We start from the raw sequence: 50,458 nt of genomic DNA, 5'->3' as shown, positions 1-50,458 counted from the left end.
CTTTTTGAAAAAGTAAAAGGGAATAACGAAGTTAATCTTTCAAGAAGTAGGCCTTACAAGAAAAACGATAACGCTCACGTGGAACAAAAGAACGGGGATAAGGTAAGAAAATTGGTAGGGTATTTCAGGTATGAGAGTGAAGAAGAGGTAAGTCTGCTCAACGAGATTTACAGCAAAGCAGACTTACTAGATAACTTCTTCATAGCTAGCTTTAAACTAAAAAACAAAGTAAAGAACGACAAGGGTAAAACAGTAAAAAAAGAATATGAGAAACCTAAGACTCCATACCAAAGGTTGCTTGAAAGCAATACTGTTAGTGAAAAAACTAAATCTCAACTAAAGAAAACATACGAAAGTTTAAACATGGTAAAATTAAGAGAAGAAATAAATCTTCTTGTGGATAAATTATACAACATTCAACTAACAAAAAGCAAATCAAGTTCAAAGACATAATTACTATCTAACCAATACCCTATTTCGATGACACTTAATTATGATCTAACACGATAAAAAGTATTCAAGAATAATAAGTAGCAATAATCTCTTTTGAAAGCAGTGACTTATAATCCCAGATGTAAAAAAAGTCTCTTTCGGGACATTGGGCAACAGCTGAGTTATGAGTGCCTAGTTGAAGATTATAATCACAACATATTGACAAATTTTGATTTTATTCATATAATAATATCATATCAAATATTTTTGATATGTTATTATCATATGTGAGGTTTTCCTAGAATGCAAATATTAAAAGAGATTTGGGATTTTACTCAATATCAGCTTCTTGGCATGAAATGGCTTGATACCTTGATTGGAAAGATCCTTTCAAGTCTAGGAGTGGATACATCTACCCGCCTAGGTGGTAGCATCGAGTTTTTCGTCTATGATGTCATTAAGATAATCATACTGCTGTGTTTACTGATTTTCTTTATCAGTTACATTCAGAGTTTTTTTCCACCAGAACGCAGCAAGAAAATATTAGGCCGATTTCAAGGTCTCGGTGCTAACTCTGTCGCGGCTTTACTAGGCACGGTAACGCCTTTTTGTTCTTGTTCATCCATTCCTTTGTTTATTGGTTTTACATCTGCAGGCCTTCCAGTTGGAGTAACTTTCTCGTTCCTTATCTCTTCCCCTATGGTCGACCTAGGGTCGCTGTTTCTACTTATGAGTATTTTTGGAGCAAAAGTTGCAGTCGTGTATGTAATACTCGGATTGATTATCGCAGTAATAGGTGGTACGGTTATAGAAAAATTACGAATGGGGAAGTACGTTGAAAGCTTTATTATGATAGCTGGAAATGTAGATATAGAAGCACCCGAACTGACAAGAAAGGATAGACTGGTCTACTCTAGGGACCAAATGCTGTCCACCTTTAAAAAGGTGTTTCCATATATCTTGATTGGTGTGGGCATTGGCGCCATTATTCACAACTGGATTCCCGGAGAATGGATTAACTCCGTTCTCGGTAGTAAAAATCCGTTTGGAGTTGTTTTAGCCACACTTGTCGGCATACCAATGTATGCCGATATCTTTGGTGTAATCCCAATTGCAGAAGCTCTATTATCTAAAGGAGCTGACCTAGGCACCGTTCTTTCGTTTATGATGGCGGTCACAACTCTGTCTATACCATCTATGGTCATGTTACGCAAAGCTGTCAAACCGGAGCTATTGGCACTATTTATCGCAATCTGTACCATGGGTATTATTTTTGTAGGTTACTTTTTTAACGCTATTCAAGGCTTCATCATATAGTAGTAAGAAAATATCAGTAAAAGACTTAGTGTCCAGCTATTGTTTATACGATCTGTATGGAGTATGGCATTTACATCAGAAGTTGTTGTACCGCAGAAGGCTCAATTGTGTCTATAATCTAGTTATACTTCGGAATAGATTCCAAATAGTTGCCATCAATTGAACAACAAAAACTGAATAAAAAGGGGTGTAATAAAAATGTCACTATTTGAAAAGAAAAAAGAAGAAACAACATCCTATTACGGAGAAAACCGTAATACAGGAAGCATTGCGAAGGGAGTACATGCTAAAGCTGGGGGTGCTAGTGTTAAAATACTTGGAAGCGGATGTCCAAAATGCAATCAACTTGAAGTGACAACAAAAGAGGCTCTGCAGCAGCTTGGTATGGATACAGCGATTGACCATGTAACAGATTTTTCAGAAATTGCAGCTTATGGTGTCATGACAACCCCTGCTCTTGTTGTAGATGGAAAAGTGGTTTCTTATGGTAAAGTTTTAAAAACAGAAGAGGTAGTGGAGCTTCTTCAAAAAGTTAGGTCATGAAAAAAATGAATGAAATTAGCAACCCGAGTCACAGATTTCGTTAGCATGGTTGTTACACAAAGGACCTTTCATAGCACACATATTATTTAGCGGTTTTTGAATATTGAATAAATTTTTAAGATTTGAAAGACAAATCCAGGCTTTGGTTCGGTTTTCCACCTCAAGATATAAAAGATCTGCTGTGAGCAGACCTTTCTATGTGCACCCATATGCCTGTTACATATAAAAAAACATCCGCTTTACGCGGATGTTTTGATAAAATGGTTCATAATTATAATGCAGTCCATCCTCCATCAATAACCAACTCAGAACCTGTCATGAAGGAGGATTCATCGGAAGCTAAGAAAAAAGCTCCGTATGTTATATTTAGCAAGTTCATCTGTAGCTGTTTTTGTTAACAATCTCGATGCACCTTAACCTTCCCTCCTTCCTTTTCAAAGATTACTGTCTTTAGAAACTCTAAAACATGCATTGTAACTAACTTTTAACACTTTCAATATTTAGGGATAAAACGTTCCAATCTCCCCCGTTGTTTCCCCTGCTTCTGCCTACGATAAGAATTATGCTTTCGCACCTTTAGAAAAGGTTGTTAAGTATTTGGATCTTAGTGGGTTTAACTTCTTAACGGAGTAAATCTGACGGATATATGGTATGAAAGTAGAAGAATTGTATAGATATCTCAAAAAACATGGAGAAGAATTAAGGCAAAAGCTCCTTGAAGTAAGATACAACCCGAAACCGGTAAGTAGGAAAGAGATACCGAAACCGGATGGATGGAATGGATAAACTACTATGGAATAGCGAACATGAAAAAGGTAGCAGAAAATCTTGATGGATGGCTTAGAAGGAGAATTAGGTTGTGTATCTGGAAAGGATGGAAGAAAATTAAAACAAAACATGAAAACTTAGTCAAATCAGGACTAAACACTAACAAAGCATGGGGATATGCAAATACAAGAAAAGGCTATTGGATAATCTCCAATAGCCCAATACTTTCAAGGACACTAACTAATAAACACCTTAAGGAAATGGGTTTAACTTCGATCCTGGAAACGTATAACCTAAAACATCAATTCTGTTGAACCGCCGTATACCGAACGGTACGTACAGTGGTGTGGGAGGACGGTAGATAAATTAATTATCTACCTCCTAACCCGATCGATTCCCTGCCCTGGGACTACTATGACATCTTTAGCCACCCTCTGTTGACCCCGGCATACCCATTGCTGAGATACAATTACCCTCAGAAATAACAGATTATTTTTTTGATGGGTAACATTTGCCTTATATCTTTACTGCTACCCTTGCTGCCTCTTCTATGGCTTCCAAGGTTTTTCTGGGCTCTACGGCATCACCAATCACATATACCTCAGATACTTTGCCTTTTATTTTCTCTTCTAGTGGGTTATATGCTTTAGCTCCCATGGATAGGACTATCGTATCAAATCCTGTGAGCTTTTCTTCTTTTCCGCCTTTTTCATATACTACACCATCATCAAGGAACTCCTTCACTGTGGCATTGGTAATTGCTTTAACACCGTATTTATTCAGCCTCTCCATGAGGAAGAATTTGACCGCTGCCTGTTCATCTCTCGCTATTTCCGGCAGCATCTCCACTATGGTTACATTATGATAATGCTCGCCTAGGAAATCAGCTGTCTCAACACCTACCATACCGCCGCCGACTATGAGGACATTCATACCAGCTTCTTTTTTGCCTTCCAGTATGTCAACCGCTTTGGCAAATTTGGGGTTGTCTATACCCTTTATATTGGGTACCAGAGGCACCCCACCTGTAGCTAATATAACCACATCGGGATTCTCTTTCATTATAAGGTCCTCTGTCACCTCTACCCCCGTTTTATACTCTACCTCGTACTTTTTGCCCATGGTTATATAGTACCTTATAGCCTTTAGTATATCCTGCTTTGTCGGTGGTATGGCTCCTATCCTGTACTGACCGCCCAACACATTTTCTTTTTCGTAAAGGGTAACCTTATGTCCCCTTTTGGCTGCCACCCATGCAGCTTCTAATCCGCCTGGTCCTCCACCAACTACCATAACGTTCTTGGATTTTTCCGCTTTTTCGACTTTAAGCTCTCCTTCTCTTCCAGTAAACGGGTTTACAAGACAGGAAATATTGGACTTTGTAGGATCAAACAGGTAGCCTGCGCAGGCCTGCATGCACCCTATACATGGTGAGATCTCTTCTGTTAAACCGGCAGCAACCTTATTGGGCAGTTCAGGGTCAGCTAAGGACTCTCTACCTAACGCAACTAAATCGGCTTTTCCGTCTTCCAATATGTCCTCCGCCATGAGTGGGTCATTAATTCTGCCGACTGCTATTACAGGTATATTAACGACCTTTTTGATTTCTTCCGATGCATAAACGTTAAATCCCGGAGGTACAGCTGCAGGTGCAATAATATATTGGGTGCTTGCATAAACCCCTGCGGATACATGGATTGCATCAACCCCTGCCTCTTCCATCACGCGGGCTACCAGTCTGGAGTCATTTATGTCTCTTCCACCAGGCACCCTCTCATCACCGCTCAATCTGAATATAATTGGATATCCGTTGCCCACTTTTCTCCGTATATTCTTAACTATTTCCACAGGGAATTTCATCCTGCCCATAAAATCTCCGCCGAACTCATCTACCCTCTTATTAGAATATGGAGACATAAACTGGGCTATAAGGTACCCATGGGCTCCATGTACCTCCACAGCATCAAACCCGGCATCTCTGGCCCTTCTTGCAGCATCTCCGAATTTCTCAATGAGGTCATATACTTCTTCGGTCGTCAATTCTCTTGGCATTTCCCTTTCCACCGGACATGGTATTGGCGATGGAGCCACAGGTTGACCTCCTATTTTATCGTGAGTTGTTTGCCTTCCGGCGTGATGAAGCTGAATTGCTATTTTAGCTCCATACTTATGAACCTCCTCTGTTACTTTCTTCCATGCAGGTATAAACTTATCGTCCCATATACCAGGCTCATCCCATGGAGAACCTTTTCCAAGAGGGTCAATTGCCGCAGCCTCTACAATCAGCAGTCCATATCCTCCTTTTGCTCTTGCAGCCCAATATGCTACATGCCCTTCGGTTGGGCTGCCATCCGCTCGTGCTAATCCAGTAGCCATTGGTGGTACCACATAACGATTTCTTACCTCCATCGTGCCTATCTTTATCGGTGAAAAAAGCACAGGATATTTCATATAATTGTCTCCCCTTTCTTTTTATTTTTATATTGTTATCTGTCTAAAAACCTTTCCTCTCGGAAAATGACCAGTGACCTTTAATGTCTCCCCAACACTTTTAATTGGTTACTCTCTTGAAGATTGTCACCTCCCTTTTACAAATAGCTCAGCTTCAACTTTTCCCATTCCTCTTGCGGCTCCTGTAATAATAGCAACTTTTCCTTCTAATCTTCCTGCCATAATATGAATCCCTCCTTTTGATGTGAATATTTTCACAATTTACGATAAATAAAAACGACTAAATTAATCGTATCTAAATTATACCATATTTTTTTAAAAGAAAAAGCATTTATGTTAAAATAATAAAAAGAAATCTTTTTATGGAGGTGTATTATGTCAAAAAAAATAACCTACGGAATGGTTGGTGGATCCATAGATTCTATGATAGGTGAGGCACATAGAAATGCAATATTATCAGATGGAAGGGCAAGCATAGTTAGTGGATGTTTTTCACGAGATTATAAAAAAACATTAAAAACAGGCAAAAAGTGGGACATAAAGAAAGATAGATTGTACGAAAACTACTTAGAAATGGCTGAAGAGGAGAGTAAAAAGAAAAATAAAATTGATTTTGTAGTTATTGCTACTCCGAATGTTTCCCATTATGAAATAGCTAAAACTTTCTTAGAAAAAGGTATAAATGTTGTCTGCGATAAACCGCTAACAACAACAGTAAAAGAAGCGCAAGAGCTAAAACAGTTAGCAGATGATAATGATCTTTTGTTGTGTGTGACGTATTCGTACGTGGGATATCCGGTTATCTCGTTAGCAAGAAACAAAATAGAAAAAGGTGAGTTGGGCGAAATAAGATTCATTAATGTACAATATATTCAAGGATGGCTTGCAAAAAAGATCGAAGATGAAAACAAGCAAGCCCAATGGAGATTGGATCCAAACCAAAGTGGTTTGGCTAATACTACAGCCGACATAGGTAGTCATGTGGAGAACATGGTTTCATATCTTACTAGAAAAGAGATCGATAATTTGTGTGCACGCCTTGATACTTTTGGTGAATCAAGAAAATTGGAAGATAATTCCACCGTGATGGTAAATTTCAAAGATAAAAGTAAAGGATTACTTTTCATGTCTCAAATTGCTGTGGGAGAGAACAACAATTTTAGCGTTTGCGTGTATGGTTCGGAAGGTACGTTGAAATGGAATTTTAATCAAGCAAACAAATTAACAATTTTGTATGAAGACCACAAAGAAGAGATAGTTCAAAATGTGGATGAAATTCCTGGAACAAATATAGGGTTCAAAAATACTTATTCCACATTTATTACCGATTTAATAAATAAAAAAAACGGAGAAATTATAACCAACGATAATGCCCATTTTCAAAGTGTAAACGCGGGATTAAGAGGGATGAGGTTTATTGAAAAATGTGTAGAAAGTTCGAAAAATGGAAGCGTTTGGGTAAAGTTTTAAAACCAAACTCAAATAAGAGGAGGGGTAAAATATGTTCAAAAGATTGACTTATGGAATGGTAGGTGGAAGTAAAGACTCTCAAATAGGCATAGTCCACAGAAAAGCTATAAATCTACACGGGAAGGCAGAATTAGTCTGTGGAAGTTTTTCAAGAAACTTCAAAAACACTTTGGCAACAGGCAAAGAGTTAAAAATAGATGAGAAAAGATTGTATAAAAATTATGAAGAAATGGCTGAGGAGGAAGCTAAAAGGCCCGATAAAATAGATTTTGTATCCATTGTCACACCCAACAGTTCACATTATGAAGTGGCAAAAAAATTTTTAGAATCTGGAATAAATGTGATGTGTGAAAAGCCGTTAACCATCACTCTAAAAGAAGCTGAAGAGCTAAAACAGTTAGCAAGAAAAAACAACCTACTTTTTGCGGTTGCTTACACCTTTACAGGTTATTCAATGTTAAGATACGCAAGAGAGTTAATTAAAAGAGGGGAAATAGGTGAGGTTAGGTTTATCAATGGTCGATACCTAAGTGAGTGGATGGCAAAGGTGCCGTTTGCCGGCAAAAATTCTCGCCACGAGTGGAGATCGGATCCAAAAGTTTCGGGTGTATCTAATTGCGTGGCTGATATAGGGGTACACGTGGAAAGCGTAGTTTCTTTCCTAACAGGTTTGAAGATAAAGTCCTTAAATGCCAGAATGGACAAGTTTGTTGAGCCAGATAGGCTAGACGATAATGCATCTATACTAATAAATTATGATAATGGGGCAGAAGGCATATACTGGACATCTCAAATTGCTATGGGCCACGAAAATACTTTGGATATTGGTATATATGGAACAAAAGGATCTATAGAATGGTCACAAGAACACGCAAATTACTTGAAGATCTCAAAAGTTAACCATCCTTTTATAACTTTATCGAGGGGAAGCGAAAGCGTTGATGATTTTATTAAAACTGATTATGTGACTCCTGGTGGGCATCAGGAAGGTTACGTTGAAGCCTTTGCAAGGGTATACGATAAGTTTATAAACGCAATTGCAAAAAAGAAAAAAGGAGAAATTCTAGAGCAGAGAGATTTAGATTTTCCCACTGTGGAAGACGGAGTAGAGGGAATGCGATTTATAGAAAAATGTGTAGAAAGTACAAAAAGAGGTGCTAGTTGGGTAGAATTTTAAGATTATTTTGTTTCGAATTTTTGAAAAAAGTAATAACTGGTTTATATTTTATTAAATTACTAATCTATAAAAAATGGTATAATCAATCAGGTATATTATTAGTGAATTTTTTAACTTGTTTCCTAATGCGTATGGTCAGGAACTTTCCACTTCTTTATGCGTAGGCTACAGAGTTTAAGGGACCGAAGGTCCCTTCCATAAAAGGGTGGGGAGCGGGGTGAAAGGGCGCTATATGTGTAATAAAACCTAATTATACAAGGAGGAAAATGAATGGAAGAACTTCTTGAAAGCAAATTAAAAGACATTGAAACTTATCTTAATTCACTCGATTTGACGGACAAAACCGAAGAAGAAAGAAGGAGCTTGCTTATTGAAGTTTTGCATAAAGTTCAAGAAAATCTAGGATATATCCCAAATGAAGTGCAAAAATTAGTGGCAAAAAAACTGAAAATTCCTTCTTCTCAAGTTTATGGTGTTGTGACTTTCTACAATTTTTTCTCCACAAAACCTAAAGGTAAGTATCCTATAAGTGTATGCTTAGGAACAGCTTGTTACGTGGGAGGAGCGAACGAAATCTTAGACGAATTCAAAAAGATTTTAAATGTTGAAGAAGAAGAAGTAACCGAGGACGGATTATTTTCTATTCATCCGGTTAGGTGTTTAGGTGCTTGTGGTTTGGCACCTGTCGTAAAAATAGGGGAAAAAGTATATGGGAGACTTAAAAGAAACGATGTTAGAAGAATAATCAGAGATTATAGAGCCAAAGAAAAATAGTCAATAGGAGGGTTTTTCTATGCCTAAATTAAGGAGTTTAGAAGAATTAGAATCGTTGATAAATGAACTCAAAGAAAAAGAGAATAGAAGTAAAATTGTATTAAAAGTTGCACTAGGAACTTGTGGAATCTCAGCTGGAGCTGATGAAACATATGAAGAGCTTCTAAAAGAGATACAAGAAGAAAAATTAGAAAATATTGAAGTTATGAAAACAGGATGTTTAGGATATTGCTATGCTGAGCCAACAGTAGAAGTCAACGAACCAGGCAAAGAACCAATATTGTATGGTAACGTTACAAAGTCGAAAGTAAAAGATCTTGTTAAAACTCATTTAGTAGAGGGAAAAATCGCAGACGAATTGTTGATAGAAGAAACCCATAAAAAAGCAATTTGAGGGAGGTAAAACGATGCCTGAACAAGTAAGAATCGTTTTAAGGAATGCCGGAAATATCGATCCTGAAAATATAGAAGATTATTTAAAAAATAATGGTTATTTAGCCCTAGCAAAAGCACTTAAATTGAAAAGAGAAGAGGTAGTTCAAACGGTTTTGGATTCAAATTTAAGAGGTAGAGGTGGTGGTGGGTTTCCAACCGGTTTGAAATGGAAATTCGCCATGCAAGCCAAAGGAGACGAAAAATACGTAGTATGTAACGCAGATGAAGGTGATCCGGGAGCATTTATGGATAGATCTGTATTAGAGGGTGACCCTCATTCCGTGTTAGAAGGTATGGCTATAGCTGGATACGCAATTGGTGCCCAGAAAGGGATTATTTACATAAGAGCTGAATATCCTTTGGCTGTTGAAAGACTAAAGGTAGGTATTTCACAAGCTAAAAATTATGGATTGCTTGGAGAAAATATTTTAGGGAGTAATTTTTCTTTTGATATAGATATCAGACTGGGAGCAGGAGCTTTCGTCTGCGGAGAAGAGACCGCTCTGATCCATTCGATAGAAGGTTTTCGTGGGGAGCCTACCAATAAGCCTCCTTTTCCTGCTAATAGTGGTTTATGGAAAAAGCCGACTTTGATAAACAACGTTGAAACACTTGCAAATATAGCGCCTATAATACTCAATGGCGCCGAATGGTTCAAACAATACGGAACAGAAAATTCTCCAGGTACGAAAGTCTTTGCACTTGCAGGAGATGTTAAGAATGTTGGTCTTGTTGAAGTTCCAATGGGTACAACTTTGAGAAATATAATCTTTGATATAGGTGGAGGGATCAAAGGAGATAAAAGGTTCAAAGCTGTTCAAACCGGAGGTCCTTCGGGAGGATGTATTCCTGAAGAATACTTGGATACCCCTATAGATTACGATAGTCTTCAAGTACTTGGTTCGATGATGGGTTCTGGTGGAATGATTGTTATGGATGAAGATACTTGTATGGTCGATGTTGCAAAATTCTATCTTCAATTTACAGTTGATGAATCCTGTGGTAAGTGTACTACGTGTCGAGTAGGAAACGTAAGGCTTTTAGAAATACTGGAAAAAATAACTTCTGGAAACGCTAAATTGGAAGATCTTGATCATATGGTATCTTTGGCTAATGTGGTTAAAAATGGCTCTTTATGTGGTTTAGGGCAAACTGCCCCAAATCCGATACTCTCTACTTATAGGTATTTTGAGGAAGAATATAAAGAACATATATTGGACAGAAACTGTCGAGCTGGAATATGTAAGAATTTGATAAGGTACGAAATAATTCCAGATGATTGTACGGGTTGTACGGCTTGTGCAAGGGTATGCCCAACTAACGCGATACAAGGAGAATTAAGAAAACCTCATATAATTGAACAAGAAAAGTGTATAAAATGTGGATCTTGCTATTCAACATGTAGATTTAACGCAATAAAAATAGTATAAATTTTTTGGTTAGGAGGGAAATAATAAATGCCTAAAATATATATAAATGGCAATGAATTTGAGGCTTCCGAAAATGATACCGTCTTAACAGCTGTTCAAAAATTTGGCGGCTATATACCAACACTTTGTTATATGAACTTAAAGGATGTCAATATAGAAAATAAGCCTTCTTCATGTAGAGTTTGTATGGTTGAAGTAGAGGGAAGAAGAACTTTGGCTCCTGCTTGTGCAACACCAGTGTTTGAAGGAATTAAAATAAAGACACATTCGAGAATGGCGGTAGAAGCCCGAAGAACCGCTGTTCAGTTGTTATTATCCGATCATCCACAAGATTGTCTAAAATGTCCAAAAAATGGTGATTGCGAACTACAAAAAATTGCTGCTGAACTAGACATTGTGAACAATCCTTATTTTGGCAAAACATCTAATTACGATCAAGATATCTCTGCGGCGATAATTAGGGATCCTAACAAATGTATCATGTGCAGAAGATGTGAAACCATGTGTAATGAATTTCAAACGGTTGGTGTTCTCTCAGCAATAGACCGAGGTTTTGGTGCCGTTGTTAAACCTTCTTTTGACTGGCCTTTAGAAGAAACAGCCTGTACATTCTGTGGACAATGCGCGGCTGTCTGTCCTACAGGGGCGTTAGTTGAGAGATCTTACATAGATGAAGTATGGAAAGAATTGGACAATGAAGAGAAACACGTTGTAGTTCAAACCGCTCCTGCAGTGAGGGTAGCATTAGCGGAAGAATTCGGTTACGAACCTGGAACTATTTCTACCGGGAAGATGGTTGGTGTTTTAAAACTAATGGGTTTTGATAAGGTCTTCGATACCAATTTTGGAGCAGATTTAACCATAATGGAGGAAGCTACAGAGTTCAAAGAAAGGTTAGAAAATGGTGGTTTTTTACCTATGTTGACTTCTTGTTGTCCAGGATGGGTTAAATTTATCGAACATCAATTCCCTGACTTGCTTGAGATGCCTTCTTCTGCGAAGTCTCCTCAACAGATGTTTGGAGCGATTGCAAAGAGTTATTATGCACAAAAAAATGATATTGATCCCAAAAAGATAACCGTTGTATCCATAATGCCCTGTCTAGCCAAAAAGTACGAAGCAGCTAGAGAAGAAATAAATGCATCACCTGAATACAGGGATGTTGATTATGTATTGACCACCAGAGAACTGGCGAAAATGATCAAAGAAGCAGGAATTAATTTCAAAGCTGTCCCAGAAAGGGAGTATGATAGTCCTTTAGGAGAATCCACCGGTGCTGCAGCCATTTTTGGAAGAACGGGAGGAGTTGCAGAGGCAGCTTTAAGAACCGCTTATGAATGGATAACCGGGAATGAACTTAAAGAAGTAGAATTTGAGCAACTTCATGGATATGAGTCTATAAGAGTTGCAGAAGTTGAAATTAATGGGAAAAAATTAAGAGTTGGAGTTGCTTATGGCTTAGGTAACGCACGAAAACTCTTGGAAGACGTTCAATCGGGAAAAATAGACTTACATTTAATCGAAATTATGGCTTGTCCAGGGGGTTGTGTTGGAGGCGGTGGTCAACCGTACCATCATGGTGATTTCAACGTGATTAAAAAGAGAATCGAGGCATTAAATGTCGTTGACAAATCAAAGATAATTCGAAAGTCCCATGAAAATCCATCAATTGTTAGACTATACAACGAGTATTTGGAAAAGCCAGGAAGTGAAAAATCACATCAATTGTTGCATACTCATTATGTGCAAAGAGAATGGCTTTAAAAAACTAAAGGCGGAGAAAATCCGCCTTTAGCTTGAATTAAAACCACACTTTAAAGGTTTTTATTTCGTATGGTGTTATACTGAATACGATTTTATTATCTTTAAATGCAATTTCTTTTTCCTCTTCTTCAATTAAATTACATTCAACCACTTTTTTTAAACTTCTAAAAAATTCTATTTCCACTTCCTTTTTTCGACTGCCTTTATCTTCGAAAAGTCTAATTAGTATAGAGTCATCATCTTCCGCTTTTTTTATGGTTTCAATTACCACATCAAAATCGTTGACCTTGATAAAAGAGAAATTGTCAGGGAGGTTTCCTTCTTCGTTTTTTCTTATCTTTTTAACTATTACAGAATAATTCAATTTGTAGGCTTCTTGTATTACTTGTGAATCTCTCCATGTTCCAGCGTGTGGTAGAAGAGAATAAATGAATGTGTGATCCGTTCTATCAGCCGTTTCATCGGGTTCGATTGGGGATCTTAGAAGAGTGAGTCTCATAACGTTTTCTTTTATATCGTACCCATGTTTACAATCATTTAGTATGGAAACTCCATAGTTTGCTTCTGAAAGATCTGCCCATTTTTGTGCTGGGACTTCAAATTTTGCTATATCCCAACTTGTGTTGTTGGTTGTACTTCTTTCTATGTTTCCAAATTGTATGTTGTAGGTGGCTTTCGTGCTTCTTATATTAACAGGAAAAGCTGTTTTTAATAAAACTTGTTTCTCTTTCCAGTCAACATGTGTATCAAAATCGATTCTTCTTATGTGGTTGTACACAATGACTCTTTGTTCGATAGTTGAGTCATAAAACCTCCATGAGAATTTTAAAACACCTTTTAAAGGAGTCTCTTCCTCTACTTTTACTTCGATTAAATCAGTAACCTCTTTCATCTTTTCGTTGAAATAAGGAGAAATATCCCATGCGTCAAAAAAGTAAGGTTTATCTTCGAAGGTTTGTAGCACGTTTCCCAATTTCCCCTCTTCCAGTACTTCCCTTTTATTTTCTTTATCGTATAATCTTTTAAGCTGCCCTTTTTCATTGAATTCGATTATATAGTATCTGTTTTCAATGTAATCTTCTTTTACGATCATTTTTTCATCAATTTGCTTCTGCTCCAAATTGGATATTTTAATACTTTTATAGCCAAAAGGGGGTATTCCTCTAACCAACGTTTTTTTACCGTTTTCTAACTCTACAATCTCGTCCCTTTCAAAGGAGGTGGTGTTGAATAATACCAAACTGTCTTCTTCGCTTTTTATTTCCTTTGAAATCATAGAAATAGCCCTTTCGATCTCTTTGTTAGCTATCCCCTTTATCTTTTCAAAATCTCTTCTTGCATCTTCATAAACCTCTCTTATTGAGGAACCTGGTAAAATATCGTGGAATTGATTTAATAATAATAGTTCCCATCCTTCATTTAGAGAATTTTTAGGATATTCGAAATCTTCTAATAATTTCAAAGCCATAGAATTTAATAACTCTGCGTTATGGTACAATACTTCTGATTTTCTGTTTTCCCTTTTCACAAAAGCTTGTGAAGTATACGTACCTCGATGTAATTCGAAGTACAGCTCATCATCCCAAACTGGGACATTTTTATCTCTTATTCTTTCTTCCAATTTCGCAAAATAGTCTTCTACTCTTCCCATATCCACTTGGGGTAAACCTGGGATTTCTTTTATTGCTTGATAATTTTCTAACATTTCATATGTTGGGCCTCCTCCTCCATCTCCCCAACCGAAGACAAGAATTAATTCATCGTTTATATCTTTTTGTTTGTAATTATCCCATATCCCCCTTATCGTGAAAGGCTCCACCATGCCGTTGTAGGTATAAAAGTAATTGTTTTTATCAGGCGTTGTAATAAAATGGGATAAGATTTTGGTCCCATCGATGCCTTTCCACCAAAAAGTATCGTACGGGAATTTGTTGATCTCATTCCAGCTTATTTTGGTTGTAGCGAAGTACTTCATTCCACTTTTCTTTATTATCTGAGGAAGGGCGTATGTGTAACCAAATGCATCTGGCAACCATACAACTTTAGAATCTATTCCAAACTCTTCTTTTAAGAACCTTTTCCCAAATAGTATCTGTCTTATCAAAAACTCACCTGGAGAAATATTAGAATCCGATTCTATCCACATACCACCAGTTGCTTCCCATCTGCCTTCTTTAATTTTTTGCTTTACTTTTTCATACAACTCAGGGTAATCGTTTTTTAAGAACTTGTACAATGCCGGAGAAGAGTGCATAAATATATATTCTGGATACTCTTGCATCAGATTGAGAACCGTCGAAAAGGTTCTTTGTGCTTTTTCTCTTGTGTGTAAAACTGTCCAAAGCCATGCCATATCTATATGAGAATGTCCTGTCAAAACAACTTTCGGAGAATCCAGCTTAAAATTTCTCATTTTTTTCAATTCTTCTTGCAAAAAACTATAACTGTCTTTTATTGATTCATAGTATTCTTTGGATCGAGGTTTTATAAAATTGATTCTTTTGTAAGACTCGTTTAAAATATTGAATAATTTTACTCTTACAATATCGTTTTGACTTAGTTGATCGATTGTGTCAAGAACATTCTTTGCTAAGAAATAGTACTTTTGTGAATATTTATCTATTTTGTAAAGCTCCAAACCTGAAAATGTGTAATTTAATTCCCCTCTCAAGCCAGTCCATGACCTTAAGTATATCCTCAATACATTTCCTTGTACAATCTTTGGCGATATTATAGCCTCTTTATGGTATTTGTCTATTCCTTGAACGAACTGACCATTTACAAAAAGTAAAGATTCAGGATAATCGGGAATAACGTCCAAATCGCCATCTTTTTCCAAAGAAATCCTCAAAAATAGACTTTCTTCACCAATACTTTCAGGCACTTCGATATTTTTTCTAAACCAAAATACCTTATCGTACCCTCCCCACTTTTCCTCTTTTTCTATCTTTTTCCAGTTTGTTGAATTGTTGAATTCAGGCTTGAATCTTCTTTCTTTGTCTTCAAAGTAATCCATTTGCAAAATTTGGAGAATACTAAGTGTTTGTGATTTTTTAACTTCTCTTAATCCGTTCTCTAACTTTTTCTTGGTTATGTCTTCTAACATGTTTTATTTCGACCTCCTAGATAGCAATCCAATTAATGATAACACAACTTAATAGATAAGATAGTAAAAAACAAGAAAAGAACTTTGGAAATATTTAGTTTTAATAAAACTTTATATTTCCTTATATTTCACAAATAAAAATAAAGTACTATTGAAATACAAGAAGATGCTGAGTAAAGTCTTTAAATAGTTTCAAAAATTTATTGGAGGTGAGTTTTGTGAAAAGGACGGTTATGTTTTTATTTATGGTTTCTTTGTTAAGCGTTTTGTCTTTCCCTGTAACCATAGAGTTTTGGCATGCAATGAGTGGAGACAGGATAGCTTTGATTGAAGATATTGTGAGTGATTTTGAAGAAGCTTATCCGGATATAAAAGTAAATGCGCAATATTCAGGAAGTTATCCTGAGACGTTGAATAAGCTTATTGCAGGGGTACAATCCGGGAATGCACCTCACATAGTACAGATTTACGAAATAGGTACAAGATTGATGATAGACAGCGGTGTCATAGTTCCTGTCCAAGATTTACTTGATCAAGATGATTCTTATGATGTAGGGGTTTTGTTGGAACCAATATTAAATTATTACACAGTTGATGGGAAGTTGTATTCCATGCCTTTCAATTCATCTACCGCCTTGTTGTATTACAACAAAACACTCTTTGAAGAAGCCGGTTTAGATCCAAATAGACCTCCTCAAACCTACGAGGAACTTTTAGAATATTCAAGAATTTTAACAAAGAAAGATTCAAGAGGAAATACTGTTCAATATGGATTAACTTGGCCTACCCATTCATGGGTAATTGAACAACTTATGGCTGCCGCCGATGCGCCACTTGTTAACAACGATAACGGAAGAACCGCCAGAGCAACAGAGGCTGTTTTCAATAACGAAGCAGGTTTAAAAATATTTGAACTGTTTGATCAGTTGAACAAAGAAGGTTTAATTCTTAACACAGCTAGGGAAGATTGGGACGCTGCCGGACAAAATTTCGTTTCCGGCAGAGCAGCTATGAATTTCTTTTCAACATCTGATGTAAAGATATTTCAAGAGGGATTAAAGAGTAATGGCTACGAGTTAGGTACAGCATTTTTGCCAGTTCCAGATATAAGTGTCAGCGGAGGGCCAATTATTGGTGGAGCTAGCTTATGGTTGATAGCAGGACACCCAGATGAAGAAACAAAAGCTGCCTGGGAATTTATGAAATTTGTCAATCGTGAAGATCAACAGATAAGCTGGCACCAAGGTACAGGGTATTTCCCAGTTAGAAAAGATGCTATTCAAAGGTTGCACTATGAAGGGTTTTATGCTGAAAATCCAAATTACTTCACTTCGTTGTTACAACTATTGCTAGCGAAAAGGAATTTTAACTCCGCTGGAGCAGTTATTGGAGTGTTCCCTGAAACTCGAGAAACTATAGAAATAGCGTATGAAAGAATGGTTGATGGACAAATGACACCTGAAGAGGCACTGAGCTGGGCTGAAAGTAGAGTAACAGAATTAATCCAAGAATATAACGAATTCTATCAATAATCTATTAAATGAATCTCTAATATAAGTCTAGAATTTCAAATGTTGTTAATCCAAGGAAGAATTTTCTTCCTTGGTTTTTTGGGAGGAAATAAAATATGAAGTGGGGAAAATATACACCTTATCTTTTGCTTGCACCGACACTAATAATTATTGCCCTTTTTATATATTGGCCTGCAATTAACTCCTTTCTAATGAGTTTTTACAAAATATCACCATTTGGCGATAAGAGAATATTTGCAGGTTTAGATAACTACATTAAACTTTTTGAGAATGAGGCATATTGGGATGCATTAAAGATCACAATCATATATATAGTTACAACGGTAATAATAGTCATTATTTTAGGCTACCTGATCGCACAATTATTAGATAATAAGGTCTTTGGGATGAAAATTTATAGAACTTTAATTTTTGTTCCTTATGTTATTTCCTTTACTATCGGAGGTGCACTGTGGACCTTTATGTTGAATCCGGTTGCAGGGCATGTGAATTATATTCTGTCAAGAATCACAGGAGAAAGTATTAATTGGTTAAATCAAGTGCCATATGCGTTAATTTCTGTTATAGTTTCCAGTGTTTGGAAGATGCTGCCTTTTTCAATTATTTTCTATCTTGCGGGGTTACAGTCCATATCGGAATCAATAATAGAGAGTTCTCTTATTGATGGGGCAAACGTATGGCAAAGGATGTGGAAAATAAAATTTCCTATGCTTTCTCCCATTACATTTTACTTAGTTATTATGAACATCACCAATGGAATGTTTGAGTCGTTTGGGATCATTGACATTATGACAAGAGGGGGACCCTTAGGAAGTACTACAACCTTAATTTACAAACTATATCAAGACGCATTCTTTTTCCAAAAAACAAGTTTAGCAGCTGCTGAGAGTGTTATCTTATTTATTATTATGTCAATTATCACCTTTCTTTATTTTAGATTTGGTGAGAAAAGGGTTCATTATCAATGAAGGGAGTCAAGCAATAATGAGGAAATCTACCAGAGAAAAAGTTAATTATATTTTTGCGGAATTAGGTTTAATAATTGTATCTTTTTTCATGTTTTTACCTTTCATACTTGCAATTTCCATGAGCTTTATGGAACCAACGGAGGTTTTCTCTTATCCACCTAAGTTTTTTCCTTCAAGTATCAATTTTAAAAATTACATAGCGGCGATGGACCTCGTTCCAATGGGTAGAATGTTGTTTAATTCTTTGCTGGTGGCTTCATTTACAACATTAGGAAAGTTAATAACAGGAACATTGGCTGCTTATGCCTTTTCTTCTTTTCGATTTAAAGGAAAGAACATATTGTTTTCCACCCTCTTTGTAACTTTATTTTTGCCTGCCGAAACGGTTATGATTTTACCTTTGTTTATGCTGATGTCAAATCTGGGTTGGGTTAACACCTACTGGGCGTTGATAATACCTTTTACCGCTTCAGCAACCAATACATTCCTATTTAGGCAACATTTTATGACGATTCCTCGCTCTTTAGAGGATGCAGCAAAAATAGATGGTGCTTCAGCTATGCAATATTTTTTCAAGGTGCTTGTACCTTTGTCTGGGCCAATAATCGCTGGGGCGGCTATTATTAATTTTGTTTATGCATGGAATATGTATCTTTGGCCTTTGATAGTTACCATGCAAGATGACATGAGGACGGTACAGGTTGGCGTAAAGATGATGATCTCAGGAGAGTCCAGTAACAATTGGGGAGTGATAATGGCAGGGACACTGTTAGTTGCTTTACCTACCCTTATAATATTTTTTCTACTTCAAGATTTGTTTGTAAAAAGTTTGGTAAATAGTGGGCTTAAAGAATGAAGTAGGTTTTAACAAAATTAAATAATTATTTAACCAACAAAACCCCAAATGGGGTTTTTTTGATTTGCTTTCTTGTTAAGATCATTTTATGGTAAAATTTTAAAAGAATTAAAGGAATTGAAGGATTTTATAAAAAGGTGATTTTGTCCATGAAAAAATCCATATTGTATTTACTTTTTATTGTTTTTATGTCTACTACACTGTTCCCTTGGAGTGGGCATGAGGCGATGACTTATTATATAATTCAAGATTTACCGAATATTGATAAAAAGGTTTTTATTACAGAATATTCATACGAGGAAGAAAGGCAATACAATTTAGAATATCTTAGTTTAACCGAATTGGATTTTTAAAGGTTTTCGAAGGCGACAAATCATTTCTCTACTTTGTAGAATTATCCAAACAAGCTTTTGAAAAAAATGACGAATATTGGGGTTATAGATTTTTAGCTCGTGCGCTTCATTATATCGAAGATCTTTCACAACCTTATCACAATGCCCCCGGTTCATTTTTTGAAATCATAGGAGCAGCTTTTAACAAGGACATATCAAGGAAACTTAACAATGCACACTATTTTATGGACGATTATTTAGTATATCTTTTGTATTATTCTGATAATGCGGCGAAAGAAGTTATTTTGGGTGCCAAACCTACCTTTTTTGATAATTACGAAGACTATGTTCAAGAGATAATGGACTTTTCTCTTAGTAGGTTTTCTTTGTTTCATTCAGAAATCAAAGCCCAGTTTGGGGAAAGTTTAAATGATTATGTAACTATTGAACAAATTAGAAAGATGGGTGAAGAAGGAAAATTGTCAAAACTTAAGGAAGAAACGCTGAGTGTATTGTCTTATTCTTCCTCCATAATAAAAGGATTTTTAATCGATTTTCTTGAATCAGTTGGTCAAGTGTAGTAAATTAGTTAGATATTAAAATGAAAAAGGAGATCTACCCTTGTGGAACAAGATAAAATACTGTTCATAGTTAATCCGGTAGCAGGTGGGGGTAAAGCCCTAAAAGTATGGACAAAAAATATCTATCCTATTTTGGAAAAGAAAAAGATATCCTTTGATTATTTATTTACCCAGAAGCCTTACGATGGTTTTAATTTGGCAATGGAAGGGATCAAAAAAGGGTATAAAAAATTAATTTCTGTTGGTGGAGATGGAACGGTAAACGAAATAGTTAACGCAATAATGTCGCAGGATATTATCGATCCAATCGAAATATCAGTTGGTTCTATAGGTTCTGGCTCTGGTAACGATTGGGGAAAAAGCGTCGGTATACCTGCTAATTATGAAGAGGCGGTAAGCAATTTACGTAAAGACAATTTCATATTACAAGATGTTGGTAAGGTTAGTTATATTCAAACAGGTGTTGAAAAAACAAGATATTTTGTGAATGTTGCAGGGATGGGTTTTGATGCAGAAGTCACCTATAAGGCTAATAAAAGTAAAAAAAGATTGTTTGGCAAGCTTTCTTATTCTTTAAATTTATTAAGCACTTTAATTTCCTTCAAGGATCCTTATGTTGAAATCAAAATTGATGGAGAAAAGGTGTATGCAAATCAAGCTTTAACCTTGAATGTTGGGATTTGTAGATACAGTGGGGGAGGAATGATGTTTACACCGAAGGCAAAATACGATGATGGACTTTTCGATGTAACCGTCATTGATAAGATATCTGTTGGTACAATTTTAGCAAATCTAAGGAAAATATATGATGGCTCATTTATAAATCATGAAGCTGTGAAAACCTTTAGAGGAAAATCGATAGAAATTACATCCAAAGAAAAGCTGTATTTAGAAACGGATGGTGAATCTTTGGGCCATTCTCCTTTGTATTTTGAAACTCTCCCTCAAAGACTTAAGGTTTTAAGTGGGCTATCAATAGAACATTAATGGATCTGCTTGCTGCTAATAAATATGAAAGTAAAAGAAAAAAATTTAATCAATTAATAATATAAACAGGAGCAACAAGTGCCCCTGCTTTTTGAAAAATTATTCCTGGCTTACCAATTTTGGGGGATAACCTATTTCATCCAGTAAGTTTTCTATTTTTTCTGGTTCTTGCAATGTTTCAACTTCTACTTTTTTGTTTTCTAAATCAACGTTGAAATTTTGCACAATACCTGAAGATTTTAATTGCCTTTCAATATTCATCTTGCAATGTTCACAAGACATATCTGGAACATCAAATACGTATTTCATTGTTTAACCTCCTATAGTTTTTTTGTGATTCTGCTTGAATTGTAAATCACGTTTATGGAACTAAATAACATAGCGACCTCTGCTATTGCTGGGTGAAGGATGCCGATCATTGCCAAAGGTATCGCGATAATGTTGTAGAAGAAAGCCCAGAATAAGTTTTGTTTGATTTTTTTAAAGGTTATTTCTGATATATTTATGGCATCTATAACTTTTGAAATTTCGCCTTGACTTATTATTACATCCGCAGATTCTATTGCCAAATCTGTTCCGTTACCTATTGCAATACCCATATCAGATGATTTTAATGCTGCGGCATCGTTTATTCCATCGCCTATCATGCCTACCTTTTTCCCTTCTATCTGATATTTTCTGACTATTTCTACTTTATTTTGGGGTGATATATTTGCAAATACCTTATCAATTCCAACCTTTTTAGCAACGGCTCTGGCGGTGTTTTCGTTGTCGCCTGTTACCATTATGGGTTCCATTCCCATTTCTTTTAATTGTTTTATAGCTTCTACTGCATCACTTTTAATCTCGTCTGCGATTCTTATGTAGCCAACAATTTTTTCATTTTTACTTACCTCTATTACCGTCTCTGCGTTTTCCATAAATGCTTGATATGGTTTTGGATCACGTGGTTTACCTATATAGTATTCATTGTTTTTGTATGTCCCAACGATTCCTTTGCCTGTTATTTCCTCTATTTCTTCAATTTCAACGTTCTGATTTTTAATATGCTCATGTGCGTATTCGACTATGGCTTTAGCCAATGGGTGAGTAGAATTTTTCTCTATTTCTGAAATGATCAAAAATGTTTCATCATCTAAATTGTGTTCAATAACTGAAGGTTGCCCTTTAGTTAAGGTTCCAGTTTTGTCCATGAGAATTGTGTCTATATCTTTAGCCGTTTGGATGGCTTCTCCATTTTTTATTATCAATCCTTTTTTGGCAGATACAGAACTGGCAGCCACAAGAGCCATAGGTGTTGCTAAGCCAAGTGCACATGGGCACGCTATAACAAGTGTGGCAACAAACGAGAAAATTGCCGTAGATAGCGGACCAGCATCTGTAAGAACCCAAGGAATGACTTTTGAAGCGTTAATCAAAAAAGGTTGGAATGTTTCATATTGGAAAAACCAAATCATACCACTTAAGACAGCTAACGAAAAAACCGTCGGGATAAAATACAAAGTTATTCTGTCAGCCAGAGCTTGAATAGGTACTTTAGAGGATGAAGCTTCTTCTACAAGTTTGATCATTTGATTTAGGAATGTGTCTTCTCCGACTTTTTCTACTTTTATTTTTAAGAGACCTGATTCAACTATCGTTCCACTTACTACGGGATCCTTCTCGCTTTTTAATAGGGGTAATGGTTCACCGCTTATCATAGACTCGTTTATGGAAGCTTGCCCTTCTACGATAGTACCATCTAAAGGTATTTTTTCACCTTGTCTCACCAGTATTAAATCACCTATTTTGACGGTCTCTATGGGTAATTCAACCACTCCGTCATCAGTAATAACATTAGCTTTGTCGACTTTCATGGATAGAAGGAGTTTTATTTCTCTTGAAGCACTATGTTTCATCCTTGCTTCGATGTATCTACCCACCAGATTCAGTGTAATTAGCATAGATGCGATAGTACCAAAAGAAAGAATATTCAATCCTACAATTGCTAAAATTGTTGTTGCCCAAGCGGAGATAGCTCCAAGAGAAACTAATGTATCCATATTTGTGTGAAGATGAGATAAAGCGATCCAGGCACTTTTTAAAGTTTTTCTACCTGGTATGAAGATTGTGGCTGCACCGCCAATTAACTCAATCAATAGCATAAAAGGAACATGTACCCCGCTCATACTTAAAATCATAACAACCATAAGAGGTATAGTAATGGCTAATGAAATATACATATCTTTGCGTGATTCTTTGAATCTTTTTTCTATCAGATCCTCGGTGGGCATTTCCTCAGAGACCTTGTATCCAACATCTGCTACAGCCTTTTTGATTTCGTTCATCGGTATTGCTTCTTGTGATATTACTATAGCTTTTTCTGTGGCTAAATTGACTGAGACATATTTTACCCCATCTAATTTTTTAAGCGCCCATTCTACGTTTTTTACACATGTAGCACATGTCATCCCTTGAACGCTAAAAGATACTTTATTATTTGCGGCAAATTTTTCTTGAGAATTTGTAGATTCTATCGGTTTTTCTTTGACTTCACTCATATAGTACACCACCTTTTCTAAGTTTTTTTGAGATAATCAAAAACCTCTTCAAGTTCTTCTAATTTTACATTGATTTCTTCGGGATCTTTAGAAGACGTTGCGTCTTTCACGCATGTTTCTATATGTTTTTTCAATATTTCAGAGTGTGCATTTTTTAAAAGAGAAATTGTGGCTAACAGTTGCTTAGATATATCAATACAGTATCTTTCTTCTTCAATCATTTTTATAGCTGCATCAATCTGTCCACGCGCTGTTTTAAGTTTTCTAAGAGCCTTTTCATGTTTCATAAAATCGCCTCCTTTTATCCATCCCACCAGGGGAGGGTAAAAAAATTATAAACTATTTTTGTTACGATCAAATTAATATGGATTGTCAAAACAATAAACCCAGTTACTTACTCACGAGTTAGTAACTTGCGAGTAAGTAACTCTGAAGTTAGTGATATAATCCCACAAAATTGATTTTTTGGTAAAAAGCCTAAGTATTGTTTTGTAAAATAAAAAAGACGCCTTATGCAGACGCCTTGTATATTTTCCAACAATCCAATGTGTTATCTAAAAATTAACTAAATCATTTGTTCATATAGTATTCCATTAGTATTTCTGCAACTTCGGCTCTTGTGAACTCTTTTGGTGGTTTTTCTCCTTTTGAAAGCATCTCCCTTACCTTTGTCCCACTGAGGAACACATGGTCTTCTTTTCCGTGTGGACATGTTTTTGCCGTTGCCATGTTTTCACATTTTTTGCAATAAAATGCATGTTCGAATTTTAGTGGTACTATCCCTATCTCTTCGGGTTTAAACTGGTCAAATATCTCTTGAGCTTCGTAAGTTCCGTAGTAATTTCCAACACCTGCATGGTCTCTTCCTACAATAAAATGTGTACATCCATAGTTCTTTCTACATATCGCATGAAAGATCGCTTCTTTTGGTCCGGCGTATCTCATGTTAACAGGGAATACCCCTAAAAATACCCTTTCTTTTGGGTAATACTTGTCCAATATAACTTCGTAGGATTTCATCCTCACATCAGAAGGAATGTCTTCATCTTTTGTTTTTCCCACCAACGGGTTTAAGAACAAACCATCGACGATTTCAAGCGCTGTTTTTTGTAAATACTCGTGTGCCCTGTGTATGGGATTTCTCGTTTGAAAGGCTACTATCGTTTTCCAACCTTTTTCAGAGAATATCTTTCTTGTATCTTTTGGGTCGAATCTGAACTCTTGAAAGTTTTCGTGCTCTATCCTGTTGAGTAAGGTAATCTCCCCACCTAATGCTATTTCTCCTTGCTCGTATAAAAACTTCACCCCAGGATGAGCTTTGTCTTGGGTTTTGTAAACCTTCAACGCCTCTTCTTCTTTTCTTCTTTCAAACTTTTCTTGAAGATGTAGTATAGCGTACTCTTTTGAATCTTCTTGGTTCTTTATCAATACATCTTCTCCCACTTTTAATTCGTCTGCAATCTCTTTTTTTACCGATAGAATTATTGGAATAGACCATACCGTTCCGTTAGATAATCTCATACTGTTTAAAACAGAATCGTAATCTTCTTTTGTCATAAACCCTTCTAAAGGGCTGAATAGTCCAGTTGCAATGTTTTCTAATTCAGATAGATCAAAATAAGTAACACTTATACTTTTTAACTCTTTCGACCTTTTTAACCATTCTTTTTTTTCTTCTTCAGTAGCTATTTTGTTGACCAATTTTCCACCGTGTGGCTCAATCATTTTTTTAGACCTCCGTTTTATTCATAAAACTGTTTTAGCGCCCTTTCACCCCGCTCCCCACCCTTAAGGATAAAAGGTACTTTAATTTTTGCACAAGGCTGCAATCAGATAATATTGTTGTTTTTTAAATATTCAATGACTTTTTCAACCGATTCTTCTATGCTTTCTACATCGGTGTTCAAAATTAACTCAGGATTCTCAGGCTCTTCGTAGGGAGCTGAAACCCCTGTGAAATTTTTTATTTCTCCCTTTATTGCCTTTTCGTACATACCCTTTGGGTCTCTGTTTTTTAATTCATCAAGTGGGCATTTTACGTATATCTCTATGAATTCCCCGTCTTTTACTAGCTCTCTTACCCTCTGCCTATCTTTTTTGTATGGGGAAATGAAGGCTGTCATTGTAATTATCCCAAGATCTGAGAATAACTTTGCAACTTCTCCTATCCTTCTAATATTTTCCTCCCTATCTTCTGGGGAGAATCCTAAATCACCATTTAAACCGTGTCTAATGTTGTCTCCATCCAAAACATACGACAACTTTCCCATTTTCAACAATCTTTCTTCCAAATCATGTGCTATAGTCGATTTTCCAGATCCAGATAACCCCGTAAACCAAAGGATTACTCCCTTTTGTCCTAAAAGTTTTTCTCTGTCTTCTTTTTTTACCTTTCCAGCATGCCATACTACATTTTCACTCTTTTTTCTCTCCACTTTTATACCTCCCAAAAGCCTTATCCATAATATAAATCTTAACAAAAGTACTCTGCCAAGAAGATTATACTCTAATCAGAGGGCTCAGTCAAGTTAAGGTATTAGAACATATGCGGGGATTAGGTTAAAAAGGAAAGCAAAAGTGACTGTAGATAAAAAAATAAGGGCGAGTATATTCGCCCTTTTGTAGTTATTGTACGCTTTCAGCTAGAGATTGCTTAGCAATATTCACGTATTCGTTGAATCCATCTGGATCGTTTACGGCAAGTTCAGAAAGCATTTTTCTGTTTATGTCAACATTAGCCAATTTTAAACCATGAATTAACTCATTATACTTCAATCCTTGTGCTCTTGCAGCGGCGTTGATTCTTGTTATCCAAAGATTTCTGTAGTCTCTTTTTTTGTTTTTTCTACCTGCATAAGAATATTTTCCGGATTTGTAGTATTGTTGTTTTGCCAATGAATAACGTCTACCTACTGCTCCCGAGTAGCCTTTTGCCGCTTTTATATATTTTTTCTTTTTTTTGTGAGAAGTAACAGATCTTTTAATTCTCATCTCCTATACACTCCTTTAACTTAAATTAAGTTTGATTTCAAATCATCATTTTAGACCAAGTGATTTTTCAACTTTATCTACTATTTCCTTCGGTACTTCTACCTCTTTTTTTAGCCTTCTCATATGACTGCTATTTTTGAAACCCGTATTATGTCCTACGTTACTTCTATGTCGAAGAATTTTTCCGTTTTTTGTGACCTTGAACCTTTTTTTCGCAGAACCTTTTGTCTTTAATTTAGGCATCTTGATTCCTCCCAATTTTTAGAGTATATATAGATTACTTATTTTTTCTCCTCATTGATTGGTTCTAAAATAATATCCATATCTTTACCCAATAATTTTGCTCCTCTGGAAACTTTTGCTATATCGGATGTTTGAGATACCACTTTGTCAAGTATTTCCTTACCTTTTTCTTTAAAAAGTATATCTCTGCCTAAGAACATAATTACTACTCTTACTTTATAGCCATCTTCTAAAAATTCCCTTATCTTTTTCAATTTGGTGTTGAAATCATGATCATCGATTCTGAGTCTAAATTTCATCTCTTTAAGAACTTGTTTTTTTTGCTTTTTCTTAGCTAATTTTTCCTTTTTCTCTTTTTCGTAGATATATTTACCATAATCCATCATTCTGGCAACTGGAGGTTTAGCTTCAGGGGCTACTAAAACCAAGTCTACTCCTGATTGTTCGGCTAATTTTAACGCTTCTTTTGTCGGCATCTCTCCGAGTTTGTTCCCCTCTTGATCTATTACCAGAACTTTTCTAGCTTTGATCTCATTATTTTTAGCGACTTTATCGCTTATACACAATCACCTTCCTTATTTAACATATAAAAAATGGGTGACGGATCGTCACCCATTTCTTCTTAAACACAAATAACTCTCTTTTCCTAATCAAAGAGTCATTTTTTTCAACATGCGTACCCCTGACGGTTTTTGATTATTCCCCGGGGTGGGAAGTTAACTGCGGGCGACTTCCTCTTTACCTTTTATATATTATTAAATTCTGGTGGGCCATGCGGGTTTCGAACCCACGACCTACTGATTAAGAGTCAGTCGCTCTACCAGCTGAGCTAATGGCCCTATACCACTTTTTAATTATACCTTAACTCAATTTGTTTGTCAAGAAGCGACTTGATCTGATTCCTTACTTGACGTAGATGAAGAAGATTTTGATTTGGATTTTCTTGAGTCGGTAATATAGAAACCTTCACCTTTGAAAGAAATACCAACATTACCAATTATCTTTTCAGCTTTTGAACCACATAGTTCACATTTAACTTCAGGTGTTTCATTCATAGAATGCAAAATAGTGAACTCATAACCACAATTTTTGCACTTGTATCTATATAGAGGCAATTTTATCTTTCCCCCTTTTGTATTTTTTGATAAAAAATCACAAATAACCAAAAAGTAGCCTATCAAATTTATGTGAAATTTAATATGTTATATATGTTAATAGTTTTTTTATTTGTCAATTTGGCCCGTTTCCATGTACCATAGATAAAGATCTAATTTCCCTAATGGTTCTTCAACCATCTTTGATAAAACTCTCAGTTGATTTTCCAGATCAGTATACTTTTTCTCCGTCCAAGAAGGTTTGGGGACTTCTTTCACGAGATTATAATTCTTCATGATTTTCAGTATGTGCTTATCTAATATAGCGACGTCTTCTATTCCAACGTTTCTTAAAAAATGGCTGGCTTCTTTCCAGCCTATACCTTTTATATTTTCGACTAAAAACCTTCTGCTTTCTGAAATATCTTTTTGAAGTAAGTTTTTCAAACTTCCAATTATCCATCTATTTTCGACTATATATTTTGATCTGGTGTTTGGGAACCTATGTCCAACTTCTCTTAATTTTAATATTAATTGCTCTTCGTTATATTGAGCGAATCCCTCTTTTGTGATTAATTTTTGCGCTTTTATGCCACCCTTTGCCCTCCAATTTGCCGTTAATACACAAAAAGATAACTCACTGAATAAGTCCAATTCATCGCCATTTTTTCCAATATCCCTAAACTCTTCAAACCTTCTTTCAACTTCATCCTTAATTGCAAGTTTCACATCTTCTATTTTATTGACCAAAATATCTAAAGAGTTTGTTATGTTAGAATGGATCATCTTATTCCTCCAAGATTGTATCAATTATTAGCTTTTTTTCTGTTGGATCTTACGATTAAGTAGAAACCTAAGATCATATAAATTATAAGAGAAATAAAGATTCCAAAAAACTCCGGCTGGCTTAGTTGTTCCCATCCACTTAGCAAAGAATTATTTCCGATGGTAATGGATGTGTGTTTTTCCAACAAATAGATGGTGTAAAAAGATAGTATAAAACTCCCAAATATCACTGAAATGATTGAGATGATTGACTGATAATTCTTTGAAAAGATGATGGCAATAATCACGCCTAAGATAGCAAAAATTATCCAAGGAATGTAAGAAATGGAAAAAGGTAGATTATTCATCCACTCTCCATTGGAAGAAATTATAAAAGTTCCTATTGAGTAACCAACTAGTCCGCCTAAAAGGAAACCACCAACCACAAAGGCTACATTAACTAAATGATAAAATACAAATCCAAAGATCAAACTGAATATCAAATAAATAAAAAAGCTGTAATCACCAAACGTTAGAACAAAATTATTAATTAAGGGGACTTTGAGCAGATAAGGTATCACTATGGAATAGGATGCATATACACCCAAAAGAAAAATAGTAACTTTGAAAGAAATCTTTGAAAAGAGTAAAAGTATTAGGGATAAAGGCAACAAAATATAGACTGAATTAACTAACAATAAATAAAGATTTGTGAAAGCTTCGGTATTGATAAAATCTGGAGTTACCATATCAATTTCACCCCTTTTATAATTAAATTAGTATTTTTAAAATCTTAAACCAACTAATTGTATCACATATTTTTGATTGGCAAAATCAATTTTATGGTATAATTTTAAAAAGGTTTTAACTCTCTTGAACGAAGTGAAGAGTGATAAAGATTTCTAGGGTACAAAAAAATTAAAAGTTAGAAGGAGGAATTAAATTGGGAAGTTTAAGAATCGAGGTTGATGAAGAATTTATAAACGGTTTAATAGACAAAGTTATCGAAGAAAATACCCAAGTGCAAGGCCTAAAAAATTTGAATGTAAAGCTGAGGGAAGATGGAATAAGTTTTCAAATGGAGGTCAATTTTTTGGGGAAAGATTCAAAAGTGGAATCTTTGATCAAGATTTTAGAAAAACCAGAAGATTTAGAAAACGGAAAGTTGCGCTTGTCCTTGAGTGGTGATGAAGGTGTCAGAAAGATTTTAGAAGGTGTATTTTATATACTTTCAGAATTCAGCGAAGCGGTTTCTTCCAAAGATTATGAGATTTTGATAGATTTTAATAAAGTAAAAATAAATCCTTTTGTTGATACCATGTTAAAATCTTTAAAAATTTCTAGATTCATTCTGCAAGACGGAAAGTTTGAATTACTTCTTGAATTCAAAAAATAGGCGGTGAGTAATGAAAGAAATATTGATAGAAATAGATGAAGAGGCAGCCAAAGAATTTTTGATAAAAATTTTAGAAAACAGTAAATTTCACTTTCTGAAAAGAATATTTGATCACGTATCAAATATAGAGTTCAGTGATAACGAAATTAGATTCAAGGTGTTGATGTTTAAATACTATTTAAAATTAAAGACATATCCAAAAGCGTTAACAGGAAGATATGAGTTTTTTCATAATCTCCCCACAAAAATGATTAAGGAAGAAGAACTTCCAAAATTTGTTAAATTAAACGACAAGACCATTATTATCAACATCCCCGAGAACCCTATTAGCAAAAATGTAAGTATAGAGAAACTTGAGATAGAAAGTGGGAAAGTAAAGCTCATTTTAGGTTTGAATTAAGAAAGGAGCATTAACTCATGGAAATAAATACCGAATTAATAAAGAAGTTAAAAAAACTGTCTAATATAGAACTTAGTCCAAGTGAAGAAGAAAGGATAAAGAAAGATCTAAACGCTTTACTAGAGTATCAAAAAATATTAGACAAAATAGACGTTGACGGGGTTGAAGAAATGATCTCCCCAGTCGAATTCTCGACTTCCATTTTAAGAAAAGACGAAGTAGAAAGCTTTGAAAGCAGAAAAAAAATAATAAACAACTTTCCAGAAAATAAAGATGGTTTTCTCGCAGTTCCTGGTATACATGTTAACGAGGAAGAATAATTTGAATACAAAAGGAAAAGTCTACGAAGACAAAGCCGTTGCGTACTTTTTGAATAGGGATTATCAAATAATTGCAAGGAATTTTTCCTACAGACATGGTGAAATAGACATAATAGCTTTAAAAAACAAAATACTGCATCTTGTAGAAGTAAAAGGTGGGAAAGAAACTTTTGGTGACCCTGCCTTCAGGGTAAATTCTAAAAAATTAAAAAAAATAATGAAAGTTGGTAATTATTTCATAGCTACTCATCAACACCTAGAATTTGATGAAGTTCAAATTGATGTAATTTCTATCACCAACGATGGATTAATAAATTATTACCCAGCTCAAAGGCTATAAAAAAGTGCCCCTGGAAGGAGTCGAACCTTCATTTGCGGATTAGGAATCCACCGTTCTATCCGTTGAACTACAGGGGCTTACTAAAGACAAAAAATATTATAGCAGAAAATTTGACTGCTGTCAATCGATGAAGGATACTAAGGGTTGTAATTACTTGAAAGGAACAATAGCAAGTTTTAAAGTTGGTAGAAACAGTAAAATACTATATTGGGGGTTAAAAGCATGAAAAAACTTTTGGTTCTTATGTTAGCAGTTATCATGGTAGTGAACATGTTTGGATTAAAGGTTATAATGGTGACGGATGCAGGGGGACTAGGGGATAAATCTTTCAACGATGGTACCTGGGCTGGTGTCCAAATGGCTGTCGAACAACTTCCAGGTATTGAAGCAGAAATCCTCATATCAAAAGAACAGACTGATTACGTTCCGAATCTTACAAATGCTGCCCAGAATGGAGATGTAGTAATAGGGGTAGGATTTATGATGGCAGATGTTTTATTCAATTTCGCCATGCAGTATCCTGATACATTTTTCATAGGAATAGATATAGAACCATCTCCTAATCAGGTAATTCCTTCTAATTTAGCTCTTTATACTTTTAAAGAAGAAGAAGGTGGATTTTTACTTGGATATTTGGCGGCTTCCATGACAAAAACCAATGAAGTGGGTTTTATTGGCGGTTTAGAAATTCCTCCTGTTAAAAGGTACGAAATTGGGTATCGTGCAGGCGTTGAAGCCTTTAATCAAATTAAAGGGGAAAACGTAACGGTAATTACAGGTTACGTTGGTAGTTTTACGGATTCCTCCAAAACTAAACAAATTGCTCTTTCTCATTACAATCATGGAGCGGATATTGTCTTCACAGGGGTAACTACCGCAGCTGTTATAGACGCTGCCAAAGAAGTGGGTTCATCATTTTATGGCCTACCTGATAATGCCCCTTTAAATCAAATTATCGACAAATACTTTGAAAAAGGACGAGGATATTTCGTAATCGGATACGATATGGACCAAGATTATATGGCTCCAGGATATGTTTTAACTAGTTCAAGAAAAAAGGTTGATGTTGCTGCATTCGAAGGGATCAGGTCTGCATTGTACGATAGAAATTTCAATTCCGGTCATCACGTTCTAGGAATAGAAGAAGAAGGTATGGGTATCTCCCTCATGAAATATACGAAAGGAATGGTCCCAAATGAAGTCGTTGCAGAATTAGTCTTTTTGGAAAAATTGGTGAAAGACGGAGAAGTTAATATTCCCAAAAATGAGGCAGAATTAGGCTCTTTTGATGTTAGTAATATAAATTTTCCATTTTAATAAACTCATATAGATGGGGCTGGGAGCGAAGCAAAGGGGCGCTATATATATTCTTTTGAAATTTCAAAAGTCATTAAAATTGCTCTAGAAGGAGGACAATAATATGGATAACGAAAATATCATAACCCTGTTTGACAATGGGAAACACAAATTCGTTTTTTTAGGATCGGAAAGAAAAAGCGTTGAAGGTATTCCGACTAATCAGTATCTAATTGTTCACAATGACGAAGGTGTATTACTCGATCCAGGAGGAGTACATGTATTTCCACGCGTTCTTGCAAGCGTCGTTGAATTTCTTGACCTGGGTAAGATCAAACATGTGTTCTATTCCCATCAAGATCCCGACGTATCATCGGGAATAACTTTGTGGGACAGTATATTGGAAACTAAGTTTTATATATCTAAATTATGGGAGCGATTTTTACCTCACTTTGGAGTTTTTGAAAAATCCAGGATGGTTTTGATAGAAGATTCTGGAGGAAAGATAAAATTTAAAGATGGGGCTGAATTACAAATAATTCCCGCACATTTCTTACATTCAACGGGAAATTTCAACCTCTACGATCCGATTTCTAAAATACTTTTTTCAGGGGATATAGGTGTATCTGTTTTCCCTGAAGGGAAAGATAAGGTTTTTGTGGAAAATTTCTCAGAACATATAAAATACATAGAAGGATTTCACAAGAGGTATATGGCGTCGAACAAAGTCTGCAAAAAATGGGTTGACACAGTTAAAAAGTTGGATGTTGAACAGATGGTGCCACAGCATGGGGCAATATATAAAAAGCCTGAATTTAAAGAATTTTTAAATTGGTTTGAATCTTTAGAATGTGGAATAGATTTAATAGATACCATCTATAGGGTTGGGGCAAAATGAGTGAAAAGGAGAATTATACTGATACCATAAAAGGATTAGCAAAAAGTGTGTACCATGAAAATCTTCTCGTTTCTTTCATCGAAAAACTCCAGGAAGTATTGGGAGAGAGGTTTGAGAGAGTTAACGATTCAACTAATATAGTTGGAGAAACCCTTGTTGAACTCATAGAAAGTATAGAGAGCACTTCAAATGTAATTGAAAAAACAGTAGAAAATGGAGAAGAAGAGAAAAAAAGGATTTCTGCTAATAATGAAGAAATCATCTCCAAATTAAAGAAATTTGGGAAGGATTTTGATGAAGTAGGAAAAGATGTAGAAAAATCACTAGAAAGTGTATCGCATTTGATGGATAATTTTCAAGAAATAGAAGAACTCACAAATGTTATAAAAAACGTTGCCAAACAAACTAACATACTTTCGATAAACGCTTCGATAGAAGCCGCAAGAGCAAAAGAAGCCGGCAGAGGATTTGCAGTAGTAGCCGAAGAAATTAAAAAATTATCGTCAGAAACTAACATCGCATCAAATAAAATTTCTGAAAGAATCGTTAACCTATCAAATCAGGTACTAGAAGTCAAAGGAATAATAAACAACTTAGAAGCAATATTTTCAACCATAACCGATTCTATTGAAGCAGCTCTTGTTACGTTAAATGGAAATTTAGCCTTCATGGATGAATTAACTCAAAATTTGGTTTCGGGAAAAGAAGAACTTAAAGAAAACACCAACAACTTGCTCGCCTCAAAAGAAAATATAGAAGAACTTGTGGACAATATACATACATTAGGAAAAGTCTTAGAAACTGTATTGCAAATGCAAAATAAATTGAAAGAAATTGAAATTTAAAAAGCAAGCTAATCTCCTAAAAGAGGGAAATGTGCTATGTTGATTACCGTGATCGGTGGAGGAGCTGCTGGATTAATGGCTGCAACAATTGCGGCATGGAATGGAGCAAAAGTAAGAATAATTGAAAGAAAAGGCAAATTGGCTAAAAAGCTCTTGGCAAGTAGCAATGGAAGAGGAAATTTCTCCAATTTTGATACGAATGAAACCCATTACTACAGCAACAATTTGCCTTTTGTGAAAAAAGTACTTGATATTTTTGGTGTTGTACAAACACTTAGTGTTTTTGAAGAATTAGGAATAATGGTAAAAGAGAAAGGTACCAAACTATTTCCTTACACAGAAAAATCAAAAGATATTGTTACTAATTTCATTTACGAATTGGAAAAATACAACGTGGAAGTTGTGCTTAACTTCCAAATCAACCAAATAATTAAAGAAGGAGAAAAATTTCTTATAAAAGGGCAACACAGGGTATTCCACTCGGATAAAGTAATAGTGGCAACAGGTGGAAGCTCCTCTCCTCAATACGGATCCAACGGTAGTATATTTCCTACTCTCCAAGATTTGGGACATTCTATTGTTGAATTACATCCCGGGTTAGTTCCTTTGAAAGTGAGACCGCATATCGATAAAGATGTGGCAGGTTCAAAGTTGGAAGGGAATGTATTTCTAATAGATCAAAACGGGAAAATTGTTTCCAAAGTCTATACTGGTGAAATACTTTTCAAAAAAGATGACGTCCTTTCTGGTATACCAATATTAGAACTAAGTAATTATGTCCATCAGTATTTAGAACAAAACACTCCTATTTTTCTAAAAATTGTACCCTTTCCTCAACATTTGCACAGAAGTTTAGTAGATTTTTTAACCAAAAAGATTAGATCAGAGCCTGAAAGACCTATAAAACTCCTACTGATAAGTATTATCGATGAACGATTGATTCCATATTTTTTACCAAAGATAGGATTTGAAGATTTGGAAGCACCTGTTAGCGGTTTTAACGATAAAGATATAGAAATGCTGGCCGATAACTTAAAAGACTGGAATTTCGAAGTTGTAGGAACGACAAGTTGGAAAGATTCTCAGGTTTCTTTAGGTGGAATTAATACAACTGAAATAGACCCTTATACTTTAGAGTCTACAATTATACCTGATTTATTTTTTGCAGGTGAGATTATGGATGTAGCTGGAGAAAGTGGCGGATACAATTTGCAATGGTCCTGGTCTACTGGATACTTAGCAGGAAATTCCGCTTCTTCTGAATAAAAAGAAGTATGGAGGGAGTCAATCCAATGGAGATTGGTTTAGTACACTACAGGGTAGGAGAAACAGACGGTGTTTCCTTAGAAATGGTTAAATGGAAGCAAGTTCTTAGAAACATGCATTTAAAAACGTATTTAATTGCCGGGGATATGGGGACGTCACCTGGATTCAAAATTCCATACATCGCATATACGGACAAAAGAAGTAACATACTGAAACAAAAATCTTTTGTAAATTTAAACAGCTGGGATGAGGCTTACTTTAAAAAGGAGATGAATAGATACATAGAAGATATTTACAATCAACTATACGAAATGATGGATTTGGATGTAATGATTGTGAATAACATCTTTTCATTAGCGCACAATCCTGCAGCAGCTGTAGCTATTTATAGGTTTTGTAAAGATAATGGGATTAAAATTATAGGTCACCATCATGATTTTTACTGGGAAAGAGATTTTTACAAAAATCCAACCAACGATTACATCAAAGAGATCTTAGAAGGTTATTTTCCTCCAAGAGATATACCCCACGTGGTCATAAATTCGTTAGCACAAGAAGAGTTAAAAAATAAAAAAGGGTTGGATAGTGTCGTCATACCTAACGTATTCGATTTTAATCAAAAGCGTTGGGAAATTGATGATTACAACATAAAAATATACGACAAGTTGAACATATCTCAAAACGATTTGATTTTTTTACAAGCAACTAGAATTGTCAGAAGAAAAGCTATAGAATTAGCGATCGATACGGTATCAGAAGTAAAAAAGGATTTAAAAAAGTATATTGGGGAAACAACCTTCAACGGTAAAAAGATAACTCAAGACACAAACGTATTTTTGGTACTGCCTGGCCTTTCGGAAGAATCCGATTATGTAGAAGTGTTAAAAGAATACGCCTCACAAAAAGATGTAGAACTAAAATTGGCTTTTTCCATTTCCGATGACATCAGGCACGAAGAGGAAGAGATTTTCTCTCTATGGGATTTTTATGCAATAGCCGATTTTATAACCTATCCAAGCATTTTAGAGGGTTTTGGTAATCAATTTTTGGAAGCGATATTCTCAAAAAAACCTGTGTTGATGTTTGAATATCCGGTTTACAAAAAAGACATAGCCCCCTTAGGCTTTGAGGTTGTAAGTCTAGGAAGTAAAGCTGAATATGAAAGGGGTAGGTACAGAGTCAACCAAAACGAAATTATTAAGGCAAAAGAAGAAATTTTTCAAATTCTATTCGATGCCCAAAGGGCTTCAAAGATTGTCCAAAAGAATTTTGACCTTGGAAAAAAATACTTTTCCTATGAAACTTTGGGGAAAAAGTTAAAAAACTTGTTGGTAGAAAAAGTTGGGTTGCAGGGTGAAAGGGCGCTATAAAATTCTAAAGGCAATATAGAGCAAGTAAAGACAGGGGGAGATAAATATGACACTAAAATGGAAAATGGCAGTTTTAATCATCTTAATTTCCGTTGTACCTATGGCTTTTTTTATCACATATTCATCATTGAATTATGGCAACATTTTAAGAGAAGACACTTCTCAATTAATTGAAGTTAACAATTCCCAAACAGCCAATTTTATTAATCAGTACATGGATGATCTCAAAAAAGCTACCTCTACAATCGCTAGTGATCCCGATGTCATTAATTTACTTGAACAGTCAAAAGAAGAAAGAGATAGAATGTATCAAAAGCTCCAAAACTTCATTAAAGGATACCCTGAATTTATAGCTGTTTATGTGGGGTCAAAAAATGGGGATATCTTTATGAGACCTGTAGAATCTGAAAACAAAATACCAAGTGATTTTGATCCAAGGATAAGGCCTTGGTACAAAGACGCCATTCAAACGCCACAAGAAGTTATTGTATCAGATCCTTACGTAGATGTGGTAACAGGTGATACTTTAATTACTCTTTCAAAGGCTGTAAAAAACGATAAAAATGAAATCGTTGGAGTAGTAGGGATAGATCTTTCTATGTCTAAGGTTTATGAAATTATTGGTAATGAGTTAGGAACTGGAGAAACGATTTATGTAATAAACCAAAAAGGTCAGGTTATCTTTCATCCTGAAAGTGATACAATTGGTCAAGACATTTCACAAGAAGAATACTTTAAAAATTTAACTCAAAAAAGTGGTTCCATGTATGTTCAAAACGGATCAACTTTCTTGGCTTATGATAAAATTAGCGATCCGAATTGGACTGTTATTACTCTAGTCGATACTAACAATTTATTCAGTGAAGTAAGAGCTACCACCATGTTCTCTCTCATACTCTTCATAATAATAACCGTAGTTGCGGTAATAGTTGGTATTTTATTCGTTACTTACTACATTATAAAGCCGATAAACAAATTTAAGATATATCTTTCAGAGATAGGAAAAGGTAATTTATCAACTTCCATTGATATAAACTCAAAAGACGAAATTGGAGAAATGGCAGATTCATTAAATCAAGCAATAAACGCGTGGAAAAATTCTATAAACTCAATAAGAGAAGGCTCTTTAAAGATTGACAGTTCTGCTATGGAATTACTTAACATTTCTAAAAATAGTTCTCAATCAGCAGAAACCCTTTCGGAAAAGGCTGCTGAAATAAGTGAAAATGCTGAAGATACTTCCGCCTCCGTTGAAGAGGTTACCTCAGGCATTCAGGAAATATCAGCAGCCGCCCAAAATGTTTCTAAATCAGCTCAAGAACTCAACACCGCTGCTTCAGAAACAGAAAACGCAGCTAACGAAGGACTTGAATCTATAAAATTGATAGATAAAACAATAAAAGAAGCAGTGGATAAATCCAGAAAAACGCAGAATGTAGTAAAAGCCTTAATAGAAAGATCTGAAAGTATCAGCAAGATCGTTAACACGATAAATTCTATAACAGAGCAAACAAATCTTTTAGCTTTGAACGCAGCTATAGAGGCAGCAAGAGCAGGAGAAGCAGGAAAAGGATTCGCAGTTGTAGCAGATGAAATAAGAAGTTTGGCAGAAGATTCCAAAAATGCAACTTCTCAAATCGAAAAAATGCTTGAAGGTATTAAAAACAGCACCAACGTTGTAAATGATAGCACAAACGAAACAGTTGGAATAATACAAAACCTCAATGATCAAATGAACGGTATAAACGACAAATTCCAGCAAATTTTAAACATGGTAAAAAATCTAAACAGTGGAATAGACAACTTAACAGCAACCTCGCAAGAACAAAGTGCAAGTACCGAAGAGATGAGCTCAGCCATGGACAGAGTAGCACAAGCGGTAACGTCTATAAGCGAAAGTTTGAATGAAGTAACTAACCTAATTAATACCCAAAAAGAAGATGCAATAAAAATTGAAAAGAACGCTCAAGAACTCTCTACTTTATCAGAAGAGCTCTCGGAACAGTTGAAAATATTCAGACTGTAGGAGAATTTATCTTGATTAAACTGTACTTAGGTTACTATTTAGAAGTACTCACTGACAACCAACTTGAAGTTTTAGACAAACTTAAATTTGAAACATACGAAAGAGAAAACAATCTTAGATTCAGAAAAGAAGTGAGAAGCAAAAAAGAAATAATGCAAGTACTAAAAATCTTAAAAAACTTTGAAATAGTACCCGGTTACGCGCTCCAAAAAGACGATGATTTCTATGACTTTGACGAAGAAACAACTAAAAAAAATGAAATAATCATTGATGAACTGGGAGAAGGATTCTTGTTTTTCCTTCTCTCAATTTTAGAAAAAGAAAAAGAAGCCATACAAAAAGACAGAGAAACCCTAAAAGGAATCATAGAATCCTTATCATATGATTACATGGTCCAGATAAATATATGGAACAGATACGGCTATGCAAGGTTGTATATAAAGCAAGATGATGAAGATATCGGTTTTTTAGACTTAATACACAAATGGTACAAAAGCGAACCAGAATACGAACAATTTTTCAAAGACCTAATGAAAGACAAAAGAATACTAAATTTATCTCAATATTTCTTAAAAAAAGAAGGATACATAAAATAACAAAATTAGCGGGTTACAGAGTGTGATGAATACATTGGCAGATAAATTTCCGGGCGAAGGGGAGCAGAATTCATTAGAAGAACTGAAAAAGTTATTGAAATAATTTTTTTAAAGGCCCCCATGCTGGGCGTTTTTCAATTAAAAATTGCTGCTAATTTTGATGAACTCTTCTCTTTATTCCACTTCAAAACCATAAAAAGAAACAGCAGATGGTTCCTTTGTAATACTTTATCAATGCATATTTGAATTCAATTAAAAAACACTTGAAACTTATAAAGTTTTCTTCATTAACGAATTGTATGACTAAGAATTTGTTACATTGGAGGAACTTTAATGAAATATAAAAAAGCCCTTTATTTTCTTTGGAAAGAGGTTTCTCGCTTTAAAAAAGAGTTATTCATAAATTTCATACTGATTTTCTCATCAATACCATTAGTAGCTGTGACTCCATTTTTAATCGAAAACTTGATGCAAGAAATTACAACAATAAACGATGGGCAAGGGATGAAAAGTGCCTTAATTACAGCTTTACTGATTCTTACTATTTATTCCTTCACACGTTTCATTTGGTTTCTAAGCGATTATCATGGAGACATTTTGAAACTGTTAGTGAAAGGAAGCTTGCGTGAGAAATTATACCTAAAGGTTCTAAAATTACCTGCCTCGTACCATAAAAGGAAGCCATCTGGTGAATTGATGGCGCGGTTCACCTCTGATATAGACATAGTTGGAGAAGAAACACTTTTTTTCACATCTGTTTTTCAGGCAATAGCTGAATTTTCGGTAGGATGTTATGTCGCTTTTAAATTAAATACCTATTTAGCCATAATATTTGTTTGTTCCTTGCCCATATACTTATTATGCCAAAAGCAGTTCAAACCAAAGATGGAAAGTATGTCTTTGTTAGAACGAGAGGCAAACGATAATGTTGTAAAATCAATAGAAGAAGGGATAAATTCCTCAATTATCATAAGATTATTGGAAAAAACTACCTATTTTTACCATCTTTTTCAAAACAAGATCCGTGACTGGAATAACTCTATGAAAAACAAAAGCTTTTATGAAAAACTATATACTAGTATAACTATGTATATTGAAGAGGGTTTACCTATTATTATTTTGTGCATTGGTGCAATTTTATCAATGAGGGGTTTAGTAGATATTCCAACGCTGATCGCCTTTTTTACATTCGTTGGAAGGCTATATGTCCCAGTATGGAACCTTGCTTTTCTCTTCACTACCACACCTGCCGCTTTTCCATCAATAGATAGAATTGAAACTTTACTAAATCAAGAAGAGGAAAAAACACGTAAAGGAATGCTCTTTCCAAAAGAATTTACAATTGATTTCCACGATGTTTTCTTTTCATATGAGGAAAATAATTATATATTAAAGAATATAAATTTACAAATCAACAAAGGTGAAAAGATAGCCATTGTTGGATCAACCGGAACAGGGAAAAGCACTTTACTTTTACTATTAACTGAATTATATAAACCGCAAAGAGGAGAAATATTGCTAAATAAATTAAAACTTTCACAATATGATCTTGCAGATTTAAGAAGAAATATTAAATATGTAGAAGGTTCTCCTTTTATATTCAATGCAAGTATAGAAGAGAATATATTATTAGGTGAAAAAGTTGAAAAAAGTATAATAAATGAGATTCTAGAAATCACACAACTAACAGAATTTTCAGAGTCTTTAAATAAAAACTGTTTGCTCTTATCCAGTGGGCAAAAGCAAAGAGTCAATTTAGCTCGAACATTATTACATCCTCCTAAGATGCTGTTGCTGGATGAAGCTACTTCTGCAATGGATTCACACACTGAAGAATTAATATTTGAAAGTCTAAAGGAAAAGGAAAAAGACATGACGATAATATTGGTTTCTCATCGCCTTTCAACAATAATAAAAGCAGATAAGATATATTTTATGGCAAATGGTACTATAGTGGATTCCGGTTCACACATAGAATTATACAAAAAGAATGAAAGTTACCGAGAATTATTTAAGAAACAGTATGTCAAAGATGCTCAGAATGACGGATAAAAACTTAAAAGACATTGTAACGCATTTATAGAATTGTTCAAAAAAATATTTGGAAGGGGGGAATAGATTTATGGAAACAATTATATTAAAAGATATTCGAAAGGTTTATAAAAATGGGGTAGAAGCTTTGAAAGATATAAATATTTCAATAAATGCGGGAGAAATTGTAGGATTGATCGGGCCAAACGGTGCAGGAAAAACTACCCTGATAAATATAATATTAGGACTTTTGAAACCAACTGAAGGGGTTTCAAAAATTTTAGGGGTAGATACTGATAAGATGACCAAGCGCGAAAGAAAAAAGATAGGTTTTATTTTGGACGGACCTGGTCTATATGATGATTTAACCGTTGATGAAAATATAAAGTTCTGGAGTGAATTATATGAGGTTTCCCAAATACGGGGAGAAGCACTACTAAACCAATGGGGACTTTATGAAAATAAGGGAAGTTTGGTAAAGGAACTTTCCGCAGGTATGAAACAAAAGTTAGCCATATCAAGAGCATTTTTGCATGATCCTTCAATTGTTTTAATGGATGAACCAACGTCCAATCTTGATCCTGTAGCCAGAAAAAACATGGTAGAATTTTTAAAAAGCTTACATGATAAAGAAAAAACGCTTTTAATAACCTCTCATGATCTTTTCGATATAGAAAGAATATGTTCAAGGATAATACTTTTGAGAAGAGGGCAAATAGTTGTAACTGGAAATATGGAAGAATTGAAAGAGGCTTTGGGAGTTAGAATGGGTGTAACAATAAAGGTAAGTAATAAAATTCCCAAGAATATAGTAAATGAGATTTCCAAGGATTCTGAAGTAAATATAATAGGGGAAAAAGAGTTGATGCTCTCTGGAGATAAAATAAGTCCATCATCAGTAGTTCGATATCTCGTGAATAAAGGAATAGACGTTGAAAGGGTGGAAGAAGAAAAAGTAACGCTTGAGGATATATATACTTATATCGTGAAGGAGGACGAAGAATGATGAGAGCCCTAATTAAAAAAGAGTTACGAATGTTCATAAGGAAACGATTTCAATTTTTTTCTCTTTTGACGGTTATTACTATCTTTGTAATAACGTTTAATTTGGATAGTTCAAATAAATTTAACCCTATTCTTATCTCCTCTTTTATAGTTACTTTTTGCGTTCCTTATTCATTTGGTTGGATCAGCTTTCAACGAGAGAAGGAAAATAAAAACATCTCATACCTTTTGGCATCACCTTTAAATATAAAAGAAATATTCTTTGGGAAAATGTTGGCAGTATTATTGTTCACACAGGTATTCATGTTATGGGGAGTTATTGTGCAATATATAACAAACATTTTTTCTATGGGAGTAATTGCTAATTTTGAAATACTTTTGACGGTATTGATAACCTTTCCGATTTGGTCGGCGGTACTTAGTGGTTTAGTTGGAATAGGGCTTCTCGTGTTTGATAACCCATTCATAGTTAGAATCCTTCTTTTTTTATTCTTAATTTTTGTGGGAATGAATGGAAATCTGTGGGAAAAGTTAATTATTTTAGAAAACTGGCAAAATCTTATTTTGATATTTCTGGGATTAATGGCTATATTAGGAATCATCTACTTCGTAGATATCTTTGGCAAAAGACTGATGGTTGAATAAGAAAAAAATGGCGTGGCGAGCCCAAAAGAAGTTTGTAAAACACAGAAACGCAAAAATTATTTCAACAAGCAAAAAATTCAGAAGTATAAAAAAAGTAATTGGTTGGCAAGTTGACCGTTAAATCAGGTAGCAAGTTTTACAAGTATCGACCACTTTGTTAGGAGGAAGATGGATTTGATATGGATATTATAGAAATAAAAAATCTTTGCAAAGAATACAGAGGAAAAGAAGAGCCTGCATTGAAGAATATAAACATCTCAATTAAAGAAGGAGAAGCTTTTGGATTGTTGGGACCTAATGGCGCGGGTAAAACAACCATGGTTAGACTGATTTTAAACATTTTAAAACCAACTAACGGTACAATAAAGGTATTTGATGTTGATGTTACAACAAAGGAATATGACAAGAAGAGAAAAAAGATTGGCTTCATGCTTGAGAGTTTGGGTGTATCTTACATCCTTACGGGATATGAAAACATGGAATTCTTTGACAGGATATATTATGAAGATTCTAGTCCCAGTGAAAGGAAAGAAAGGATTGAAAGTCTTCTTACTTTTGCAGGGTTGTGGAAAGTAAAGGATAAGCCCGTCGCCACATATTCCCATGGTATGACCAGAAGATTAACCCTTGCCAGGGCTCTTATCTGTGATCCCACTTTAATTTTTCTCGATGAACCTACGCTTGGATTGGATCCTGAAGCAAGAACATTGATAAGAGAAATGCTTCTTGCTCTCAAAAAAGAAGGAAAGACAATATTTCTGACATCCCATGATCTTGAAGAAGTAGAAAAGATATGTTCGAATATTGCGATTATAAACCATGGCGAGATGGTAGCACAAGGTTCTTATGAAGAATTAAAAAGTCGTTTCAGTGCCAAAAGAACCGTTGTAAAAGTAAAAGAAATTGGGCCTTGGGTAGAAGAATTAAGTAAAGAAATGAAAATAGAAATCGATGGTAATACGATTTACATCGAAGGGAATGATTCTGGAAGAATATTTGAAGTACTGGCAAAAACAGGTGTAAAAGTTCAGGAGATGAAAACAGAAGAAGAAGGGTTGGAAGATCTATATTTAAAGCTATTAAGATCCGAACCAGAAATTAGAAAAGGCCTTGTAACAAGAGCATTAAAAGGGGTGAAAAGATGAATGCAATCCTATGGAAAGATCTCACTGTTTTAAAAAAATCCAAGGGTTCCTTTCTTTTTTCAATAATACTTGGCTTATTTATAGCTATTTCATCCTTAATATCAATTGAAAAATTTCAGCAAAGTTATTCAAATCTAATACTATTGATTCCTTTAATCGTTGGGTTTAACTTAAATAACAAAATATTTTTTATGGAAATTTCAGATAGATCGTTAGAAAGTATCCTTGCCACGCATTATTCAGTCAGAAAAATACTTCTTATTAAGGCACGTTTAATAACGATTGTTTCCATTTGTCTGGGGTGGATAATTCTTTTTATCTCAACTTTCATTTCATGGATCATGTATAATCAAATAGTAACTCCTTCAATAAATAATCTTCTGATCTTGGCAATAGCGATTCCCTTTGTCTTTAGTATAGAGGGCTTGGTAGGGAGTTGTTACTGGTTCTTTGCAAACATCACGGTTACCACACTTATTAAATCAGGAGTCTTTATATTTGCCGTTCTCTTTTTGAATCTCAGCGCTTTTTTCTTAACTTACTCACTCAGGTTAATGGTTATAATAACACTGATCGTTTCAGCGATTTTGATCGCTATATTCTTAGGAATCATAAGGAAAATAAATAAAGAAAAGGTGGCTATAACAAAACTATGAAAATAAAAATAGACGCCATATTGTGGAAAAATCTCATCTTTTTAAAAAAGGGAATAAAAACTTTGATTGTAAGCCTGGCTATGATGATAGGTATGACATGTTTTATTGGAATTGTTAATCCTTATCTATCTTTAGAAGTTCTATTACCCTTTGTATCTTTGATATTCACTACCATGATTTTTGGGATATGTGAAAATACGAGGGAAATGATGAGTGGTTTTCTCGAAGCAATCGCATCGACTCATCTCTCGCTGAAAAAAGTTTACTTTAAGGATGTTATGTTTTCAGTTATTATTAGAATGATTTTATCAATTTTCACGTTCTTAGTATCAATAATAATCTTAAAGACATTCGGTTATGATGCTGGATTTTCGAATTTGGGCTCAGTTTTGATCCTTTCTTTATTTACATCTACTGGGGCTTGGGGGATACAAAGAGAAGGCGGAATTTCGTTGCTTTCTTCAAATACCTTTTTCAATAATCTTTTAGGCTTTGTGATATTACCTTTTTATCTTTTTTCTTTTCTTATATTTTTTATAGATTGGGCGTATACGGTTCTTTGGATTATGTCAATTATCGGCGTAGTTATTTTTTTGATTCTATCCTTCTTTGGGAGAGAGAACAAAGAAGCTGTCATTAATTTATGGGGAGCGTAGAGAAAACCTCCTGTGGCAGAACAGTCCAATGACATACTTTGTAAAGAGGTTTAAGGATAGAGGTCATAAGGGGTTGGAAGTGAGGGAAAAGAGACCCCATATATTAGATTTAGAGTTTTTAAAGGCAGTAATCTTATAAAAACTGGAGGATTTGACCTATGGGGAATTTTGGTAAATCAATGAAATCTGGTTCTACAATAATGAAATATTATTTTATTATTATGCTCTATCAGAGTATTGATAAATTATTTGGCACTGTATATGTTGCTCATATGGGTATAAGGGGATTAACTTCATTTCAAATTGGCCAGGTATTAGCGATTTCTTCAATAGCGTTAAGTGTATTTGACTATCCAACTGGAAACATTGCAGATAAATACGGTCGGAAAAGATCGTTAGTGTTAGGATTTTTTATATGGTCCATCGGTTTACTGGTATTTTTCCAAGCAAGTAATCTATTCGCTTTTATCTTGAGTATTTTATTGTGGGCAGTCGGGGTATCGTTGATTAGTGGTACTCCAGAATCTTGGTTTGTAGATGAAATTACTAAAGAGGGTCGATCTCATGTAAAAGCGAAAGTGTTTCCGAATGCAAATGCAATTTCACTAATATTCGGTGCCATTGTGGCTTTATTATCCTCTCTTCTTGCAATTGGTCGTCCGGATTTTCCCCTATTGGTTGCTGGTATAATGGGACTTGGGACATCCATCATTCTTATTTTTATTTTAAATGAAAATTACGGAGATAGGGCAATTTCATTTAGGAAAGCCCTTGTTCGAAACACAATTGATATTTTTAAAAGTACCACGATGAGATTAATTTTGATTCGCTCTATGACAGGAAGAATCGCATTCCAGACCTTTGTAATGATATGGCAATTATATATGGTCAAAGAGCTTAAATTGCCTACTGCATACTTAGGTTTCACAATGGCCATTTTTCTTGTAGTTTTAGCCATCGGAAATAGTTTAGCAGGCATACTTCTAAAGCGTTTTGAAGGTGTGAAAGTATCAATAATGGGGCAAGGTTTAATTGCAATAGGTTCTATTACAATCGCTTCTCACACTTCAATTGTTGCTTTCTACATAGGAGCCTGTTTAATCGAATTGGGATTGGGCATAGATATGAGTGCTAGTTCAGTATGGGTTCATGATCTTATTCCAAGTGAGAGGAGAGCATCTTATATTTCAGCTATTTCTGCTGCTGGATCCTTGTTTGGTTTCACTATTCCTTTGGTAAGTGGTTATATCGCAGATCAAATAGGTTTTCGCTACAATTGGTTGTTAGCATTCATAGGAAGCATTATTACAATTACACTATTAATCAAAATCGGTGTAACAATAAGAACTGTGAGAGAAGGAGTGCAGAATGTCGAGAAATCAAAATAGTGAAATCAATACTTGTTTCCATAAGGTATTATCGGGAGGTTAAAAGGGATGAATCAAAATAAGTCAAATCCAGAAAAATCTATGACAAAATTTATGATAATTTGGATAGGGCAATTTGTCTCTATTTTAGGCTCTGGTTTGACAACTTTTGGGTTATCTGTCTGGGTTTTAGAAGCAACTGGAAGTGCAATGACTTTTACTATGACTGTTTTAATGCGGATTTTACCAGGGATAATCTTTGCACCGATCGCAGGAACAGTCGCTGATAGGAAAAACAGGAAAAATATAATTATATTCACAGACGCATTTGACGCACTTTTAAAAATGTTTATGATCATATTGCTTATATCGGAGCAAATGAAACTATGGATGATTTTTCCTATTAACTTCATATCTGCAATATTTGGGACGTTTCAAAGTCCTGCATTCACTGCCTCTATTCCAGAAATTGTTCCTAAGAAAAACCTTGGTAGGGCAAATGGAATGATGCAATTAATCCCATCCATTCAAAATATAATAGCACCTGTAGTAGCAGGAGCTCTATACCCTTTAATTGATTTATCAGGTTTATTAACAATCGATTTTATAACCTTTTTCGTAGCAATAGGAACGGTTGTATCACAAAAAATCCCACAGCCTGTTATCAAAGATAAAAGGGTAAATATGGGTAATATAATCAATGATTTTAAATATGCCCTTACATATTTAAAAGGGAAACAAGGTTTTTTCTCACTCATAGCAGTATTTGCCCTGTTAAACTTTATAGCTAATTTAAGTTTTGTACTTGTTGGACCAATAATAATGGGCAATTATAATTCAGTAATTTATGGGATGGTAAACTCCTTATCAGGAGTAGCATTAGTTTTAGGAGGGTTAGTTGCAAGTACTATACCAACTAGTAAAAATAGGGTAAAGGCGATATTTATCAGCCTCATACTATCAGGTATAGGTTTGTGTGTGATGGGTGTATCGCCTCTTTGGTATATAATTGGTGTGGGATTTTTCATATTTATGTTGCCTGTTCCATTCACAAATGCGACATTGGGTACGATAATGCAGGTCAAAATTGAAGGTAAAGTTTTGGGGAGAGTGGGTGCTGTGATAGATGGACTTTTGAAAATTATAACTCCAGTTGCAATTGTATTATCAGGTGTTTTGGCAGAAAAAGTATTCAATCCACTTCTTATCGATGGAGGTACATTATCGAATACTTGGATTGGCTCTTTAATAGGTGTTGGGAAAAACAGGGGGATAGGACTTATGTTCATTCTATCTGGTTTGATTTTAATTGTCGTTTGTGTTTTAATGCTATTTAATAAAGTAGTAATGAACCTAGAAGAAAATAATCCAGATGCAGTTTTAGATTAACAAAAAGTGGGCCTGATTTTTTTCCCGAAAATAGAGGTTAATTAATCTCGAGTTAAAGTTATATCATAATTAATTGTCATTCAAATAAGGAATTGGTTTGAAGGTATTTATGTCTATGAGATAACCAATCTTTTTTACGGACATCTAATGTGAGTCTTTTCAATTAAAAATTATTGCAAATTTCCACAAACTCTTCTCTCTCTTCCCCTTCAAAAACATAAAAAGAAATAGCAGAAGGTTTCCTTTTCAACGTATACTTTTTCACGAATGGATCAATCTCTTTTGGTACTTTCGGTGTGAATTCTTTGGGGATATCCTTCAAATCATAGTACCTACCGTAATTCATTATGAACTTTTCTACTGTCTTTTTTTGTTTTGTATCAAGTCCAATGTAATTTTCAATGAACTCTTTTAAATTCTTTTTATTTAAGTCTTTCATGAATCTTTTTACAAGGATTTTCCTTGCTGAATAGTAAGGATGTTCTTTAAAAGTTATATCTTTGTTTGTGAATGTTTTTAGTCTTTGGTTGTTTGTAAGTAATGAATCAACATCTATCTTTGGAGTTTCTTCAAATATTGAGTTTATTAACTCTCTTGTGTAATAATCACATCTTTCTTTGATTAAACTTCCACTTTCTATCTCTTTAATCACCTTTTCTAATTTAACCTCTTGCTTATAATAATGAACAAGATACGAAGTAAAAAATTCAGAAAGTTGCTTTTCTACCTTTAACTGCATAAATTTGTAAAAGTTTTCTTCAAACTTTTTGTCTATATCTTTCTTTTTTAGTTCTTTTATTATTGGAATAGCAAGAGAGGTGTTTATTTCAAACTCAAGATTATCTATTATATTTCTCAATGTATTTGGCTTTATTTGCTTTGTTTTTCCAGATAAGAAATCATTCAACGTTCTTTTTGAGATATTTAGTCCTTTAATAGAAACTTGATCTTTTTCTATTTCTTGCTTTATGAAATTTCTTAACGTCTTTGTGTTTAAATAATAATTGTTATCTAAATTAAAAACACAGTATTTTAACTGATTGATACTTTCTCCACACCGCTTTTTTAAAATGTTGTATCTTTCTTTATCAACCTTTGATAAACACTTTGAGAAGATAAAAGCTGTTTCATACATCATTGGATCGTTACTTTCTTTTTGTACTTGAAAGATAGTATCAAGTGAATTGAAAACATTAAAGTTATCATTGTCAAAGTAATAACCAAGGTAAAATCCTAATGGAAAGCTAAAGTTTAAAGCGATACTTTTATCTACATCTTTTAACCACCAACTTATGTTATTTAATGATCCTACCATCCCAGATGGATGAGGAACATCCTTCAATATCTTAAATGCTTTAATATTTAACTGAGTCGCTTCTTCATATCTTCCTTCATTCTTTTTTTCTCTTGCATCAGCCATGAGTATAAACCCTTTATCAACAGGATTGTTTTCGTATTCTTCACTCCAATGTCTAACCTTTTCCATACTTTCATTGGATTCATAATACAATTCTCGTATGTTTCTTAAAGTTTCTATAACGAGTCCTCTAACATATTGTGGAATATCACCGAAGTTGTCTTTTAATTCAACATAAATATCTTTAACTTCCTTATCTCTTTTTAATCTGTGCAAAGCTGATAGTTTAATAGATAAAAGTGCATAATACAAGCTACCTTTTCGTAGTTTTGAAATGTCTTTTTCTATTCTTTCAATGACTTCATCATAATTGATATCCCAATATAATTTCAATATTTCTATGTATTCTTTTGTTTCATCATTTAAAGAAGTTGATTCAAGATAATTCATCAATGGCCTTCCAAACTGTCCGTAAGTTGACAACCTGGTAACTAATTTTAAAAGCATTTGAATTATCTCCTTATGAATATCTATTTTTGTTCCACTATTGTCATATAAAAATAACATAATATTTACTTTGATTCCAATGTTAACGAGCCGATATTCATTCACTTTTTGCTTTTTAATCAACTCTATTGTAACTATCATCAAAAAAGAGAAAGCGAAAACAGAGTATAAAACATGATAAAAAACATCTTAATTAAAGTTTACATAAGGTTTTTTAAGGCAATCTCTGAAAATATATTTCAATCTATATTTCAGGCCAACAAAAAAATCTGTTGAAAATCATATAGAAAAGGGTATGATAAAAATAGTGAATGGTCTTTTGAGTTTGTAAGAGAAAAGTGTTACTCATTACATATCAAAATTAGTACTGATTGGATTTGGATAAAGCAAG

The 50,458-nt window shown here is 34.6% G+C and carries 46 protein-coding genes, 2 tRNA genes and 5 pseudogenes; 35 read left to right on the top strand and 18 right to left on the bottom strand.

Annotated elements, in window-relative coordinates; genetic code table 11:
- From X926_RS10155 to X926_RS05200, 3 genes and pseudogenes are all read left to right on the top strand, one after another.
- Window positions 1-453, top strand: a pseudogene (locus X926_RS10155) (transposase); the annotation flags it as partial.
- 282 nt (window positions 454-735) lie between these two features.
- On the top strand, window positions 736-1,749 hold the full coding sequence (locus X926_RS05205) for a permease (protein WP_103065298.1): 1,014 nt from the start codon (window positions 736-738) through the stop codon (window positions 1,747-1,749).
- A 198-nt stretch (window positions 1,750-1,947) separates the two neighbouring features.
- Window positions 1,948-2,292, top strand: coding sequence for a thioredoxin family protein (locus X926_RS05200; RefSeq protein WP_103065297.1), 345 nt, complete (start codon window positions 1,948-1,950; stop codon window positions 2,290-2,292).
- Between the two features lie 271 nt (window positions 2,293-2,563).
- Here X926_RS05200 and X926_RS10425 read toward each other — a convergent pair.
- Window positions 2,564-2,659: pseudogene (locus tag X926_RS10425) on the bottom strand (SDR family oxidoreductase); the annotation flags it as partial.
- Window positions 2,660-2,943: 284 nt separating this feature from the next.
- Between X926_RS10425 and X926_RS10355 the strand changes: the two are divergent.
- Together X926_RS10355 and X926_RS10305 are read left to right on the top strand one after the other, a co-directional pair.
- Window positions 2,944-3,078: a hypothetical protein gene (locus X926_RS10355; RefSeq protein WP_255408238.1), complete on the top strand. Its 135-nt coding sequence runs from the start codon at window positions 2,944-2,946 to the stop codon at window positions 3,076-3,078.
- A pseudogene (locus X926_RS10305) lies at window positions 3,072-3,374 on the top strand (group II intron maturase-specific domain-containing protein); the annotation flags it as partial. The gene X926_RS10355 and the pseudogene X926_RS10305, both read left to right, overlap by 7 nt.
- A 202-nt stretch (window positions 3,375-3,576) precedes the next feature.
- On the opposite strand, the gene X926_RS05185 reads toward X926_RS10305, so the two are convergent.
- Window positions 3,577-5,511, bottom strand: coding sequence for an FAD-dependent oxidoreductase (locus tag X926_RS05185; RefSeq protein WP_103065295.1), 1,935 nt, complete (start codon window positions 5,509-5,511; stop codon window positions 3,577-3,579).
- Between the two features lie 135 nt (window positions 5,512-5,646).
- A pseudogene (locus X926_RS10420) lies at window positions 5,647-5,733 on the bottom strand (cyclopentanol dehydrogenase); the annotation flags it as partial.
- A gap of 153 nt (window positions 5,734-5,886) precedes the next feature.
- On the opposite strand from X926_RS10420, the gene X926_RS05175 reads away from it, so the two are divergent.
- The 5 genes and pseudogenes from X926_RS05175 (at window position 5,887) to X926_RS05145 (ending at window position 12,561) form a co-directional block, all read left to right on the top strand.
- Complete coding sequence (locus tag X926_RS05175) at window positions 5,887-6,981, top strand: Gfo/Idh/MocA family protein (protein WP_012208555.1); 1,095 nt, start codon at window positions 5,887-5,889, stop codon at window positions 6,979-6,981.
- A 31-nt stretch (window positions 6,982-7,012) separates the two neighbouring features.
- A complete protein-coding gene (locus X926_RS05170) occupies window positions 7,013-8,158 on the top strand; it encodes a Gfo/Idh/MocA family protein (protein WP_103065294.1) in 1,146 nt (381 codons plus the stop codon).
- A 270-nt stretch (window positions 8,159-8,428) separates the two neighbouring features.
- Window positions 8,429-8,932, top strand: a complete 504-nt coding sequence (locus X926_RS05160) for an NAD(P)H-dependent oxidoreductase subunit E (protein ID WP_103065292.1) — start codon at window positions 8,429-8,431, stop codon at window positions 8,930-8,932.
- Window positions 8,933-8,951: 19 nt separating this feature from the next.
- Window positions 8,952-10,797, top strand: a pseudogene (locus X926_RS05150) (NADH-ubiquinone oxidoreductase-F iron-sulfur binding region domain-containing protein).
- Between the two features lie 27 nt (window positions 10,798-10,824).
- Entirely contained in the window at window positions 10,825-12,561 is a 1,737-nt protein-coding gene (locus tag X926_RS05145) for an NADH-dependent [FeFe] hydrogenase, group A6 (RefSeq protein WP_103065289.1), read from the top strand.
- 37 nt (window positions 12,562-12,598) lie between these two features.
- On the opposite strand, the gene X926_RS05140 is transcribed toward X926_RS05145, so the two are convergent.
- On the bottom strand, window positions 12,599-15,667 hold the full coding sequence (locus X926_RS05140) for an alpha-mannosidase (RefSeq protein WP_103065288.1): 3,069 nt from the start codon (window positions 15,665-15,667) through the stop codon (window positions 12,599-12,601).
- A gap of 218 nt (window positions 15,668-15,885) precedes the next feature.
- On the opposite strand from X926_RS05140, the gene X926_RS05135 reads away from it, so the two are divergent.
- From X926_RS05135 to X926_RS05115, 6 genes are all read left to right on the top strand, one after another.
- A complete protein-coding gene (locus X926_RS05135) occupies window positions 15,886-17,199 on the top strand; it encodes an ABC transporter substrate-binding protein (RefSeq protein ID WP_103065287.1) in 1,314 nt (437 codons plus the stop codon).
- 95 nt (window positions 17,200-17,294) lie between these two features.
- Window positions 17,295-18,167: a carbohydrate ABC transporter permease gene (locus tag X926_RS05130; RefSeq protein ID WP_103065286.1), complete on the top strand. Its 873-nt coding sequence runs from the start codon at window positions 17,295-17,297 to the stop codon at window positions 18,165-18,167.
- A 16-nt stretch (window positions 18,168-18,183) separates the two neighbouring features.
- On the top strand, window positions 18,184-19,023 hold the full coding sequence (locus tag X926_RS05125; RefSeq protein WP_103065285.1) for a carbohydrate ABC transporter permease: 840 nt from the start codon (window positions 18,184-18,186) through the stop codon (window positions 19,021-19,023).
- Window positions 19,024-19,172: 149 nt separating this feature from the next.
- Window positions 19,173-19,376: a hypothetical protein gene (locus tag X926_RS10240; protein WP_041534047.1), complete on the top strand. Its 204-nt coding sequence runs from the start codon at window positions 19,173-19,175 to the stop codon at window positions 19,374-19,376.
- Window positions 19,377-19,600: 224 nt separating this feature from the next.
- Window positions 19,601-19,936 (top strand): hypothetical protein, encoded by a 336-nt coding sequence (locus X926_RS10235; protein WP_199171180.1) that lies wholly within the window; start codon window positions 19,601-19,603, stop codon window positions 19,934-19,936.
- A 42-nt stretch (window positions 19,937-19,978) separates the two neighbouring features.
- Window positions 19,979-20,923 carry a diacylglycerol kinase family protein gene (locus tag X926_RS05115; RefSeq protein ID WP_103065284.1) on the top strand — a complete coding sequence of 315 codons (945 nt, stop codon included), beginning with the start codon at window positions 19,979-19,981 and terminating at the stop codon, window positions 20,921-20,923.
- A 99-nt stretch (window positions 20,924-21,022) separates the two neighbouring features.
- Here X926_RS05115 and X926_RS05110 read toward each other — a convergent pair whose 3' ends face one another.
- From X926_RS05110 to X926_RS05055, 12 genes are all read right to left on the bottom strand, one after another.
- Window positions 21,023-21,232, bottom strand: coding sequence for a heavy-metal-associated domain-containing protein (locus tag X926_RS05110; protein WP_012208544.1), 210 nt, complete (start codon window positions 21,230-21,232; stop codon window positions 21,023-21,025).
- 11 nt (window positions 21,233-21,243) lie between these two features.
- Window positions 21,244-23,463, bottom strand: a complete 2,220-nt coding sequence (locus X926_RS05105) for a cation-translocating P-type ATPase (protein WP_103065283.1) — start codon at window positions 23,461-23,463, stop codon at window positions 21,244-21,246.
- A gap of 17 nt (window positions 23,464-23,480) precedes the next feature.
- The gene (locus tag X926_RS05100) at window positions 23,481-23,750 is read right to left on the bottom strand and encodes a metal-sensing transcriptional repressor (protein ID WP_012208542.1); all 270 of its coding nucleotides are present in this window, start codon (window positions 23,748-23,750) and stop codon (window positions 23,481-23,483) included.
- Between the two features lie 283 nt (window positions 23,751-24,033).
- A complete protein-coding gene (gene sat, locus X926_RS05095; RefSeq protein ID WP_103065282.1) occupies window positions 24,034-25,188 on the bottom strand; it encodes a sulfate adenylyltransferase in 1,155 nt (384 codons plus the stop codon).
- A 104-nt stretch (window positions 25,189-25,292) separates the two neighbouring features.
- Window positions 25,293-25,898: an adenylyl-sulfate kinase gene (gene cysC / locus X926_RS05090; protein WP_103065281.1), complete on the bottom strand. Its 606-nt coding sequence runs from the start codon at window positions 25,896-25,898 to the stop codon at window positions 25,293-25,295.
- 190 nt (window positions 25,899-26,088) lie between these two features.
- Window positions 26,089-26,454: a 50S ribosomal protein L20 gene (gene rplT / locus X926_RS05085; protein ID WP_012208539.1), complete on the bottom strand. Its 366-nt coding sequence runs from the start codon at window positions 26,452-26,454 to the stop codon at window positions 26,089-26,091.
- A 45-nt stretch (window positions 26,455-26,499) separates the two neighbouring features.
- Window positions 26,500-26,697, bottom strand: coding sequence for a 50S ribosomal protein L35 (gene rpmI / locus X926_RS05080; RefSeq protein ID WP_041534045.1), 198 nt, complete (start codon window positions 26,695-26,697; stop codon window positions 26,500-26,502).
- A 38-nt stretch (window positions 26,698-26,735) separates the two neighbouring features.
- Entirely contained in the window at window positions 26,736-27,263 is a 528-nt protein-coding gene (infC, locus tag X926_RS05075) for a translation initiation factor IF-3 (RefSeq protein ID WP_103065280.1), read from the bottom strand.
- 197 nt (window positions 27,264-27,460) lie between these two features.
- A tRNA-Lys gene (locus X926_RS05070) sits at window positions 27,461-27,536 on the bottom strand.
- A gap of 39 nt (window positions 27,537-27,575) precedes the next feature.
- Window positions 27,576-27,812 carry an FmdB family zinc ribbon protein gene (locus tag X926_RS05065; protein ID WP_041534044.1) on the bottom strand — a complete coding sequence of 79 codons (237 nt, stop codon included), beginning with the start codon at window positions 27,810-27,812 and terminating at the stop codon, window positions 27,576-27,578.
- Window positions 27,813-27,920: 108 nt separating this feature from the next.
- Window positions 27,921-28,577, bottom strand: coding sequence for an N-glycosylase/DNA lyase (locus X926_RS05060; RefSeq protein ID WP_103065279.1), 657 nt, complete (start codon window positions 28,575-28,577; stop codon window positions 27,921-27,923).
- A 20-nt stretch (window positions 28,578-28,597) separates the two neighbouring features.
- Window positions 28,598-29,305 (bottom strand): hypothetical protein, encoded by a 708-nt coding sequence (locus tag X926_RS05055; protein WP_103065278.1) that lies wholly within the window; start codon window positions 29,303-29,305, stop codon window positions 28,598-28,600.
- Window positions 29,306-29,499: 194 nt separating this feature from the next.
- On the opposite strand from X926_RS05055, the gene X926_RS05050 reads away from it, so the two are divergent.
- Genes X926_RS05050 through X926_RS05035 form a run of 4 tightly spaced genes read left to right on the top strand, consistent with a single transcriptional unit; the run spans window position 29,500 to window position 31,012 of the window.
- Complete coding sequence (locus X926_RS05050) at window positions 29,500-29,952, top strand: hypothetical protein (RefSeq protein ID WP_012208533.1); 453 nt, start codon at window positions 29,500-29,502, stop codon at window positions 29,950-29,952.
- A gap of 10 nt (window positions 29,953-29,962) precedes the next feature.
- Window positions 29,963-30,352: a hypothetical protein gene (locus X926_RS05045; RefSeq protein ID WP_012208532.1), complete on the top strand. Its 390-nt coding sequence runs from the start codon at window positions 29,963-29,965 to the stop codon at window positions 30,350-30,352.
- Between the two features lie 17 nt (window positions 30,353-30,369).
- Window positions 30,370-30,672: an Asp-tRNA(Asn)/Glu-tRNA(Gln) amidotransferase subunit GatC gene (gene gatC, locus X926_RS05040; RefSeq protein WP_103065277.1), complete on the top strand. Its 303-nt coding sequence runs from the start codon at window positions 30,370-30,372 to the stop codon at window positions 30,670-30,672.
- Between the two features lies 1 nt (window position 30,673).
- On the top strand, window positions 30,674-31,012 hold the full coding sequence (locus X926_RS05035) for a YraN family protein (protein WP_158245201.1): 339 nt from the start codon (window positions 30,674-30,676) through the stop codon (window positions 31,010-31,012).
- A 5-nt stretch (window positions 31,013-31,017) separates the two neighbouring features.
- Here the strand turns inward: X926_RS05035 and X926_RS05030 are convergent.
- Window positions 31,018-31,089 (bottom strand) — tRNA-Arg (locus tag X926_RS05030).
- A 145-nt stretch (window positions 31,090-31,234) separates the two neighbouring features.
- On the opposite strand from X926_RS05030, the gene X926_RS05025 reads away from it, so the two are divergent.
- From X926_RS05025 to X926_RS04955, 15 genes are all read left to right on the top strand, one after another.
- The gene (locus X926_RS05025; RefSeq protein WP_012208529.1) at window positions 31,235-32,329 is read left to right on the top strand and encodes a BMP family protein; all 1,095 of its coding nucleotides are present in this window, start codon (window positions 31,235-31,237) and stop codon (window positions 32,327-32,329) included.
- 103 nt (window positions 32,330-32,432) lie between these two features.
- Complete coding sequence (locus tag X926_RS05020) at window positions 32,433-33,206, top strand: MBL fold metallo-hydrolase (RefSeq protein ID WP_012208528.1); 774 nt, start codon at window positions 32,433-32,435, stop codon at window positions 33,204-33,206.
- The gene (locus X926_RS05015; protein WP_103065275.1) at window positions 33,203-34,051 is read left to right on the top strand and encodes a methyl-accepting chemotaxis protein; all 849 of its coding nucleotides are present in this window, start codon (window positions 33,203-33,205) and stop codon (window positions 34,049-34,051) included. Before X926_RS05020 ends, X926_RS05015 begins: the two co-directional genes overlap by 4 nt.
- Window positions 34,052-34,087: 36 nt before the next feature.
- A complete protein-coding gene (locus tag X926_RS05010) occupies window positions 34,088-35,317 on the top strand; it encodes an aminoacetone oxidase family FAD-binding enzyme (RefSeq protein WP_103065274.1) in 1,230 nt (409 codons plus the stop codon).
- Window positions 35,318-35,343: 26 nt separating this feature from the next.
- Window positions 35,344-36,687, top strand: coding sequence for a glycosyltransferase family 4 protein (locus X926_RS05005; RefSeq protein ID WP_158245200.1), 1,344 nt, complete (start codon window positions 35,344-35,346; stop codon window positions 36,685-36,687).
- A gap of 46 nt (window positions 36,688-36,733) precedes the next feature.
- Window positions 36,734-38,713, top strand: a complete 1,980-nt coding sequence (locus X926_RS05000; RefSeq protein WP_103065272.1) for a methyl-accepting chemotaxis protein — start codon at window positions 36,734-36,736, stop codon at window positions 38,711-38,713.
- Between the two features lie 11 nt (window positions 38,714-38,724).
- Entirely contained in the window at window positions 38,725-39,309 is a 585-nt protein-coding gene (locus X926_RS04995; RefSeq protein ID WP_103065271.1) for a hypothetical protein, read from the top strand.
- Between the two features lie 333 nt (window positions 39,310-39,642).
- Window positions 39,643-41,361, top strand: a complete 1,719-nt coding sequence (locus tag X926_RS04990) for an ABC transporter ATP-binding protein (protein WP_103065270.1) — start codon at window positions 39,643-39,645, stop codon at window positions 41,359-41,361.
- Between the two features lie 70 nt (window positions 41,362-41,431).
- A complete protein-coding gene (locus X926_RS04985) occupies window positions 41,432-42,346 on the top strand; it encodes an ABC transporter ATP-binding protein (protein ID WP_103065269.1) in 915 nt (304 codons plus the stop codon).
- Complete coding sequence (locus tag X926_RS04980; RefSeq protein WP_103065268.1) at window positions 42,343-42,990, top strand: ABC transporter permease; 648 nt, start codon at window positions 42,343-42,345, stop codon at window positions 42,988-42,990. Before X926_RS04985 ends, X926_RS04980 begins: the two co-directional genes overlap by 4 nt.
- Before the next feature lie 179 nt (window positions 42,991-43,169).
- Window positions 43,170-44,135 (top strand): ABC transporter ATP-binding protein, encoded by a 966-nt coding sequence (locus X926_RS04975; protein WP_103065267.1) that lies wholly within the window; start codon window positions 43,170-43,172, stop codon window positions 44,133-44,135.
- Entirely contained in the window at window positions 44,132-44,791 is a 660-nt protein-coding gene (locus X926_RS04970; protein ID WP_103065266.1) for a hypothetical protein, read from the top strand. The genes X926_RS04975 and X926_RS04970 overlap by 4 nt, the downstream gene beginning before the upstream one ends.
- Window positions 44,788-45,447 carry a hypothetical protein gene (locus X926_RS04965; protein ID WP_103065265.1) on the top strand — a complete coding sequence of 220 codons (660 nt, stop codon included), beginning with the start codon at window positions 44,788-44,790 and terminating at the stop codon, window positions 45,445-45,447. The genes X926_RS04970 and X926_RS04965 overlap by 4 nt, the downstream gene beginning before the upstream one ends.
- A 158-nt stretch (window positions 45,448-45,605) precedes the next feature.
- On the top strand, window positions 45,606-46,835 hold the full coding sequence (locus tag X926_RS04960; RefSeq protein ID WP_103065264.1) for an MFS transporter: 1,230 nt from the start codon (window positions 45,606-45,608) through the stop codon (window positions 46,833-46,835).
- Window positions 46,836-46,883: 48 nt separating this feature from the next.
- The gene (locus tag X926_RS04955) at window positions 46,884-48,203 is read left to right on the top strand and encodes an MFS transporter (protein WP_103065263.1); all 1,320 of its coding nucleotides are present in this window, start codon (window positions 46,884-46,886) and stop codon (window positions 48,201-48,203) included.
- 163 nt (window positions 48,204-48,366) lie between these two features.
- On the opposite strand, the gene X926_RS04950 is transcribed toward X926_RS04955, so the two are convergent.
- Window positions 48,367-50,067 (bottom strand): hypothetical protein, encoded by a 1,701-nt coding sequence (locus X926_RS04950; RefSeq protein ID WP_103065262.1) that lies wholly within the window; start codon window positions 50,065-50,067, stop codon window positions 48,367-48,369.
- Between the last annotated feature and the right edge of the window lie 391 nt (window positions 50,068-50,458).

The sequence above is a fragment of the Petrotoga sp. HWHPT.55.6.3 genome (assembly GCF_002895495.1).
GTDB classification, from domain to species: Bacteria; Thermotogota; Thermotogae; order Petrotogales; family Petrotogaceae; genus Petrotoga; species Petrotoga mobilis.
The sequence above is the reverse complement of the archived record's forward strand: the minus strand, read 5'-3'. Positions and strand labels throughout refer to the sequence as shown.

Bases quoted from the DNA above. Each gene is read 5' to 3' on its own strand.
- X926_RS05020 (WP_012208528.1), top strand. From the start codon at position 32,433: ATGGATAACGAAAATATCATAACCCTGTTTGACAATGGGAAACACAAA.
- X926_RS04955 (WP_103065263.1), top strand. From the start codon at position 46,884: ATGAATCAAAATAAGTCAAATCCAGAAAAATCTATGACAAAATTTATG.
- X926_RS05045 (WP_012208532.1), top strand. From the start codon at position 29,963: ATGAAAGAAATATTGATAGAAATAGATGAAGAGGCAGCCAAAGAATTT.
- X926_RS05175 (WP_012208555.1), top strand. From the start codon at position 5,887: ATGTCAAAAAAAATAACCTACGGAATGGTTGGTGGATCCATAGATTCT.
- X926_RS05060 (WP_103065279.1), bottom strand. From the start codon at position 28,577: ATGATCCATTCTAACATAACAAACTCTTTAGATATTTTGGTCAATAAA.
- X926_RS04980 (WP_103065268.1), top strand. From the start codon at position 42,343: ATGATGAGAGCCCTAATTAAAAAAGAGTTACGAATGTTCATAAGGAAA.
- X926_RS05015 (WP_103065275.1), top strand. From the start codon at position 33,203: ATGAGTGAAAAGGAGAATTATACTGATACCATAAAAGGATTAGCAAAA.
- sat (WP_103065282.1), bottom strand. From the start codon at position 25,188: ATGATTGAGCCACACGGTGGAAAATTGGTCAACAAAATAGCTACTGAA.
- X926_RS10355 (WP_255408238.1), top strand. From the start codon at position 2,944: ATGAAAGTAGAAGAATTGTATAGATATCTCAAAAAACATGGAGAAGAA.
- X926_RS04970 (WP_103065266.1), top strand. From the start codon at position 44,132: ATGAATGCAATCCTATGGAAAGATCTCACTGTTTTAAAAAAATCCAAG.
- X926_RS05105 (WP_103065283.1), bottom strand. From the start codon at position 23,463: ATGAGTGAAGTCAAAGAAAAACCGATAGAATCTACAAATTCTCAAGAA.
- X926_RS05005 (WP_158245200.1), top strand. From the start codon at position 35,344: ATGGAGATTGGTTTAGTACACTACAGGGTAGGAGAAACAGACGGTGTT.
- X926_RS10235 (WP_199171180.1), top strand. From the start codon at position 19,601: ATGGACGATTATTTAGTATATCTTTTGTATTATTCTGATAATGCGGCG.
- X926_RS05055 (WP_103065278.1), bottom strand. From the start codon at position 29,305: ATGGTAACTCCAGATTTTATCAATACCGAAGCTTTCACAAATCTTTAT.
- X926_RS05025 (WP_012208529.1), top strand. From the start codon at position 31,235: ATGAAAAAACTTTTGGTTCTTATGTTAGCAGTTATCATGGTAGTGAAC.
- X926_RS05010 (WP_103065274.1), top strand. From the start codon at position 34,088: ATGTTGATTACCGTGATCGGTGGAGGAGCTGCTGGATTAATGGCTGCA.
- X926_RS05125 (WP_103065285.1), top strand. From the start codon at position 18,184: ATGAGGAAATCTACCAGAGAAAAAGTTAATTATATTTTTGCGGAATTA.
- X926_RS04950 (WP_103065262.1), bottom strand. From the start codon at position 50,067: ATGCTTTTAAAATTAGTTACCAGGTTGTCAACTTACGGACAGTTTGGA.
- X926_RS05140 (WP_103065288.1), bottom strand. From the start codon at position 15,667: ATGTTAGAAGACATAACCAAGAAAAAGTTAGAGAACGGATTAAGAGAA.
- X926_RS05205 (WP_103065298.1), top strand. From the start codon at position 736: ATGCAAATATTAAAAGAGATTTGGGATTTTACTCAATATCAGCTTCTT.
- X926_RS05000 (WP_103065272.1), top strand. From the start codon at position 36,734: ATGACACTAAAATGGAAAATGGCAGTTTTAATCATCTTAATTTCCGTT.
- X926_RS04965 (WP_103065265.1), top strand. From the start codon at position 44,788: ATGAAAATAAAAATAGACGCCATATTGTGGAAAAATCTCATCTTTTTA.
- X926_RS05100 (WP_012208542.1), bottom strand. From the start codon at position 23,750: ATGAAACATGAAAAGGCTCTTAGAAAACTTAAAACAGCGCGTGGACAG.
- X926_RS05200 (WP_103065297.1), top strand. From the start codon at position 1,948: ATGTCACTATTTGAAAAGAAAAAAGAAGAAACAACATCCTATTACGGA.
- X926_RS10240 (WP_041534047.1), top strand. From the start codon at position 19,173: ATGAAAAAATCCATATTGTATTTACTTTTTATTGTTTTTATGTCTACT.
- X926_RS04985 (WP_103065269.1), top strand. From the start codon at position 41,432: ATGGAAACAATTATATTAAAAGATATTCGAAAGGTTTATAAAAATGGG.
- rpmI (WP_041534045.1), bottom strand. From the start codon at position 26,697: ATGCCTAAATTAAAGACAAAAGGTTCTGCGAAAAAAAGGTTCAAGGTC.
- X926_RS05185 (WP_103065295.1), bottom strand. From the start codon at position 5,511: ATGAAATATCCTGTGCTTTTTTCACCGATAAAGATAGGCACGATGGAG.
- X926_RS05170 (WP_103065294.1), top strand. From the start codon at position 7,013: ATGTTCAAAAGATTGACTTATGGAATGGTAGGTGGAAGTAAAGACTCT.
- gatC (WP_103065277.1), top strand. From the start codon at position 30,370: ATGGAAATAAATACCGAATTAATAAAGAAGTTAAAAAAACTGTCTAAT.
- X926_RS05145 (WP_103065289.1), top strand. From the start codon at position 10,825: ATGCCTAAAATATATATAAATGGCAATGAATTTGAGGCTTCCGAAAAT.
- X926_RS05130 (WP_103065286.1), top strand. From the start codon at position 17,295: ATGAAGTGGGGAAAATATACACCTTATCTTTTGCTTGCACCGACACTA.
- X926_RS04990 (WP_103065270.1), top strand. From the start codon at position 39,643: ATGAAATATAAAAAAGCCCTTTATTTTCTTTGGAAAGAGGTTTCTCGC.
- X926_RS04960 (WP_103065264.1), top strand. From the start codon at position 45,606: ATGGGGAATTTTGGTAAATCAATGAAATCTGGTTCTACAATAATGAAA.
- X926_RS05160 (WP_103065292.1), top strand. From the start codon at position 8,429: ATGGAAGAACTTCTTGAAAGCAAATTAAAAGACATTGAAACTTATCTT.
- X926_RS04975 (WP_103065267.1), top strand. From the start codon at position 43,170: ATGGATATTATAGAAATAAAAAATCTTTGCAAAGAATACAGAGGAAAA.
- rplT (WP_012208539.1), bottom strand. From the start codon at position 26,454: ATGAGAATTAAAAGATCTGTTACTTCTCACAAAAAAAAGAAAAAATAT.
- X926_RS05110 (WP_012208544.1), bottom strand. From the start codon at position 21,232: ATGAAATACGTATTTGATGTTCCAGATATGTCTTGTGAACATTGCAAG.